The sequence below is a fragment of the Leeuwenhoekiella sp. ZYFB001 genome (assembly GCF_011784865.1).
GTDB classification, from domain to species: domain Bacteria; phylum Bacteroidota; class Bacteroidia; order Flavobacteriales; family Flavobacteriaceae; genus Leeuwenhoekiella; species Leeuwenhoekiella palythoae.
The window spans coordinates 1,649,557-1,707,227 of record NZ_CP050460.1; the positions used below are offsets into that span (position 1 = coordinate 1,649,557).

Annotated in this window: 47 protein-coding genes and 1 tRNA gene (2 of these 48 only partly in view); 22 read left to right on the forward strand and 26 right to left on the reverse strand. The window is 37.0% G+C overall.

Annotation, left to right across the window (positions count from 1 at the left end; all coding sequences use genetic code 11):
• The 3 genes from HCN54_RS07240 to HCN54_RS07250 form a co-directional block, all read right to left on the reverse strand.
• On the reverse strand, positions 1–988 hold the 5' portion of the coding sequence (locus tag HCN54_RS07240; RefSeq protein ID WP_167597169.1) for a RagB/SusD family nutrient uptake outer membrane protein. 980 nt of this gene lie to the left of the window's left edge; only the first 988 of its 1,968 coding nucleotides appear in the window; the start codon lies at positions 986–988; its stop codon lies off the left edge, out of view.
• 16 nt (positions 989–1,004) lie between these two features.
• Positions 1,005–4,205, reverse strand: coding sequence for a SusC/RagA family TonB-linked outer membrane protein (locus HCN54_RS07245; protein WP_240924957.1), 3,201 nt, complete (start codon positions 4,203–4,205; stop codon positions 1,005–1,007).
• Between the two features lie 110 nt (positions 4,206–4,315).
• Positions 4,316–5,476: a glycoside hydrolase family 43 protein gene (locus HCN54_RS07250; RefSeq protein ID WP_167597170.1), complete on the reverse strand. Its 1,161-nt coding sequence runs from the start codon at positions 5,474–5,476 to the stop codon at positions 4,316–4,318.
• A 286-nt stretch (positions 5,477–5,762) separates the two neighbouring features.
• Between HCN54_RS07250 and HCN54_RS07255 the strand changes: the two genes are divergently transcribed.
• Positions 5,763–9,794, forward strand: coding sequence for a two-component regulator propeller domain-containing protein (locus HCN54_RS07255; RefSeq protein WP_240924958.1), 4,032 nt, complete (start codon positions 5,763–5,765; stop codon positions 9,792–9,794).
• Between the two features lie 181 nt (positions 9,795–9,975).
• Here HCN54_RS07255 and HCN54_RS07260 read toward each other — a convergent pair whose 3' ends face one another.
• The 7 genes from HCN54_RS07260 to HCN54_RS07290 form a co-directional block, all read right to left on the reverse strand.
• Positions 9,976–10,638: an SDR family oxidoreductase gene (locus HCN54_RS07260; protein ID WP_167597172.1), complete on the reverse strand. Its 663-nt coding sequence runs from the start codon at positions 10,636–10,638 to the stop codon at positions 9,976–9,978.
• 106 nt (positions 10,639–10,744) lie between these two features.
• On the reverse strand, positions 10,745–11,836 hold the full coding sequence (locus HCN54_RS07265) for an alpha/beta hydrolase (protein WP_167597173.1): 1,092 nt from the start codon (positions 11,834–11,836) through the stop codon (positions 10,745–10,747).
• A gap of 15 nt (positions 11,837–11,851) precedes the next feature.
• Positions 11,852–12,406 carry an acyltransferase gene (locus HCN54_RS07270; protein WP_205881704.1) on the reverse strand — a complete coding sequence of 185 codons (555 nt, stop codon included), beginning with the start codon at positions 12,404–12,406 and terminating at the stop codon, positions 11,852–11,854.
• Between the two features lie 17 nt (positions 12,407–12,423).
• Complete coding sequence (locus HCN54_RS07275; RefSeq protein WP_167597174.1) at positions 12,424–12,819, reverse strand: cupin domain-containing protein; 396 nt, start codon at positions 12,817–12,819, stop codon at positions 12,424–12,426.
• Between the two features lie 23 nt (positions 12,820–12,842).
• Positions 12,843–13,343 carry a cupin domain-containing protein gene (locus tag HCN54_RS07280; protein ID WP_167597175.1) on the reverse strand — a complete coding sequence of 167 codons (501 nt, stop codon included), beginning with the start codon at positions 13,341–13,343 and terminating at the stop codon, positions 12,843–12,845.
• 138 nt (positions 13,344–13,481) lie between these two features.
• Entirely contained in the window at positions 13,482–14,354 is an 873-nt protein-coding gene (locus HCN54_RS07285) for a helix-turn-helix domain-containing protein (protein ID WP_167597176.1), read from the reverse strand.
• A gap of 199 nt (positions 14,355–14,553) precedes the next feature.
• Complete coding sequence (locus tag HCN54_RS07290) at positions 14,554–14,895, reverse strand: single-stranded DNA-binding protein (protein WP_072985189.1); 342 nt, start codon at positions 14,893–14,895, stop codon at positions 14,554–14,556.
• Between the two features lie 558 nt (positions 14,896–15,453).
• Here HCN54_RS07290 and HCN54_RS07295 point away from each other — a divergent pair.
• A complete protein-coding gene (locus HCN54_RS07295; protein ID WP_167597177.1) occupies positions 15,454–15,711 on the forward strand; it encodes a CBU_0592 family membrane protein in 258 nt (85 codons plus the stop codon).
• Here HCN54_RS07295 and HCN54_RS07300 read toward each other — a convergent pair.
• Positions 15,694–16,296, reverse strand: coding sequence for a TetR family transcriptional regulator (locus HCN54_RS07300; protein ID WP_167597178.1), 603 nt, complete (start codon positions 16,294–16,296; stop codon positions 15,694–15,696). The two genes, HCN54_RS07295 and HCN54_RS07300, sit on opposite strands and share 18 nt — an antisense overlap.
• 155 nt (positions 16,297–16,451) lie before the next feature.
• On the opposite strand from HCN54_RS07300, the gene HCN54_RS07305 reads away from it, so the two are divergent.
• The 3 genes from HCN54_RS07305 to HCN54_RS07315 are packed head-to-tail and all read left to right on the forward strand — an operon-like array spanning position 16,452 to position 22,293.
• Positions 16,452–17,711, forward strand: coding sequence for an alkaline phosphatase family protein (locus HCN54_RS07305; RefSeq protein ID WP_167598852.1), 1,260 nt, complete (start codon positions 16,452–16,454; stop codon positions 17,709–17,711).
• 31 nt (positions 17,712–17,742) lie between these two features.
• Complete coding sequence (locus HCN54_RS07310; RefSeq protein WP_167597179.1) at positions 17,743–20,835, forward strand: SusC/RagA family TonB-linked outer membrane protein; 3,093 nt, start codon at positions 17,743–17,745, stop codon at positions 20,833–20,835.
• Positions 20,836–20,853: 18 nt separating this feature from the next.
• On the forward strand, positions 20,854–22,293 hold the full coding sequence (locus HCN54_RS07315) for a SusD/RagB family nutrient-binding outer membrane lipoprotein (RefSeq protein ID WP_167597180.1): 1,440 nt from the start codon (positions 20,854–20,856) through the stop codon (positions 22,291–22,293).
• 265 nt (positions 22,294–22,558) lie between these two features.
• Here the strand turns inward: HCN54_RS07315 and HCN54_RS07320 are convergent, their stop codons facing one another.
• The 4 genes from HCN54_RS07320 to HCN54_RS07335 all read right to left on the reverse strand — a co-directional run bounded on the left by HCN54_RS07320 (position 22,559) and on the right by HCN54_RS07335 (position 25,489).
• The gene (locus HCN54_RS07320; RefSeq protein WP_167597181.1) at positions 22,559–23,800 is read right to left on the reverse strand and encodes a site-specific integrase; all 1,242 of its coding nucleotides are present in this window, start codon (positions 23,798–23,800) and stop codon (positions 22,559–22,561) included.
• A gap of 230 nt (positions 23,801–24,030) precedes the next feature.
• Positions 24,031–24,104, reverse strand: a tRNA-Arg gene (locus HCN54_RS07325).
• Between the two features lie 351 nt (positions 24,105–24,455).
• Complete coding sequence (locus HCN54_RS07330; protein WP_167597182.1) at positions 24,456–24,731, reverse strand: hypothetical protein; 276 nt, start codon at positions 24,729–24,731, stop codon at positions 24,456–24,458.
• Between the two features lie 200 nt (positions 24,732–24,931).
• Positions 24,932–25,489: a Smr/MutS family protein gene (locus HCN54_RS07335; RefSeq protein ID WP_167597183.1), complete on the reverse strand. Its 558-nt coding sequence runs from the start codon at positions 25,487–25,489 to the stop codon at positions 24,932–24,934.
• Between the two features lie 93 nt (positions 25,490–25,582).
• Between HCN54_RS07335 and HCN54_RS07340 the strand changes: the two genes are divergently transcribed.
• The 5 genes from HCN54_RS07340 (at position 25,583) to HCN54_RS07360 (ending at position 30,786) form a co-directional block, all read left to right on the forward strand.
• Positions 25,583–27,547 (forward strand): T9SS type A sorting domain-containing protein, encoded by a 1,965-nt coding sequence (locus tag HCN54_RS07340; protein WP_167597184.1) that lies wholly within the window; start codon positions 25,583–25,585, stop codon positions 27,545–27,547.
• Positions 27,548–27,550: 3 nt separating this feature from the next.
• Complete coding sequence (locus tag HCN54_RS07345; RefSeq protein ID WP_167597185.1) at positions 27,551–27,826, forward strand: DUF2752 domain-containing protein; 276 nt, start codon at positions 27,551–27,553, stop codon at positions 27,824–27,826.
• 1 nt (position 27,827) lies between these two features.
• Positions 27,828–28,154 carry a CCC motif membrane protein gene (locus tag HCN54_RS07350; RefSeq protein WP_167597186.1) on the forward strand — a complete coding sequence of 109 codons (327 nt, stop codon included), beginning with the start codon at positions 27,828–27,830 and terminating at the stop codon, positions 28,152–28,154.
• A 189-nt stretch (positions 28,155–28,343) separates the two neighbouring features.
• Complete coding sequence (locus tag HCN54_RS07355) at positions 28,344–29,630, forward strand: mechanosensitive ion channel family protein (RefSeq protein WP_167597187.1); 1,287 nt, start codon at positions 28,344–28,346, stop codon at positions 29,628–29,630.
• A gap of 61 nt (positions 29,631–29,691) precedes the next feature.
• Entirely contained in the window at positions 29,692–30,786 is a 1,095-nt protein-coding gene (locus HCN54_RS07360) for an endonuclease/exonuclease/phosphatase family protein (protein WP_167597188.1), read from the forward strand.
• Here the strand turns inward: HCN54_RS07360 and HCN54_RS07365 are convergent.
• Genes HCN54_RS07365 through HCN54_RS07375 form a run of 3 tightly spaced genes read right to left on the reverse strand, consistent with a single transcriptional unit; the run spans position 30,783 to position 33,498 of the window.
• Positions 30,783–32,129 (reverse strand): GntP family permease, encoded by a 1,347-nt coding sequence (locus HCN54_RS07365; RefSeq protein ID WP_167597189.1) that lies wholly within the window; start codon positions 32,127–32,129, stop codon positions 30,783–30,785. The genes HCN54_RS07360 and HCN54_RS07365 overlap by 4 nt on opposite strands.
• Positions 32,129–32,608: a gluconokinase gene (locus HCN54_RS07370; RefSeq protein WP_167597190.1), complete on the reverse strand. Its 480-nt coding sequence runs from the start codon at positions 32,606–32,608 to the stop codon at positions 32,129–32,131. The genes HCN54_RS07365 and HCN54_RS07370 overlap by 1 nt, the downstream gene beginning before the upstream one ends.
• Entirely contained in the window at positions 32,605–33,498 is an 894-nt protein-coding gene (locus tag HCN54_RS07375; protein WP_167597191.1) for a DUF72 domain-containing protein, read from the reverse strand. Before HCN54_RS07375 ends, HCN54_RS07370 begins: the two co-directional genes overlap by 4 nt.
• Before the next feature lie 202 nt (positions 33,499–33,700).
• Here HCN54_RS07375 and HCN54_RS07380 point away from each other — a divergent pair, with 202 nt between their 5' ends.
• Together HCN54_RS07380 and HCN54_RS07385 are read left to right on the forward strand one after the other, a co-directional pair.
• Positions 33,701–34,441 (forward strand): hypothetical protein, encoded by a 741-nt coding sequence (locus tag HCN54_RS07380; protein ID WP_072980394.1) that lies wholly within the window; start codon positions 33,701–33,703, stop codon positions 34,439–34,441.
• Positions 34,442–34,583: 142 nt separating this feature from the next.
• A complete protein-coding gene (locus HCN54_RS07385) occupies positions 34,584–34,817 on the forward strand; it encodes a hypothetical protein (protein WP_167597192.1) in 234 nt (77 codons plus the stop codon).
• A gap of 3 nt (positions 34,818–34,820) precedes the next feature.
• On the opposite strand, the gene HCN54_RS07390 is transcribed toward HCN54_RS07385, so the two are convergent.
• Positions 34,821–35,462 carry a protein-L-isoaspartate(D-aspartate) O-methyltransferase gene (locus HCN54_RS07390; RefSeq protein ID WP_072980396.1) on the reverse strand — a complete coding sequence of 214 codons (642 nt, stop codon included), beginning with the start codon at positions 35,460–35,462 and terminating at the stop codon, positions 34,821–34,823.
• A gap of 195 nt (positions 35,463–35,657) precedes the next feature.
• Between HCN54_RS07390 and HCN54_RS07395 the strand changes: the two genes are divergently transcribed.
• The 6 genes from HCN54_RS07395 to HCN54_RS07420 all read left to right on the forward strand — a co-directional run bounded on the left by HCN54_RS07395 (position 35,658) and on the right by HCN54_RS07420 (position 42,423).
• On the forward strand, positions 35,658–36,617 hold the full coding sequence (locus HCN54_RS07395; protein WP_167597193.1) for a Gfo/Idh/MocA family protein: 960 nt from the start codon (positions 35,658–35,660) through the stop codon (positions 36,615–36,617).
• Positions 36,618–36,641: 24 nt separating this feature from the next.
• Positions 36,642–37,367 (forward strand): gliding motility-associated ABC transporter permease subunit GldF, encoded by a 726-nt coding sequence (gldF, locus tag HCN54_RS07400; RefSeq protein ID WP_167597194.1) that lies wholly within the window; start codon positions 36,642–36,644, stop codon positions 37,365–37,367.
• Positions 37,364–39,043, forward strand: a complete 1,680-nt coding sequence (gene gldG / locus HCN54_RS07405) for a gliding motility-associated ABC transporter substrate-binding protein GldG (protein WP_167597195.1) — start codon at positions 37,364–37,366, stop codon at positions 39,041–39,043. Before gldF ends, gldG begins: the two co-directional genes overlap by 4 nt.
• 139 nt (positions 39,044–39,182) lie before the next feature.
• Positions 39,183–40,301, forward strand: a complete 1,119-nt coding sequence (dnaN, locus tag HCN54_RS07410) for a DNA polymerase III subunit beta (protein WP_072979124.1) — start codon at positions 39,183–39,185, stop codon at positions 40,299–40,301.
• 182 nt (positions 40,302–40,483) lie between these two features.
• Complete coding sequence (locus tag HCN54_RS07415) at positions 40,484–41,083, forward strand: hypothetical protein (protein ID WP_167597196.1); 600 nt, start codon at positions 40,484–40,486, stop codon at positions 41,081–41,083.
• Positions 41,074–42,423: a serine protease gene (locus tag HCN54_RS07420; protein ID WP_167597197.1), complete on the forward strand. Its 1,350-nt coding sequence runs from the start codon at positions 41,074–41,076 to the stop codon at positions 42,421–42,423. The genes HCN54_RS07415 and HCN54_RS07420 overlap by 10 nt, the downstream gene beginning before the upstream one ends.
• Before the next feature lie 50 nt (positions 42,424–42,473).
• Here the strand turns inward: HCN54_RS07420 and HCN54_RS07425 are convergent, their stop codons facing one another.
• The 3 genes from HCN54_RS07425 to gltB form a co-directional block, all read right to left on the reverse strand.
• A complete protein-coding gene (locus tag HCN54_RS07425) occupies positions 42,474–42,914 on the reverse strand; it encodes a hypothetical protein (RefSeq protein WP_167597198.1) in 441 nt (146 codons plus the stop codon).
• Positions 42,915–43,027: 113 nt separating this feature from the next.
• Complete coding sequence (locus HCN54_RS07430) at positions 43,028–44,494, reverse strand: glutamate synthase subunit beta (protein ID WP_167597199.1); 1,467 nt, start codon at positions 44,492–44,494, stop codon at positions 43,028–43,030.
• Between the two features lie 7 nt (positions 44,495–44,501).
• A complete protein-coding gene (gene gltB, locus HCN54_RS07435; protein WP_167597200.1) occupies positions 44,502–49,010 on the reverse strand; it encodes a glutamate synthase large subunit in 4,509 nt (1,502 codons plus the stop codon).
• A 472-nt stretch (positions 49,011–49,482) separates the two neighbouring features.
• Here gltB and HCN54_RS07440 point away from each other — a divergent pair, with 472 nt between their 5' ends.
• Genes HCN54_RS07440 through HCN54_RS07450 form a run of 3 tightly spaced genes read left to right on the forward strand, consistent with a single transcriptional unit; the run spans position 49,483 to position 52,273 of the window.
• The gene (locus HCN54_RS07440) at positions 49,483–50,601 is read left to right on the forward strand and encodes a porin (RefSeq protein ID WP_167597201.1); all 1,119 of its coding nucleotides are present in this window, start codon (positions 49,483–49,485) and stop codon (positions 50,599–50,601) included.
• A gap of 19 nt (positions 50,602–50,620) precedes the next feature.
• Positions 50,621–50,959: a P-II family nitrogen regulator gene (locus HCN54_RS07445; RefSeq protein ID WP_072979138.1), complete on the forward strand. Its 339-nt coding sequence runs from the start codon at positions 50,621–50,623 to the stop codon at positions 50,957–50,959.
• Positions 50,960–50,992: 33 nt separating this feature from the next.
• The gene (locus HCN54_RS07450) at positions 50,993–52,273 is read left to right on the forward strand and encodes an ammonium transporter (protein WP_370175079.1); all 1,281 of its coding nucleotides are present in this window, start codon (positions 50,993–50,995) and stop codon (positions 52,271–52,273) included.
• A 186-nt stretch (positions 52,274–52,459) separates the two neighbouring features.
• Here HCN54_RS07450 and HCN54_RS07455 read toward each other — a convergent pair whose 3' ends face one another.
• Positions 52,460–52,804, reverse strand: a complete 345-nt coding sequence (locus tag HCN54_RS07455) for a DUF4870 domain-containing protein (protein WP_084673007.1) — start codon at positions 52,802–52,804, stop codon at positions 52,460–52,462.
• An 87-nt stretch (positions 52,805–52,891) separates the two neighbouring features.
• On the opposite strand from HCN54_RS07455, the gene HCN54_RS07460 reads away from it, so the two are divergent.
• The gene (locus HCN54_RS07460; RefSeq protein ID WP_167597202.1) at positions 52,892–54,253 is read left to right on the forward strand and encodes a hypothetical protein; all 1,362 of its coding nucleotides are present in this window, start codon (positions 52,892–52,894) and stop codon (positions 54,251–54,253) included.
• A 44-nt stretch (positions 54,254–54,297) separates the two neighbouring features.
• On the opposite strand, the gene HCN54_RS07465 is transcribed toward HCN54_RS07460, so the two are convergent.
• The 3 genes in view from HCN54_RS07465 to HCN54_RS07475 are tightly spaced (at most 27 nt apart) and all read right to left on the reverse strand, a layout consistent with a single transcriptional unit that may run on beyond the window.
• Positions 54,298–55,767 (reverse strand): lipopolysaccharide biosynthesis protein, encoded by a 1,470-nt coding sequence (locus tag HCN54_RS07465; RefSeq protein ID WP_167597203.1) that lies wholly within the window; start codon positions 55,765–55,767, stop codon positions 54,298–54,300.
• Complete coding sequence (locus tag HCN54_RS07470; protein ID WP_240924960.1) at positions 55,767–57,050, reverse strand: glycosyl transferase family 1; 1,284 nt, start codon at positions 57,048–57,050, stop codon at positions 55,767–55,769. Before HCN54_RS07470 ends, HCN54_RS07465 begins: the two co-directional genes overlap by 1 nt.
• Positions 57,051–57,077: 27 nt before the next feature.
• On the reverse strand, positions 57,078–57,671 hold the 3' portion of the coding sequence (locus tag HCN54_RS07475; RefSeq protein ID WP_167597204.1) for a YfhO family protein. Its footprint extends 1,848 nt past the window's final position; only the last 594 of its 2,442 coding nucleotides appear in the window; the start codon falls outside the window, past its right edge — the gene reads right to left on this strand; the stop codon is at positions 57,078–57,080.

Genomic DNA, 57,671 nt, shown 5'->3' on the forward strand with positions numbered 1-57,671 from the left:
TTCGGATACTCAATTTAGTTACGGTAGTATCTGTTAAATCAAACCCTGTTACTGACTCATTAAATTCAAAAAGCCTCAAGCCTGCGGCTTCCGCAGCATCTATTGCCTCTTTAGCTGCGTCTGCAGCGAGTTGCCACTTGTTAGGCTCATAGGTGTTATTATAAAGAGGTGTTCCATCTTTATTTACTACAATAGCTAAATCCTCATTACCATTATAAAGAGGACTCGCTGCCGTAACCAATACTCTTGCTTTTAATGATCTTGCTGTAACTGAAGTAATTCTTCCCAATTCTGTATTAATATCTGCAATTACAGGAGGAAGTACTGCTGCTGCCTCGTCTAACAATTCAACTATATATGCTATAGCTTCATCATATGGGGCTCTTGTAACATCAAACTCTTCGGTGGGAGCATCTATTGAAATATTCTCTCTCATAACAGGTATTGCTCCATAGAATTTTGTCAAATAAAAATGATAATACGCCTTGAGGAATTTAGCTTCAGCTATCCATCGTTCTCGTTCTGATTGAGTAATATCAGGTACGTTATTTTCATCAGACATATTCTCTATAAAAATATTACAGTGCCTTATTCCATCCCAGATCTCTGGTCCGTCGTATGGAGCTCCTGCTTGATATTCTCCTTGCCACACATTAAAATACGGGTTTGAAACGCGCTGTCTTCCAAGAGCTATTTCTAAGGCAAAATAATCTCCATTTTCACGATTGTCAGGGACCCACATTTCATCCCCTGCTAAAAATCCTGCATTTCTACGAGGGTCTCCTAAACGTGGCATATAGGAATAACAAGTAAATAAGTACTTCTCAGCCTCTTGTCTCAGATTAAAAACCTTGTCAACGGTTGCTAATCCATCAGGTACTACGTCTAGATAATCATCTTGGCAAGAATATGTACTGTTCAACAAGACCAGCAATAATAACGCCCCGATTCCCTGCTTAATTAATTTTTTAAATATTATAGTCTTCATCTATTAAAATCTTAAATTAAAAGTCAAATTGAACCCCTAGATTGTAGGTAGATTGAATAGGGTAACCCAAACCGTTACTACCCATCTCTGGATCCCATAGGTCAAAACTGCTCCATACAGCTAGGTTTATTCCACTTGCATAAATACGTAGAGATCGTATACCTAAGGCGTCTACCAGCTTCTCTGATGCTCTATAGCCAATCTCTAAATTTTTAAGTCTTAGAAAATCATTGTTTTGTAGCCACCAAGACGAACTTTGCACATTATTTTCAACAATATTCGGACTCAAACGTGGCCAAAAAGCATAAGAATCACGATTATCTTCAGACCAATAACTATCTGCAATTAGTCTTAGTAATCCATTTTGTTGTCCAGTTTCATTTCCTGTACCCAACACAAATGGTGAAATATCAGAGGGGCTGATCTGAAATGATGATCGTGCAGACCCTTGGAAGAAAACACTTAGATCAAAGTCTTTGTATCCAACAGTTCCTCCAAAACCATAAATTATTTCAGGAGTTGTTGGTAACCCAATAGGGACTCGGTCTAAGGAGGATATAACTCCATCTCCATTAACATCTCTATACTTAATATCTCCTCCAGTATAGTTACCAAATTGCGTAGGTGAATTGTTAACCTCTTCTTGATCTGTAAACAAACGCTCTGCTATATAGCCATACATCTGGCTTGCATTATTACCTACTTGTGATAAATAGCTAAGATTATCTGGATAATTAAGTTCGTTTGTCTGTTTTACTTCATTTGTAGCATAGGTGAGCGTTGCTCGTGCCTGTGTCCACCATTCTTGATTAATCTGTCTATTGTAATCCAATGATAAATCTATCCCTTTAGATTCTAACTCGGCAAAATTAACCTGTGGTTGTGCAGTTAGCCCAATCACGTCTCCAATTTCTGTACGACGCTCTAAAATATTTGACCTGTTTTGCTTGTAAATTTCTGCTGTAAAGTTTAGATCACGCCATAACCCGATATCGATACCTAGATTATATTGTTCTGAAACTTCCCACCCAATTGCTGCATTTGCATATCTATCAATTGAAATACCAGGTCTATAAAAATTATAATCTTGTCCAAATGTGGCTCCGAAACCTCCATTATTTGTATTTACACTCGACAGGTAAAAGAATCTGTCCTCATCAAGATTTCCTATTTCATCATTCCCAGCCTTTCCATATGTAAATCGTAGCTTAAGATTACTGATAGTTTCTTTTATGTTAGAAAAATAATCCTCATTTGAAATTACATAACTTACTCCAAAAGAAGGGAAAAAGCCATATCTATTGCTTCGATCGAAACGCTCAGAGCCATTATAACCGAAACTGAATTCACCTATATACCGTTTATCATATGCGTAGGTAAATCGCCCCGAGAATGTATGGTTTCTATATTGTAATGATTCTTGTAGACTATTAAATTCAGTTGTTTCATAACTTTGTAACACATTGATTAAAAAGCCAGAAACCGCGTGTTTTTCAGCAAATACTCTGTCGTAATTCAGCGTGAATTGATTGTAAATTCTAGAGTTGGATTCATTATTTTCTCCTGAAAGATTTAAAAATTCAGTACCAGGGGTTCCTATAGAAGATTGTGTACCATCATTAATAACACTAAGTAAAACACCATCATTAAGTGGATTTCTAGAAGCTTGATAAAAGAAGGGATTGTATGATCTACTAATCGAATAAGTATTATATCTACGTATATAATTCATAGTTCCTATTTTTAATCCTTCGGTAATAAAGTCTAATTTTTGATCAATAGCAATTTGAGCTTGTACTGTAGAGTTTTTAGTAGTTCTATATCCTTTAACCATTTCGGCATAGGGATTTGTATACAAGGCATTGCTTGCCAGAGATAAAGGTGAATTACCAAAAAGCGGATGCTCGGCTAATGGGTATAATTCTGATGGAAAAATTGATGTGAATGCAACTGGATTAGCATTAACTGTAGAAGCGATAATATCACCCCCATTAGATATTGGACCATTATAGTCGTCAAACTGACCATATATATTGACTGTTGCAAGAGTAGTAGGAGTTAAATCAATATCTAGTTTACTTCGTAATGAATAGTTCTGTAGTTTAATATTACTATTAAAATTATTTATTGGATTCACATCTAAAATTCCATTATCAATATTATATGTACCTGAAACATAATATCGTGCACGTTCAGACCCTCCACTTGCACTTATATTGAAACTTTGATTTATGGTATACTCTTTTAGTATCTGATCAATCCAATTATTGCTAGGGTATAAATACGGATTATCTCCTGCTGCAGTACGGTCAATTTTAATTTGAGAATACGGTAAAATGGCAAGAGGGTCACGAGTAAGCGCAGCCTCATTTGCTAGTTGCATATATGTGATGTTATCTGCAAATTCAAAATTTCTTGTGTTAGTAGAAATACGAGAAGCAGCACGTGCACTAAACTTTGCTTTACCTGCCTTACCGCTTTTTGTAGTGATTAAGATAACTCCGTTTGCCCCTCTAGCTCCATAAACTGAAGCTGCGGCAGCATCTTTAAGTACAGAAAATGTATCAATATCATCAGGTTGTAGACGTGCAAGATCTGTTGATGTAGACTCTATGTTATCTATTAAAATTAATGGATTGCGCTTACCTGAACCAAAGGTACTTAAACCACGTATAAAGAAATCTGAATTGTCTGCTCCTGGTTCTCCCGACCTTTGAAAGGATACCATCCCAGGAACCCTCCCAGCAATCATATTAGTTAGGTTATTTGTAGGCCCTTTAAGCTCTGCAGGATTAATTGTGGCTATTGAACTCACCTGACTTTCTTTCAGCTGTTTTCCTCCGAAAGCAATTACCACTGTCTCTTCTAGCGACTCTGAACTTAAGTTTAGAGAGACGTTAATACTTTCTTGATCACTAACGAGGACTTCTTTAGTTTCAAAACCCACAAAGGAAAATACCAAGGTTGATCCTGGTGAAACGCGTATAGAATAGTTCCCGTCAAAATCAGTAGAAGTTCCGTTTTGAGTTCCCTTTTCCACAACCGTTACACCTATTAATGGTTGGTTGCTATCACTACCGTCATAAACAGTACCTGTTATGATTTGTTGTGGTAGCTCATCTAAACTATGCGCCTTAAATTGGGGCCCAAATCCAAGCGCAAGTAGGAGCACAAGACACCTTAAAAAGTGTTTCACTCGTATTAATTGTTGTATCATAATCTGTTGATGTAATGTTTTTCTATAAAAATTAATTCTGTTTGATTAAAATGACATATTCGTTATTTGCTTAAGTTTTTTTAGGTTTCTCATATGTTTGTTTTTGGTTACTAATCTGCTTTGTGGTTATCTGAAATATATTTTAGTTGATCTAAACTCCATTCATCCTGCCATTCCATTGCTGGTTGCCCTTGTTTGACGACAAGCGGTAGCCAGATATATCTACCATCACTATGTTTCTTAGGATTCCATCTATCCCCCATATATATATAAATACCTTCTGCTCTATTTATAGGCAATACATAGGTGCTTTGAGAAAAAAATGTCACATCTGCATTTTTTCCTTTAGCTGGATTTGCTAGCTTTTCCCAAGGTCCGAACATGGACTTAGCTTTAAAAGACCGGGCTTTGTTGGGCTTCCATCCTGTAAGTCCTGAAGTTATCATGTAATAGGTTTCCTTATGTTTAAAAACAGCAGGAGCTTCATTCTGCCCTCCAGGTTGAACTCTTACCCATTCCTTTGAGAATCCTAAATAATCATCAGTGAGCTTAGAAATATGTAAGGTTTGATTCTCTTCTGAACTACTAATGTGGTACGCTGTATCATCATCATCTACAAACACTGTCATATCACGCGACATTTGCCCTTTTTTAAAATCTCGACGTACATACAGGCCATCCACAAGGGCGTGATGCCATTCCGCCGTCCACCATTCAAGATGCTGTTCTTCAAGATTTTCTTGGGTTTGTGATAACTCAAAATTCTGAGGCCATGATTTTTGATTGGGCCTAAAAGATTGAATATATTTAAAGGGTCCTGTGGGTGATTGACTTGTGGCTACTGCAGTACGGGCGGCAGCATAACCTTGTCCCTTAAGCTCCAAATGAAACCACATAACAAATAATTTTGTTTTCTTATTAAAAATGACTTTAGGACGCTCAATAACTGACCCAATCGTAATTTCTGAATTGGGATCTGTACTTACTTCTAATGCCACCCCCTCATTAGACCAATTGATTAAATCTTTTGACTTATATACGCGAACCCCAACTTCAGCTAGACTATTTGCCCCTTTATGTTCACCATACCAATAATAATTCTCGTTATGGTATAAAATACCACCACCATGTGCATTGATATGATTACCATCATTATCTGGCCAAAGTTTGCCTGGAAAAAAACTACTATGGTCGTTTTTTTGACCGTAGACAGATGCACTTAGAATTACCGCAGCAATTAATTGAAAGACTTTAATATAATTAGTAAACATGTCTGGAATGTTATATTCTGTTAAACGTTTGGATTATATTTACGCAGCGAAATCGAAATAGTTAACCATATTCTATTGCAATTTTCATTAATTCAAAGATTGATCAAGGGGGACAAACTATCTTTTTATAGGGGGGTATTTATTCAATAGTTAAAAAAAAACCTATTTATATATATAATTATTAATTTTTAGCGAATTTTAACAAAAATTAAATAATACTATGTGCGTGTTAAGCAGAAATAGCACTCTAGTTATTAAATGGTTCTTTTTAATATGCTTTTATAATTTGAGTTATACTCAAATTAAATATGATCTTAGAAATGAAACTTTAAAGGAGCAACTCACATTTTACCATCTAGATACCCAAAACGGACTATCAAACAATACCGTTAAAACAATTGAACAAGACGAGTTAGGTTTTATTTGGATTGGCACATCTGACGGTTTGAATAGGTATGATGGGAACGAATTCAAAATTTTTAGGAAAGAGAATTCAAATATTCGCAATAATTACATTCAAAACATTTCATTTGAAAATTCTGGGGAGCTTAAACTTGCAACCGATGGTGGACTGGTTACTTACAATCCGAAAAATGAAAGATTTTATTCCTTAAACGATTTCAATCCTCATTTAAAATTAAGCATCAATTCTTATATAGATATCTCAGAAAATAGCTATGCAATAGGCGTTTACGGTCAAGGTATTTTTACTTTTAATGATACTGAAGAAACAACTTTTTTAAATTCAGAAACTTCTGATCTATCATCGAATAAAATATCCTGTATGGTAAAACAGGGATCAAAAGGTGCTTGGATAGGAACTTTTGATGAAGGCCTCAATTATTTTGACTTTCAAGCAAATAAGATTACACCAATTCCTTTAGTAATTGATGATGAGAAAGTTGAAGAAATCAACACCTTGTATTTAGATGAAAATCAAATTTTATGGATAGGTAGCAGTCAAGGCTTGATCGCTAGGTCTTACAATGGAAAACTTTATACCCTTAAAGAAGGCTCTACCAAACAAACTTTGACAGATGACCAAATTCTAGCAATTGAGAAAGATGACTATGGAAAGTTATGGGTAGGTACCTACTCAGGTGGTATTAATAGATTTGATATTAAAGCTTTTCTATCTAAAAGCCCTTCATTTAGCATAGATACCTATCAACCTCAAGATGATGGAACCAGCATAACAAATGCTAGCATCAATGCTCTTAAAAAAGACAGAAATGGATATTTATGGATAGGTACAAATGCTGGGATAGATTTTGTAGATCCAAAAGGTGAGCCCGTAAAATTACTTAAGAATAATCTTAAGGGTGGTGCAAGACTTATTCATAATAGAATTACAGGATTAGAAGAATTAAAATCTGGCTTGATTTTAATAGCTACAGATGGAGGAGGCTTAGATTCTTTTAATCCTGACACTGGTATTTACAGTGATGCTGACTTTATAGATTCAGATAAATTAAGAACAAAACATCTAAATTGTTTATTTGAGGACAACCAAGAAAAATTGTGGATAGGTACCTATCAAAAAGGACTACATCAATATGACCCGAGAAATAATACTTGGAGTTACTATTTAAATGGATCTAAAGCTGATGGAAATGATGTTCGTTGTATTGCCCAAGATTCTAAAAATCAAATATGGGTAGGAACTAATCGTGGCGGTCTTTTTAAATACGATTCTAGTAAAAAGAAGTTTGTTTATGTAAAGGCTTTAGATCAAATTACAGAAAGAATGGATATAAGAGCCATTGATTTTGATTCTAATGGTGTATTATGGCTAGCAACCTACGGCAACGGAATTGTTAAATTCAATCCTGATAACAATGAGGTATTCTCTTATTTTCATGGAAATCTTGATGGACTTACTAATAATGTCATATTTAGCATCAAAGTGCTTTCTGACGATACTATCGCAGCAGGTCAGAAATATGGAGGTTTAATTTTATTTAAAGATGGAGATTCCTCGGGTACAACCTATACAGAATCTCAAGGCCTTAGCAACAACACTATAAACAGTATAATTAATTATAATTCTCAAAAATTGTTCTTAGGCACCTACAAAGGTCTAAGTGAATTTAACCTTGGCAACAAACAGGTTAAAAGCTTAAACTCCCTTTATAATATTCAAAAAAGTGAATATAATGTTGGTGCCGCACTTATTAGTAAAAAGGGGTATCTATATTTTGGAGGTAACAAAGGAGTTAACATATTTAGCCCTGAGGATCTAAAAAATCAAAATGAAGCAAACACAATTATTATAAAAGACTTAAAAGTACATAATGAAGATGTAAATGTTAGCCTTGATAATCCTAAGGCTATTCTTGACCAATCTATCATATATAAGGATCAAATAAAACTTCAGTACAATCAGAATAATTTTTCACTAGATTTTACTAGTTTAAATTTTCCCTTCGCTGCGTCTTTGAACTATTCTTATATTTTAGAAGGCTATTATGATCAGTATACTCACTTAAAAAATTCTAATAGAATTAATTTTAGTAATATTCCTCCGGGGAATTATACGCTCAAAATCAAAGCAGAAAATCAAGCAAACAGCACACGCTTTAAAGAATTATCAATAATAATTTTACCTCCATTTTGGCAGACATTGCCTGCTTATATATTCTATATAGTTACATTAATTATATTCATTTGGGGTGGTTTAAAATATTACGCAGAGCGCTTAAAACTTAAAAACTCACTTCTTTTTGAGCAGAAACAAAGACAACTGGAACACGAATTAAATGAAGAGCGTATTAGGTTTTACACTGGAATTTCACACGAGCTTAAAACCCCCCTCACTTTGATTTTGGCCCCGTTAGAATCGCTTATAGACAATGTGATTCACAAAAAGCAACAGAAAAGTTTAAGACTCATAAAAAAAAATGCAGAACATTTATTGCAATTTATAAATAAGCTATTAGAATTTAGAAAAAGTGAAGAAGGTCTAAGTACTCTTCACCTAAATAGTTATGACTTAAATAAAAACCTTTCTCATTGGCTTGAATCGTACAAGCATCTTCTCAAGAAAAAGAATATTAATTTAATATTTAATCAACCTGAAGCACCTGTATTGGTGGTCTGCGATCTCGAGAAAATTCACATTATCATTAATAATCTTATTACTAATGCTATTAAATACAGTAACATTAATAGTAAAATATATGTAAAACTGTGTTCTAATGCCTCAGATGTAACTATTGAAGTTGCAGATATTGGAGCGGGAATTGACGAAACTGAAATAAACCAAATTTTTGAGTGGTATTATCAAGCAAACTCCAAAATTAGAAAAGGTGGTAGTGGTATAGGTTTAGCCCTTTCTAAACGCTTTGCTCAACTTCATAATGGTAATCTGTATGTAGTAAGTTCTCCTCAAAAAGGAAGCACATTTACCCTCAGTTTTCCGGTTAGTCAGCCAAAGCAAAGTGAAGGATCACAGTCGTATCCAAAAAGAACAATTGAGGACAATCTTGCAAATATACAGGCCACAATCCATGAAGAGTTAACTGTAAACGATGTCATTATAGGTGCAGAGAAAGAGAGAAAGCTTGCCTTGTTGATTGATGACAACCCAGATATCTTAGCACTGTTAGATAGTATTCTTGCTACAGATTATGATCTTATTCATGCGCAAAACGGACAGGAAGGAATTTCACGTGCTATTAAATACATACCCGATATAATAATTAGCGATGTAATGATGCCTCAAAAAAATGGAATTGACCTATGCCGAGAGTTAAAAGAACAAAGAGCAACCTCACATATCCCAATTATTCTGCTTTCAGCTAAAAGTAATTTTGACATTATTGAAACAGGTTACAGCAAGGGCGCGGATGATTATATGGTTAAGCCCTTTAATATTAAAGTTCTAAAAGCACGTATTGCTAATTTAATTGCTTCAAGAACCTCACTTTTACAAAAATATGAGACTCATGATGCAATTAATGCTAATGTAGATGCTGACGAACTTAAAGTATTAGATTCTGAAAAGGCATTTCTGAAAGAGTTCAAAGAAATTGTTCATCAAAATATACAACAGGATATTAAAACAATCGATACCATTTCTGAACAAATGAATATGAGTAGATCGTCATTATACCGAAAGATTAAAGCAATTACTGGAAAAAATATCAATGAATATGTTCGTAATATTAAAGTTGAACACGCCGCTTACCTGATTGAAAAAAAGAATTTTAATATTACTGAAGCCGCGTATGAGGTTGGTTATTTAGATCCTAAGTATTTCCGAAAAATTTTTAAGCAACGTTATGGGAAGACTCCATCTGCATTTAAATCAAATTGAGTTTAGTTTTGTTTATAAAGATAGATTGCTACCTAAAGACTAAATGACCAACAGCAAAATAAGATTATACTTGAAGGACAGAAACAGGTTCCATTAGTAAAAGCTTTTACTAATGGAACCTGTTTCTTAAAAATTGCCAAATTTTATCTAAATCCAGCTGTTTTTCTAAGCTGAAATTTGCCTAATTGATAAACTTATGCAATGCTTGAGGGATTGAATCTTCCCCACTACTCATTTCAATAATTTTACCGAAGGTGTTCTTTTTATTGAGGACTTCTAAAACTGTTTCGGCTACTGCCTGTCTGGGTATTTTTGAGTTGACCTTTTCAGGATCTGTGCTCATCATCACGTTGCCGGCTTCGTCGTCATCAGTTAAAGTGACAGGGCGAAGGATGGTAAAGTCAAGATCGCTTCTTTGCAATTCTTGATCGGCGTAGTGCTTTGCAATATAATACGGCTTCATCCCTTCTACTTTACCCCAAAACGAGCGATCATCAGAATGTGAAGCTCCAACCATCACATAACGCTTAACTCCTGTTTGAGAAGCTGCGTGTATGGTTTTAATCGCTCCGTCAAGATCTATTTTCATCGTTTTATCGGCTCCTGTGCTTCCTCCCGAACCTGCTGTAAACACTACCGCATCATAGTTTTTAATCACTTTCTCAAGAGCTTCAGGGGTGTTTTCCAGACTTTCTACCACAGCAGGTACATTCATTTTTTCAAAAAGAGGTTTTTGTTCTTCCTTCCTTATAAAAGCTGTGGGTTCAAAATCGGTAGAAGCCTGCATTAGCTTAGCAATACGTTGTCCTACTTTGCCGTGTGCTCCTATTATTAACGTTTTCATAGTTTTTCTTTTTTTAGTTTTTCAGAATATAAAATTCCAATACTGAATATCTCCTAAAGTTCTATTAAACTTTAGGAGATATTCAGTTGTAGATTTGCTTTAAAACCTATAGGTTTTCATTAAAGAAAGATTCTAGTTTATCAAACGGAATAAAATCTTTATCACCACCATCGTAAAGATCTGTATGTACAGCATCATCAATGATCATTAGTTCTTTTGGTTCTTGAGCCGCTTTGTAAGCATCCTCACTAAAATAACGGGAATGCGCTTCAGAGCCGGCAATAATCAAGATGGGTCTAGGTGCAATTTCTTCGATGTACGTTAGAATAGGCATATTCATAAAGGAAATAGAATTGGTCGCGGTCCAAGAACCGTTTGAGTTGATCGATCTTGGATGAAAGCCTCTATCAGTCTTGTAAAAATCAAAATAGTCCTTTACAAACTGCGGTTCGTCTCCGTTAATTTCACTTGGTAAACCTTGCGGTGCCAGTGCTCTTTCACCATTTTGAGCATCTTCCCAGCGTTGTAAACTCATTTGCTCTAATTGCGCTGCACGCTGTTCTGGAGTTGTGCTATCAAAATATCCTTTTGCATTTACGCGGGACATATCGTACATACTTGTAGTTGCAACTGCTTTCACACGTTTGTCAGCTGCGACTGCGTTTAAAGCAAATCCTCCGAAACCGCAAATTCCAATAATACCAATCTTATCCCGATTGATTCCTTCCTGCACTCCCAAGAAATCTACTGCCGCGCTGAAATCTTCGGTATTAATATCTGGCGAAGCTGTATTGCGCGGTTCTCCACCGCTTTCTCCTGTATATGAAGGGTCAAATGTAAGTACCGCATAACCCCGTTTTGCGAATTCATTTGCGTATAACCCTGAAGCTTGTTCTTTAACCGCACCAAACGGACCGCTAATTGCTAAGGCAGATAATTGCTTATCACGGCTATTTTTAGGCAGATAAAGATCTCCGGCTACGGTGATTCCGTATCGGTTTTTAAAGCGTACCGAAGTGCGGGTCACTTCCTCATTCAATTCAAAAATATAATCATCTTCTGTTCTCATAGTATCTTGTATGTGCTCTTGATTTAATTCGTTTTCTGTTACAGCGATTTTATGTTCGCTTTTATTTTGATTATTAGCTATCCCTAATACCGAAAGGATCAGGACTGCAATTAGATTTATTGTTCTCATTTAAATTTCTTGTTATTATAACTCTTTAATTTTCTTTGCAGGAACTCCGGCATAAACGCTTTTTGGCTCTACATTTTTATTCACTACAGCCCCGGCAGCGATTACTGCATGCTCACCGATAGTAACCCCGGGTAACACCGTTACGTTGGCCCCAAGCCAAGCACCCTTTTTTATGGTTACTTTCTGTGGAATAAGTGTATTTCTAGTACTCGTTGCTATGGGATGATTTTCAGAGGTAATATTTACTCGAGGTCCAATCATAACATCATCTTCAATAACGATTCCTCCCAAATCCAAAAAACTACACGCGTGATTGATAAACACATTACTTCCCAGCTGTATATGACGCCCAAAATTTGTGTAAAACGGCGTGAATACCGTGGTATCTTCAGAGACTACAGTTCCTGTAATTTCACTTAAATAATGCCGGGCTTCATCTAAATCTTGTGCGTTATTGAGTTTAAGATTTAAACGCATTGTTGTTTCTACAGAAGCGCCAATAAGACCATAATCAGGGTCATTCATTGCAACTTCTTCATTAGCGCGTAATCGGTCAAAAATTGTTTTCATCTTGATTTAATCTTAGCTTACTTCTTATACTGCTCATCAGCAACCTTTTCGAGCCAGTCAACCACGTTACCATCAACTTCCTCCTGAATTGCCAGATGACTCATCGCCTTTTGAGGAGAAGCTCCGTGCCAGTGTTTTTCTTCTGGTTCAAAGTAGATGACATCTCCCGGAAAAACTTCAACAATAGCTTCACCCTCTTTTTGAACCCAGCCCAAACCTGATGTGATAATCAGCGTCTGCCCAGCAGGATGAGTATGCCAAGCTGTTCTAGCCCCCGCCTCAAAAGTCACCATTGCCGCAGCAGCTTTTGTTTTGGGTTGTTGACTAAATTGCATCTCTACTCGTACTGCTCCTGTAAAATAGGCCTCAGGCCCTGATGCAGAGTGGATCTCTTGATTTCTTGTAATTTTCATAGCGTTTAGTTTAAGAGGTTGTATTATTTAATATAGACTGAATCTGTTACCGTCTCCATCCAGTTTACGATTCCTTTTTCGGTGTTAGGGACAATGTACATTTGCTGAAGTCCAGTGTTTTCAGCAGCTCCGTGCCAGTGGCGTGTGTTTGGTGGACATTTAACAACATCTCCTTTTTGGATCACTTGCTTAGGCTGACCTTCTATCTGATGATACCCTTTTCCGTCAGTAATGATTAAAATTTGTCCGCCGGGATGCGTATGCCAATTACTTCGGCTTCCCGGTTCAAAATAGACGTTGCCAATTGCTGTGGTATAGGTAGAGTCTGGAGCGACTAAGCTTGTATTGTAGGCATTCCCTGTGAAGTTTTGATCAGGTCCCTTCTCTCCTTTTGAGAAAATGAATTCTGTTTGAGTTGTTGTTTGAGAAGTGTCTTTATGAGGCTTACGGTCATTGCAGGCTACACTAAGCAATGCGGCTATAACAGCAGGCGTAGCCAGGTTGAATACGGGTTTTGCAGTCATTGGTTTTTGCGGTTAAAATGAACTACAAAATTATAGACTGTAACCAACCATCAGCTAACGATAATCAAATGATAGCTTAAGAATTTCAACACAAGCTATTAAAGTGTTGTTAAGACCACTTCATTAGCTAAGTCAAATTTAAAAATGTGCTGCCCTAAAAGCTCCCGGATTGGTTTGCGTGGCTTTTTTGAAGAAATTATTGAAGTATGATGGGTAATCGAATCCTAATGCATAGGCGATGTCGCTCACATTCCAATCTGTATGTAAAAGCAAGGCTTTAGCCTCATTTGCTATACGATTATTGATGTGCGTAGTAGTCGAATGTCCCGTAACCTCACGTACTGCCTTGTTCAAATAATTAACGTGTACCGAAAGCGCCTCGGCATAATCTTTAGCGGTACGCATTTTTAGCGGTTGTGCCATTCCCTCAATAGGAAATTGTCGTTCTAGCAATTCGATAAAAACATTAGCTAAACGCGTCAAAGCATTAACGGGCTGATGCAAATTTTGAGAAGGCTCTATCTTTAAAGCCTCGTGAATCAGAAGATTAATGTAATTTCTGATCAAATCATCTTTAAGGCTATAATCTGTTTTTTGTTCTTCGATCATCTTTTTAAAGATGGTATTCAGAAATAACCGTTGCTCTTCTGAGATTTTTAAAACCGGAGTTCCATCTAGCTTGAACAAGGGAGATTGCTGTAAGCTTTCTGAACGATTAGAGGTTGCTAAAAATGCTTCGGAAAACAAACACGTGTAGCCGGTGTAAGTCGTTGAAATCGTTTCCCAAGAATAAGGAATGTGGGGATTTCCGAAAAATAAAACGGTTCCTTTATGATTAAAACTACGATCAGAATAATGAATTTTACTTTCGCCGGTGGTCAAACAGATTTTGTAGAAATCCTTTCGACTATAAATGCGCGTTGCATTGCTATCGGATTCGATTTGAAATACATTAAAACCTTTCAGCTTTAATTCTGTATTAAATTCAGAAACGGAACGTGTATTTTTCATTCACCAAAATTAAGATTTTCAAAACAAATGTGGAATTTTAAAAATCAGGACAAATAGAACGAGTAGAGGTAGCTTACTGACTACCTCTACAAAAAACCCATTATTGTAAGTGAATTTGGTGGTGGTGTTCTGAAAGGGTAACAAGGTCTAAAGTAATTTCGCTAATAGTGAAACATCTTCGCCCTCTTTTTTAAGTGATTTACTCGGATTTGCTACCCAGTAATACAATTTCGGAAGCTTCTACTTCAGTAACATAGCGCTTAAGCCCGGCAGTATCGGTATAGCTTCTGGATTTCAGTTTTCCGGTTAATGCCAGTTCTTTGCCCTTGGGTGCATAATTCTCAATAAGCTCGGCCGTTTTGCCCCACGCCACAATGGTGTGCCACTGGGTATCCTGTGTTTTTTCGCCCTTAGCATTTTTGTAAAACTCGTTGGTTGCCAATGAAAAGCGCACCACTTTTTTACCGCTTTCTAGGGTTGTTAGTGTAGGCTCTTGCCCTACGTTTCCGATTAATTGAACTTGATTTCTTAGTGTACTCATAACTCTAAAATTTCGATGATTAAAAATGCTGCCCAAACCCTTTGGACAGTTTGCGTTTATATCTTTAAAAAATGATTTACTTATGTTATCCTGAGCGTTTCCCTTTTTTGTTTTTAAGGTTTTTGATTCCGCTTCTTTTTGTATATTTTGAACTGATTTCATAAGATTTCATTTTGATTTACTTCCATTAGTGCCTATCGCTGTTCCCTTTTTTTTGTTGCTAATATGTTTTCAAGAGTTTGAATTAGTGAGGACATATAAAAGCGCGTAAGCAAGCGGTTATGCTGTCCGGCTAACTTCAAACTATTGGTATTTTGCTTTCAAAAAAAGAGAAGTACAGCAATACTGCTTAAGGGAATTCAAAAAGCTAACGAGGGAAGTTTTAAAACTTATGAAGGGGGCAAAATATTGGAACCATAAACTTAAAAGCAGAGAACGATTTCTAAGGAGTCCGTATTAAAATTAATGGAATAATAAAATGAATTAGCACATCATAAATTGCTTCCTTCCTATATTGAAATAAACTTCTTACTAGTTATAGTATATCAAAATGTTATTATGGAATATATAGGTTGGATTGGCGCATTACTATTTATTATCTCCTACTTACTTTTAAGTCTTGATTACCTCTCTGCTCAAAAATACTTGTATCACCTATTAAATGCTCTTGGGGCTTTATGCCTAGTGATAAATGCATTGGTTATTGATGATTACCCAAACATATTTGTGAATGCTGTTTGGGGGTTGATTGCATTAGTTGCTGTAATAAAGAGAATGCAACCTACTATAAAAGGAAAATCACGTGGTAAAATTTAGCAACTCAAGACTATATTTGGTGTAGATAGCTACTTGTTTTTTATATCTCGCTTCAGACTCTTCGAACATTCCTAAGTAGTAATAGGCACCATCAATTAGGGCAAAAATAACTTCAGTTACTTCTTTCAAATTAGTATTATTTATAATACCGTATGATTTGGCTTCAAGTAATCTTTGATATAATACTTGGTGTAATTCAAGTAGGTATGATTTAAAACTGTTTTTAAATTCAGGTACTCGATAGATAAGTGCATAACAGCTATAAAAAACACCATCATCAAAATAGCTATTCCAGGCTCTGGTAAATAAATTTTCAATAAAAAGCACTAAATGTTCTTTAGTGTTCATCACACCTATATCCTCAGAAATCATCACGTTAAGATGCTGTTCTAGGATATATTCATTTAATCCAATTAAGAGTTCCTCCCTATTCTCAAAGTAGTGTAGAACCAATCCTTTGCTGATATCCATATGCTGGGCAAGCTTTGCTATAGAGGCATTCTCCAGTCCCAATTGACGCGATACTTCATAAAACGCAATGATAATTTCTTTCCTTCTTTGCTCGCTAATATTTTTTCTACCCATACTAAAATTTATCAAAAATAGACTTTTCAATTTTTTATTGAATTCTGTAAAACATAATAACACAAAGACAACATTTAAGTAATCATTATTTAATTGAACGATTGGTCAATCTATTTTTTTTGTCTGCTACTTTTGATGCCATCAAATCAAAAAATATGCATCTCAAAAAAACAGTATTACTTATTACGTTATTCGCCTCAATTATAAACTTGAATGCTCAATTGCAAAAAACTACCTCAATTAAGCAAAAAGTAGTCTTCATTGTAGTTGATGGCATTGCGTACGACATGCTCGTGAACACCCCCTCACCTCGATTGGATGAAATTGCTGGCAAAGGATCGATAACCCAAGCATATGTTGGAGGTTTAAAAGATGGCTATTCTGAAACGCCTACAATTTCTGCTGTTGGTTATAATAGCCTACTTACTGGGGTATGGGCAAATAAACACAATGTTTGGGGCAACAGTATTAAAGATCCTAATTATAATTATCCTACAATTTTTAGACTATTCAAAGATCAATATCCGAATGGCAAAACCGCTGTATTCTCTACCTGGTTAGACAATCGCACAAAACTTATAGGAGAAGGCTTAGATCAGACTAGAGCGGTTGCAGTTGATTATAAATTTGATGGATACGAACTTGATACTATTAGGTTCCCACACGATGCCAAACGTGAATACATTAAAAATATAGATGCGCTAGTGGCTAAAGAAGCTGCATTTACTATAAAAACACAGGCTCCGGATCTTTCTTGGGTTTATCTAGAATATTCGGATGATATGGGCCACGGCTATGGAGATAGTCCACAACTTACTGCAGCCATTAAATACGAAGATAGTTTAATTGGTTCCATCTACGATGCAGTGAAATTTCGAGAACAAAGCCACCAAGAAGACTGGCTGTTTCTAGTAACTACAGATCACGGACGATCGCCTAAGGATGGAAAACATCACGGAGGACAGACAGATAGAGAACGTAGTACTTGGATTGTTACTAACAGTAAAAACACCAACACTTATTTCGACACGCAAATACCCGCTATCGTAGATCTGCTGCCTACGATGACTAGTTTTTTAAACCTAGATGTAGCCAAAGATATACGTTCAGAGTGGGATGGCGTTTCTCTTATAGATCCTGTTGATTTCATAAATGTTCAAGCTGCAGTGTTAGATAATCGACTGCATTTAGAATGGGAAAATTTAGGAAACAAGAATACCCAGGTCAGCATTTTGACAACTAACACTAATGATAAGAAGTTGGGTGGAAAGGATAACTATACCAAAATCGGTCAAACTTCCTTGGGATCAGAACGGTTTGATATTGTTCTAAAAAAAGGTAAAAAACTTCCGGTTAAAATTCTTCTACAGACGGAAAACACCACTCAAAATGTTTGGATTATCCCAAATAATTAATCAACAAAAAAGCAATTAATTTCAAAATGACATGAAGAAAATCTTTACCCTTTTTATCCTTTTAGTATCTCTGGTCTCGTTTGCTCAGCAGACAGTTAAAGGTATAGTCAAAGACCCTAACGGGGTGCCCTTGGGAGGCGTTACCGTTATGATCCCTGATAGTTCTCGAGGGACAGTAACTGATTTCGATGGAAATTTCAGTATTGAAGTGAATAGTGGCGAGACCTTACAATTTTCCTACGTTGGTTTTACAAAGCAAGAAGTAGTTATCTCAAATCAATCGGTTCTTGAAATTATCATGGCAGAAGATGCGCAAGCTCTTGACGCTGTAGTTGTAACAGCCTTAGGAATCAAAAAAGAGAAAAAAGCGCTGGGATACGCAGTTCAAGAAGTTGAAGGTGATAATCTAGAAAAAGCTAAAGAACCCAATTTTGTCAATCAACTTTCAGGTCGCGTAGCTGGGTTGAATATTAAGAACTCGACAGATTTGTTTCAAAATCCCACCATAGAGTTACGTGGAGCTACTCCCCTACTAGTAATTGATGGAATTCCTGATCGCACGTTAGATATCTGGAAAATTAATTCGGACGATATTGAAAGCATAAGTGTTTTGAAAGGTGCTACTGCTTCCGCACTTTATGGTTCTGTAGGAAGAAATGGGGCAATTATGATTACTACAAAACGAGGTAAAAAAGGAAAACTCAATGTAAGCTTTAATAATTCTACCTTATTTCAAACAGATTTCATCCGGGTGCCTGATGTTCAAACAACCTATGGAAACGGAAATCGAGGCGTCTATGCTTATGTTAATGGAAGTGGATCCGGTACTGAAGGTGGAGGATGGATCTGGGGTCCACGCCTAGATCAGCAGGATCCTTCTACTACGAGTGGTTTTTATGAAACCACGCAGTACAACAGTCCAATAGATCCCAACACAGGAGAATTAATTCCAATACCCTTTAGATCTAGAGGTAAAGATAATATCAAAAATTTCTTCGAAACAGGAATTATACAGTCCAACAATGTAAGTGTTGGTTGGGGTAATGATAAGGCTGACGTTCGCCTCTCTTTATCTAACAATTATCAGAAAGGAATTGTTCCTAATACAGATTTGAAAAACACATCATTCAACCTTGCTGGTACCATAAGACCTACTGATAAACTTACATTAAATGGCTCTTTAACCTACAATAAGCAATTCACTAGTAACTTTCCTGAAGTTGGTTATGGCCCTACTAACTATCTCTATAACCTGATATTATGGACAGGTACAGATGTTGATATTAGAGATTTAAAAAATTACTGGCGCGAAGGTCAAGAAGGCATACAGCAACGTCATTTTAATATATCCTATTATAACAACCCCTACTTTCAGGCATATGAATATGAAAGAGGTTATAATAAGACCAACATTTATGGTAATACTTCCTTCAACTATGAAATCACCGATGCCTTAAGTCTAAGAGGACGTACAGGGGTAAATGAATACAGTCTTTACAGAACTTATAAAGAACCTAAAAGTTATATCGGTTATGGTAATAAATCCAGAGGAAACTTTTCAATTGCACAAACGGAGTATTTCGATATCACTTCAGATTTAGCACTACACTTTGAAAAGAAATTTTCAGATAATTTTGGGATCACTGCAGAAGGAGCATATGTCAATTATTATAGAAATTCAAAAAACACGTCTCAGTCTACTGACGGATTGAATGTCCCCGGTTTTTACAATTTAGCAAATAATGCTGGCGCTACATTATTAGGTTCCAATCGTGAAGAAAAAGAAACCATCAACAGCTTTTACGGTTTTATTGATCTTGAGTTCTATAACGCATTTTATCTATCATTAACAGGACGTAACGATAAAGTCTCAACATTACCTGAGGGTAACAATTCATTCTTTTATCCGTCTGTTTCCGGTTCGGTTGTACTAAGCAGTCTATTTGAAATGCCACAGTGGATAAGTTTTGCCAAACTTAGAGGTTCTTGGTCTCGAGTTTCTGAGGGTAAAATTGGCAGTGATCCATATGATTATATTTTAGCGTATGAAAAAGGAACGACTTGGAATGGTACACCGTCAACCTACTTTGGCAGTAATTTACTTTCTCCAAATTTAGAACCAGAAACCTCAGACACTTGGGAAGTTGGTGCAAATATAAGAACCTTAAATAATCGACTTGGATTGGATATTGCTTACTACCAAGCTAGAGATTATAATAATTTAATATATAGCCCCATTTCTGATGCTTCTGGGTATAGTAGTATTTTATTGAATGGAAATGAATTTCAAAGAAAAGGAATAGAATTAACGCTAGATGCGACACCTATTAAAAATAAAAACTTTAGCTGGAACACTCAGATAAATTTAAGTCATTACCGCAGATACCAAGAAGAAATCTATGGCGATCGTGAGCAAACTGAAGGATATATTCGTGTTGGTGATAGAACTGACAAAATATATACTGGAGTCTATCAAACTAATGCTGAAGGAGATGTAATTTTTGAAAATGGATTACCAGTTTCAGATCCATATGATCGATTCATTGGCTATGATGAACCTGACTTAACTTATGGAATTTCTAATAGTTTACAGTATAAAAACATCTCCTTATCATTCTTATTTGATGGTCGCTTAGGTGGTTTGATGTATTCAAATACAAACCAGAAAATGTGGTGGGGAGGTACTTCTAAAGGAACAGTAAATCAGTTTAGAGAAGATGCTGTAAACGGTGAAAATACATATATAGGAAATGGTGTTGTGGTCACAGGTGGTTCGGTTAGCTACGATGTTAATGGAACCATTACAGAAGATACGCGTACGTACGCTCCTAATGATGTACCTGTAAACTATATCAGTTTTATGCAGAGCACTAGTAATTACCACAATAAGAATTACCATTATTACAAAGAAACCTTTATAAAGCTAAGAGAAGTAACGCTAACCTACCAATTCAATGAAGCGTTCTTAGAACGAACACCATTTAAAAGCTTAGACGTTTCCCTTGTAGGCCGTAATCTATGGTTAGCATCCGATATTCCTAATGTTGATCCTGACTCAGGAGTAGATAATCTTCAAGCTCCGGCGACCCGCAATATTGGATTTAACATCAATGCAAAATTTTAATACACCAAATTAATGATGATGAAAAAGTATCTAATTATATTCTCGCTACTACTGCTTGCTGGATGTTCTAAAGTTGAAGATTTACAAAACGACCCTAACCGGGCTACTCAAGTAAGTCCAGATTTACTCCTAACCACAATTGAGACTACAGCCTTTAATAATGTAAGTCTTAATGCTGCATTAGCTAGTAGACAATTAACATTTACAGATGGCACCAATCAATATCAGTATTATAACTGGCAACGAGCTGGTTTTGGTCAATACGATGATCTAAAACAAGTTTATAAAATGATTCAAGAATCTCAACGTACAGATTCACAGGTGTATCAAATTTTGGCAAAGTTTTTCAATGCTTATTACGCTATTGAACTAACCCGTGTATTTGGCGACGTACCTTATACAGAAGCTGTAGGTGCTGAGATAGGAATTTATACTCCTTCTTATGACCGTCAAGAGCTAATTTATGCATCAGCCCTTGATTCTCTTAAGGCTGCTGGTTTAGAATTAGCTCAAAACACTGAAACTATTCGTGGTGATGTTATTTATGAGGGGAATAAAAGACAATGGCAAAAACTAATAAATAGTTATAGTCTTAGAGTTCTAATGAGCCTATCCAATAAAATTGATCAGACCGATATTGATATTGTTGGTCGGTTTAATGAAATCTTGAATAATTTTGATCAATTCCCAATATTTGAATCTAATTCAGATAATGCATCTTTAGTTTATGTAGATATTCAAGACAATCGCTATCCGTTATTTAATGATAATTCGCTTCAAACAGCCTATTATATGGAACAAACCTTTGTAGAAAGGCTTCAAAACTATGAAGATCCTAGATTGTTTATGATGGCGGACAAAAAGCCAAATGCATCAAATTTAAATGTGGAAGATTTTTCAGCATATGGTGGTTTGTATGGTAGCGCACCTTTAAGCGATAACGGATCTAAAGCCGTTAGTGGAGAGGCCTCTCGAATTAAGCCGCGATATTATAACAATCCTGTAAATGAGCCTTCAATACTTATGAGCTATGCTGAACTTCAATTTACACTAGCAGAAGCAGCTGCCCGCGGTTGGATTTCAGAACTAAGTGAACCGTATTATAAGTCAGGAATAGCTGCATCTTTAGCTTTCTACGGAATATCGCAGGCTGAAGATTACTTAAATAATCCTACAATTCAATTAAACAGTAATGAAGACCTAGAGTCGATACTAACTCAAAAGCACATTGCCTTGTTTTTGAATACTGGTTGGCAGAGTTTTTATGACCAAAGAAGAACAGGTTTTCCCGAATTTAATGTAGATGGTGGTGGAATTTTAAATAATGGTTTGATCCCAAAACGCTTTATGTATCCTCAAAATGAAAGCATCAACAACCCGGAAAATTTAAACGAAGCGATTAATCGACAATTCCCTTCGGGTGACAATATAAACGCTTCGATGTGGCTCATTGATTAAATTGTACAGCTTAACAAGTATAAAAAGCTATGATTTTAAAATCATAGCTTTTTTTTTACAATTATTCAATTACGAGCTGTTGGGATTAGATTATCAAATCACTATATCCTAAATAGATTCTTCATTTAAGGTTTTAATTCTAGCTTATAATCATTATTGAATGCTAGTTCAACAGTATAGCATACGAGGTTTTATAAGTACTTCTGCTTTTATAATTGAAAGTCCAACTGCATAAAAGTTTAAGTATATTATCCAAGAGGATATCTTATCTAACAATTCTTAAACCCTTATCAATCTTTAGTTCTAAGCGTTCCATATCCTGCTTAACTTTCTGGTCAATAACGCGAGCATAAATTTGAGTTGTAGCCAGCTTAGTATGTCCTAATAACTTGGAAACCGTTTCTATTGGGACGCCATTTGTAAGTGTTACCGTAGTTGCAAAAGTATGTCTGGCTACGTGAAAGGTTAGGTTTTTCTTTATACCACAGAAATCAGAAATTTCTTTGAGATAGCTGTTGGTCTTTTGATTCGATATTGTAGGCAATAGCCTGTTCCTTCCAGAAACCCGTGGATGATCTTGATATTTCAAAAGAATTCTTCTCGCTTTATTCAGCAATGGTATTCTAAGCTCTATGCTTGTTTTTTGTCGCTTGGTCTTAATCCATTGTTGCCCATCTAAATCGGTCTCTATGTTGTCAATGTTCAATTTGGCAACATCTATATAAGATAGTCCGGTATAGCAAGCAAAAAGAAACATATCTTTAACGATATCGAGACGCTCTAAGGAAGACGAAAAATCCTCTAGTTGTTCAAGTTCATACTGAGCTAGAAACTCTCTTCTATTTTTTACGTATGAGCTTTTAAAACGAATAAAAGGATCTTTATCTATCCATTCGTGGTGGTATGCCATCGTAAGCATTTTACGTAATCTTTGTAAATGCTTCATCGCCGTATTGTGCCCCATCTTTTTCTGATGATCCTTCGGCTCATAGGATTTTAAAAAGAACTCAAAGTTTTTAATAAAAGCATAGTCTAGTTTGGTAAGATAGATATCATCTGTTTTATACTTATCCACAAGAAACTTCAGTAAGTAGCGCTGTGTGACTTTATAATGACGAATTGTATGGGGAGAAAGGGATGTAACAGAAATGGAATTGTGATATTCAAATAATTCTGATAGGTTATTATTACGCTTATCCTCTCCTAAAAATTTGCTTTTTATGGCTGAGGCGGTAATAAGGTTCCCTTCATTCAACAAATCTTCATATGATTGATAGATCAGTGAACGTATTTGATCTAAATATTTATTTAGAGATTTCGCAAATGGTTTGGATCCACGAACCAATCCTTTACTACTATCCCAACTTTCAACAGGCACTTTTCGCTTTAAGCTAATATTTGCTCGTTTCCCGTTAACAGTGATTCGAGCATAGATTATTGCTTCTTCATTTTCAGCTCTACAACCGTTAATCCAGAAGTTTAAACTATACGTTAACCGAGTTCTCATAATATTCGTCTTTAAATGAAACAATTTTCTAGACGAAAGTCAAACGTAAGTTCTTAAATTTAAGCATTTTAAACCTTATTTCGGTCAACAAAATAAAAGTTTAAATTTGTTGACCGATTTGTGGTATTTTTTATTGAATTTAAAGCTATTTAAATAAACCCATAAAAAACATAAAACCCTGTAAATCATACAATTTACAGGGTTTTGATCCAATTTGAATGCTAAAAAAGTGATCGCGACAGGATTCGAACCTGTGACCGTCTGCTTAGAAGGCAGATGCTCTATCCAGCTGAGCTACGCGACCTTTTTGCGGGTGCAAATATAATGCTTTAACTAAAATTTGAAAGCATAACCATTCAGAAAATTTATAAATTTTATCTTTTGAAAAATATACCGCTCATTTACTGAATATTATAATCCTTTCAATCAACTTAACTGAATAGAAAGTCCTTCTACAAAATGAAAAACCCGCGCTTGCGCAACGGGCCTTTCTCCCAACTTAAACTCTTATTCAACTATGATTTGGGGGAATCGTAAGTGTAATTTCATCGTTACCGTCAACTTATGATTTGGGGTTGAAGTAATACGGCAATTAGAAAATCGGGTGTGTTGTAATTAAATCAATTATGACTTGGGGAAATCTTAATTTGGGGAATTAAGCTGTTTTAACTGGATTCTTAATATTTGCTAATTCTAAAGGCTTATGTGTATAAATCATTCTGTCTGTAAATTTAACCTTCTCCAATTGGTAAAGTCTCAATATGGCATCAGGTAAATCCTCACTAGCCAAAGACTCAACTTGCTGAGCAACTACTAAATCAAGAGCGCTAGTTAAAATGATTTTTTCAGAAACGGGCTTCACTTCATCTGTGTTAGCTGAAGCAAGTGCACTAAGAAAAAGAGCACAAATAAGAGTAAAAGTTTTAAGCATGATTTGGGTTTTGTTGTATTACACCCCAAATATATAACCGTTAATCCTTAAAAGTCAATTTTTTTCGACGAAATACACAATTATTGGAATTGTTTAAGATTTTCTATGTAATTAACCGCTATATAAGCACTTAAAATTGCAAGAACAGGAAAATATCTGAGCAGGATAAATTATCACAAAAATTAGATGTAGGTTTTTACCTACATCGCATGGTTTGAGTTCTGATATATATACACCTCAGTAGCGCCCAAACCATATTTTTGATAATCCGCATCATAATATTTAACGGTATCGTATCGCGAAAAAAGATATTCTAATTCTACACGCAATACGCCCTCTCCAACACCGTGTATAAAAACCACGCGTTGAATGCGTTTAAGAATTGCATATTCAAGTTTTCTTCTTGCAGTATCGACCTGCAGATTAAGCTTATCATGCGCAGACATCCCGCGCTCAGATTTCGTCAAGTGATGTATGTGTAAATCGACTTCCATTGGAGGAAGAACGCCTTTATTTTTTATAGGTTGCTTTTTTTTCTTTGAGTAAGCTTTCTCCTTTTCATTAATCAAATCATCGAAATCGTCATCAAATTCTAGATCTAGCATTTTATTAGGAACAATTTCTTTGATAGATACCTCAAACTCAAAACCATCTTTTGAAGTAATCAAAATCTTTTCGCCTTCAATTTTCGTAATTACTCCAGACAAATCATCATCTAAAAGTGTAACTCCTTGACCTATTTTGTATTGAGAACTCATAAAATTGGTTTTAACTCGATAAAAAGCTTCAAATCTTCTTTGAATTACGCAAACGGATTGGTAATTTTAGTATCTTCGCAAAAATATTTCAATATGAGAAATTTTTACTCAAAATTATTCTTTTTATTACTTCCGGCCATCGCTAGCTGCCAATTGTATGTAGGTGATGCAAATACTAACTCATATGTTTATAATAGTGGAGAGATTGTATTTGTTACACAAGATGTGAATTTACAAGGTGCGCCAGATCAAAATGAGGGTAACTTCTATCTTCGTAATGAAGGTCAGTTAATTCAAGGTGAGGATACTAGTACTAATGATGGTGCAGGTGTAATCTCTGTTTTTCAGCAGAATACGCGTAATAAATGGGATTACCACTATTGGTCCTCTCCGGTCGGTGATCCTTTGAACAATTTAACGCTTAGCTATAGCGGTACTAATGGAGGGAATAAAAGATACTACCTGACCTCAAATTATAATGGAGGCCTTTATCAACCAGAAAATGAAACTTCAATCACTTCAAGTCCTATAGCTTTTACTGGTGGTTATGACAGTCAAATCTCTGGTGGAAATTTCTCAATACCATCATACTGGTTATACAAATTTGTAACTTCTAACAGTTATGGTCAATGGCAACAATTAAATGATTCTAACCGTAGCTTAAATCCAGGCGAAGGCTTTACAATGAAAGGTCTTGGGGAAGATACCTCAGAGCAAGGAGTTGAGCGCTCTTTAGATTTTAGAGGAAGGCCTAATAACGGAACTATTGATGTTGCCGTAGCTAGCAGTCAATTAACCCTTGTAGGTAATCCGTATCCTTCAGCAATGAATCTTTCTTATTACCTTTTATACAATTCTAATCAATCTGTAACTAATTGTAACTTGCCAAACAGACCTGAAATAACTCCAAGTCAAAGAGGTTCTCAAGTAATAACAGGGAGCGCATACTTCTGGGAGTCAGACCCTTCAGTGCAATCGCACTATATTCAAGATTACGAAGGAGGATATGCAGTTTTTACTCCAATAGACTGTAGTTACACTGGTGCTTATACTCCCGCTGTTTTTAATCAATATAACAATGATGCTGAAGTTGAGTCCACTAATACAGGAACAGGAGCATCGGTTGACAGGTATTTTGCCCCTATAGGACAAGGTTTTTTTGTTGAAGGAACTGCTTCTGGTTTTGTTACTGCCCTCAATGATTTCAGAGTATTTGTCAAAGAAAGTACCAGTACTGAAAATAATTATTCAGAATTCAAACAAGGAAATAGTTTAAAATCTAAATCTGAATCTACTAAAAATAATACACCTGCTAATCTTAAGGCTGGAAAAATAGATTATAATGAAAAGGGATTTCTAATTCTTCCTGAATTTAATATCAATATCATAATTAATGATAATTATACGAGACAACTTAAAGGCATTACGTATTATGATTCTACTTTAGGCTTTGACACTGCTAAAGATGGTGATAACTTGTCGGTTGTCAGTACTGATATCAGTTATAAGCTAGAAGATACGGAAAGAGCTATTGTAACCAATGTGTTCCCATATGATATAGAAGTAAAACTGCCTTTAAAAATTACTGCGGGAGCTGAAACTAACAGCTTTGCTATGCAAGTTGCTAGTTTAAACTTCACCCCAGACGAAAGCATCTACTTACACGATAAGCTCACTGACGAATATCACGATATTCTTGATGAATCTTACGAATTTGAGCTAGAACAGGGCACGTATACTGATCGTTTTGAAATTGTATTTAAAGATTCTAAAACCCTAGATGTCGAAGAAGTTGAAGAGGTTAAACGTTCTTTTAATATTTATCAGAACAACGGTCGCGCTGAACTTACGGTACTAAATCCGTTGCAAACAGAACTTAAAGAAGTCAATGTATTTGATATTAGCGGGCGTCTTTTAGTCTCAAAATTAAATGAGGGTACAAGCGAAAAAGTGATCATTCCTTCTAATGCGTGGAGCGACGGGGTTTATATTGTGCGAGTGACCACGCGCGATAATATTGAGTATACTAAAAAAGTTTCTGTAAGAAATATTAAGTAAGCTATGGAAGAATACATGCTTCCTTGCCTGAATAAAAAATACTTAGGTTTTGAGTGCATGGGCTGTGGATTGCAGCGTTCTCTGGTTGCATTATTTCAAGGTGATTTTGTCAAAGCCTTTGAGCTCTATCCAGCAATTTATCCTTTAGTTTTGCTGGGTGTTATGATCAGCCTGAATTATATGGTGGGCGTTAAATATGGTAGCAAAATCGTTTCAGTTTTGGCAATCTTATCTGTAACCACTATTATTGTAAGCTATATACTCAAACTAACATCCTGATATGGAACAACAAAAACTACCTAACGTAACCATTTCCTTAATTCTAGGAATTGTATCATTTATCGCGTGCTGCTTCAGTTCTGGTTTTGGCGGACTCTTATTTTCTGGGATCGCGCTTTTTCTTGCGAATAAAGACAAAAAATTAGCTGCGCCTAATCCTGAACTGTATGAGAACTACGGTCAGCTTAAAACTGCACGTATTATCGCTATCATTGGTTTAATCTTAGCGGTTATTATATCTATTCTATGCATTATCATGTTGATTATCTTTGGTAGCGCAGAAGCTATTCAGCAATGGGCTTTGGAGATGCAAAACGCACAAGCTTAGTTACTATCTCGCGGCAAGCCTTTTCGGTTTTAGACCCTTTTAGCGGCGCGTTTGAAGTAAAAGCGTATTGTATGAAAGCCTGAGCGACTGCTCAGGCTTTTCTTTTATAGTTTAGTCTCAAAATCTTAATAATTTACTTAGATTATATTGAGATCTTTATCCTTAATTTTGCGCCCCTAATTAATCCTCATGGCCTACCAAATAGATACGTATTTAAAAGATTTTAGCTCCTATGTAGAAGACTTAGGTGTCGTTCCCTTTTATGCTGAAATGCTTACGGTATTTATCAATGCGTTTATCTTCATCCTGCTCATTGCCTTATTAGATAAACTTCTTAAAAAACTCATTGTCGAAGCATTTAAGGTTTTTAGCAATAAAACGAAAACCTCTTTTGACGACTTTTTGGTTCTTACCAATTTCCCTAGGTATATTGGCCATATTATTCCATTGGCCATTTTTAAATGGTTTTTTGTTGAGTTGCTTGAGGATTACCCCACCACGCTTTATTGGCTTCTAAAGATATTTGACCTTTACGTAATTCTGCTTATTCTAAAAATTATACGCAGTCTATTACGTACATCTCGCGATTACTTTCAAACCAAACAACAGTTTCACGACAAGCCTTTACAGAGTTACTTACAGGTAACTATGCTCTTTTTATGGGGCATCGGGATTTTCTTTTTTATTCTGGAGCTTTTTGATAAAAACGCGATGAATTTTGTGCTTCAGTTGGGAGCAGCTTCGGCAGTTATACTTTTGATATTTAAAGATACTATTCTTGGTTTTGTAGCTTCCATTCAGGTTTCTATCAATGATATTGTGCGTATTGGCGACTGGATCACCTTTAGCAAATATGGAGCAGATGGTACTGTAACTGAAATTAACCTTGCCACGGTAAAAGTGCAAAACTTTGATATGACCTATACCACAATCCCAACCTACAGTTTGATTTCAGATTCTTTTCAAAACTGGCGCGGAATGCAAGAAAGCGGGGGTCGACGTATAAAAAGATCGGTCTTTATCAAACAGAATTCCGTTAAGTTTCTTACCGAATCTGATTTAAAAGAACTTAAACGAATTCAACTTGTTGCTCCGTATATTGAACATATGGAAAAAGAAGTCCTGCGCACCAATAAAAAACAAGGCGTTGATCAAAGCTTAGCCATAAACGGATTGAATCAAACCAACTTAGGGGTATTTAGAAAATACATTGACGCCTATTTGTATGAAAATCCGGCGATCAATAAGGACTTATTTTTGATGGTGCGCCACCTTCCTCCTACTGCTCAGGGAATCCCGCTTGAGATCTTTTGTTTCAGCACTGATAAGCGCTGGGAGAACTATGAGCATATTCAAGCTGATATCTTTGATCACGTGATTGCTGCTGTACCGTTCTTTGGTCTTGAAATTTTTGAAGAACCTTCTTCTAAGGATATTACCAGTTTTTTAACGCAGAAAAACCAGTCAAAAGAGTAGCTTACGGTTAAACTGCTTTCAAGTGCATTTTTAAGCTCGAAAGTCCCTAACCTAACCTAAAATGACCTTTAAAAATGTACTCCAGATCATTGGAGGAATCGCTATTGTACTCACAATAGCTCCATTCATTGCGGCTGATTATTGGTGGATACGCATTTTTGACTTTCCACATATGCAACTCACCATCTTTACCGCGGCGGCTACCTTAGCGTATTTTTTAAAATTTGATATCAAATGGGCAAAAGATTATGCATTTATGAGCATAATGATTGCTTGTCTTACTTTTCAAGTTGTCAAAATTTATCCCTATACGCCTCTTGCGGATAAAGACGTTTTGGACAGTACCATCACTGATCAAAACAGAACTTTTAAGCTTTTAGTAGCTAATGTTTTACAAAAGAATAAAAAGCACGAGGCGCTTTTAGAAGAAGTTGAAGCAAAAGATCCACACATTTTATTGCTTCTAGAGACCGATAAAGATTGGTTGAATGCCATTGCACCTACATTATCAAAAAGCTACCCGCACTATAAAGGAATTCCGTTAGACAATACCTACGGAATGTTACTGTATTCAAAATTTCCATTAGAAGACCCAAAAATTCATTTCCAAATAGATGACAGCATACCTTCTATTGAATCTGTGGTGCAACTTCCTTCTGGCGACAGGTTTGAGCTTTATGCTATTCACCCAACCCCGCCAATGCCTCAGCACAATCCTATGTCTACTGATCGGGATGCTGAAATGATGAAAACTGCCTTCAAAAGCCGAAACAATACGTTACCGGTAATTGCGATTGGTGATTTTAATGATGTGGCGTGGTCAGAATCTACAGAGCTTTTTAAGGAAGTAAGCGAATTGCTTGATTTACGCATCGGGCGTGGGTTATTCAATACGTTTAGTGCTAAAAGTAAAATTATGCGCTGGCCGCTGGATCATATTTTTGTTTCTGAACACTTTAGGGCAAAAACGGTTCTGCGTGGTAATGCTATTGGCTCTGATCATTTTCCTGCTTTCGCCGAACTTACACTTGAACCTGAAAACAAAAAGGAGCAAATGCCTAAACCTCCTCGTGAAGAACAATTAGAGCGAGCGTATGATATTATCAAAAAGGAAGCTACTCAAAAGGATACGCGCAAACAATCTGACAATACCTAAACTATATACCAAAGCAGCGTAGAAACAAGCAAACCTATACACGCGATTAAGCTGGTGAGTATAGACCAACTTTTAAACGTCTGTTTTTCAGTTAAGCCTAAATATTGTTTTACAAGCCAGAATCCGCTATCGTTTACGTGTGAAAAAATTGAAGCTCCTGCTGCAATGGCGATCACTAAAATAGCAAGTTTCATATCATTTAAATTATTCTGAACTACTAAAGGCGCGGTGATTCCGGCGGCAGTGATCATTGCTACAGTTGAAGAACCTTGCATTATACGCACCAAAGCAGCAAGAATAAAACTGAAAATTACCGGTGGAAAATAATCGCTTTGCAGCGCATTAGCGATCATCTCACCTACACCGGTGTCAATCAATATTTGTTTAAACGCACCACCGGCTCCTGTCAATAATATAATGACACCTGCCGGATATAATGCTTTCGTCGAAATTTCTAAGAGTTTTTCTTTAGAAACATTTCGGCGTACGCCTAAGATATACCAAGCGATTAAATTGGCTAAGATTAACGCTGTAAAAGGATGTCCCAGCAATTGAATAATATCAAGTAAAGTTTCTGAAACTCCTATTCTTGCTCCAAGCGGACTGCTCAATACGGTGTTTAAAACGATCAGCAAAATGGGAAGAAAAATGATTAAAAGTATAGTTGCGGGTTTGGGCGCATTCGCGAACGATTCCTTTTCTTCTTCTATCTCCTCAGGTGCTTCAATATGAATTCGTTTTGCTATCCGTTTGGCAAAAAACGGTCCTGCAATCGCCGCAGTGGGAATTCCTGTTATAAACCCAAAGAGAATTACCCATCCCAGATTTGCATTCAAAATATCTGCCACGGCAATGGGTCCTGGTGTAGGCGGTATAAAGGCGTGAGTTACTGCTAAACCAGCCAACAGTGGCAATGCATAAAGTAAAAGTGATTTTTTTGTACTTCGCTGCAAAGCATAAATAAGCGGAATTAAAATAATAAACGCTACATCAAAAAACACTGGGATCGCAACAAAAAATCCCGTTAGCATAATTGACCACGGAGCATTTTTTACTCCGAATTTTTTAAGAAGATACTGAGCTATAGCCTGTGCTCCTCCTGAATGCTCAAGTACCGCTCCAAATAAAGACCCCAACCCCACAACGGTTGCAACAAATCCAAGCGTACCGCCTATTCCGTCTGTAACAGACTTAAGTACGCTTTCTGTTGGCAATCCGCTCAACACCCCTACAACGATTGCGGAAAGTAACAGCGCTAAAAACGCTTGTAGTTTTAATCGCAAGATCAAAAACAACAATAATCCGATCCCTGCAAAGACTGCAAAAAGTAACTGTGCTTCCATTATAAGGCTTTCAAAATTTCATCTACTATTTCTTCTGGCGATGGTGCAATTGATACGTGTATCCCATAATCTGCGGGTTCAAGCGTGTCTAACTGAGATTGCAGCAATTCTGCTTTAAAGTAGTGGTTTTTTCGAGCAGTCATTCGGGATTTAAGAAGTTCGTACGATCCGTCAAGAAAAACCCAAGTGACCTGCTTATTTACATCTAATAGTTTCCTATACGCTTCTTTTAGTGCGGAACAGGCCAAAACCGCACCGTCAGCACTGCTCCACTCTTCGATCTTTTTTGCAAGTATAGCAAGCCAAGGAGCACGATCTTGATCATTTAGTGGAAGTCCCGATCTCATTTTTTCAACATTTGCAGCTGGGTGAAAATCATCTGCATCTTTAAAATCAAGGGCTAACTTCTCAGCTAATAATCTTCCTATAGTTGTTTTTCCGGATCCTGAAACACCGGCAACAATAAATACGTTACTCATAAATCTAAGGTTGGATTAGCATCATCTTTACCCGGAAGGTGCAAATCAAAATCATACTTCTCATTCATCTTCTTGATAAAATGAGTAGCTAGTAATGGAGATTCTTTTTCAACATTTTGATGAATAAAGAAATCAATTTTTGAGATTCCTTCTTCAATCCAAACGCCTAGACGCGCAACCCAATCATCTAACCGTTCGTAATCAGTAGGATGATTTGCTCCTACAAAACGTATAAATGCTTCAGAATTGGTCATTCGCATATGCATAATATCACGCCGCCCCGCAGTGTCTACAAGCACATTTGCAATATCGTTGGTTTCTAAAAGGTGATAAAGTTTCTGCGCAACAGGCTCTTCGTTAAACCAATCCGTATGTCTAAATTCGATCGCAAGCGGTACTTCTTTAGGCCAGGCGGCGACAAACTTCTCTACCCGATCCCAATTTTTAGGTTGAAAATTATTATGCATCTGTAAAAAAATGCAACCTAATTTTTCTTTCAGAAGCAAGGTATGATCTAAATATTCCGGCAATAATTCGGGAGCGTTAATGAGTCGTTTTAAATGACTGATGTTCTGAGTAACCTTGGGAAAGAATTTAAAATCTGCCGGTACCTTCTCATACCATTTTTCAAATTGATCCTTCGGGAAAAGTCTGTAAAACGTCGCATTCAATTCTATGGAATTAAACTGTCTAGAATAATAACCCAGTTCATCTTTTGTTCCGCGGGGATAAAAATTCTTGAGATCCTGCTTATTCCATTTTGCGCACCCCACATACAATTGAGGTTTAGCTTTAGTCGCTTTGCTGTTAAGTAAAATCTTTGTGTCTGGGTGATCAGGCGGAAGCGTAAAGTCTATACTTCCGGGATCGTCAACTTTTCCAAATTTCATAAGGAGTACGATTTATATTGCAATACATGCATTTTGCTTAAAGATATAATTTGCATTGGTATTTTTCCGTTTTAAGCCTGAAGTAAACATAAAATTAGCACTTTACTTCAGTGCACATTATTTTGAAAGGAGTTAAGTAAAGCATACCGTTTTAATGCCTATTTTCGCAAAATACCAGTCTGTTACTTTTAGTATTATATCTATGAAAACATTAGCGTTTTTATCTTTTTTATTGATTACGTTTTCTTCAGTGGCACAAGAAGAGCTAATTGAAACCATGTATAATCAAACTGCCGATGAGATCATAACTAAATACATTGACAGAACCGGTGGTATTGAAGCTTGGTCTGAAATTGATGCGATTAAGACTAAAGGTTCATTTACTCAGGGTGATTTAAGCGTACCAATTACCATTTACAATACCCGAAGCGGGAAACAAGCGGTTGTGTTTGAATACAACAAGAAAAAAGTGACGCAGATGGCTTTTGACGGGGCTACAATGTGGACCACCAATTTTTTAACGATGGAGCCTGAGATCTCCTCTGATGATATGCGTAAAAACATGTTGCTGAAACGCAATGATTTTCCATCACCGCTCTTACATTACCGGGAAAATGGTTATAAAGCAGAATATATAAGTACTGTTGCTAAAAATGGGATTGTAGCATTTAAGATCAAACTTACTCAAGAACCAAAATTTGTAAATGGTGAAGAAGTCCCTAATGAAAGTTTTTACTTTTTTGATGCGCAAAACTACTACCCTATCGCTATTGAAACTACACAGCTAGGGCAACCGGTAAGTATTACTATGAGCGATTATCAAGAGGTTGAAGGACTTTATTTTCCGTTTACGATCAGCCAAGGCGGTCAACCAATTGATGTCAAAGAAATCATTTTAAACCCTGAAATTGATTACAGTATTTTTTCCTTTCCCGAGAATTAAATACTTGACGTAGCGCGTAGAATAAGACCTATAATTACCCTTAAAACCTTTAATTTTAAAATGTTAAGAGTCTAACCTCATTTGGAATTTTCTGGTGTTTTCTGTAATTTTTAAGAAATTATAGACACAAAAACGTTCTATTATGAGTTCTTTACAATTTAAAAACTACCTCAAAAACTATTCAAAACAACTGCTCGCAAGCAGCTTAGTTTGGTTTATCGGGATGTTATTGGTGGGTTATGCCATTAGTAATTCGGCTGCGCCAGATCAACTTTCTGAACTACGATTTATACCGGTTTATGCCGTCGCCTTTTTATCAACGCTTTGTGTAGGCTTGTGCCATTATCTTTATTGGCAAGACGCCGCAACGCATTAGGCTTTAATTTTTGTCTTCAAGTAACGGAACAAACCTAAACTCCCCATATTCTTTCTTTTCAAAATCGGTTTGTGTTTTGCGTACGATGCGTATCATCGTTTGAACGTCATCGCCCACAGGAATAACGAGTTTACCACCAATCTTAAGTTGTGCTAAAAGAGGTTTAGGAATATAAGGAGCACCCGCAGTTACGATTATACCGTCAAAAGGTGCAAATTCAGGCATTCCTAAATAGCCATCACCAAAAGTGAGTCGCTTAGGTCGATAACCCAATTTTGATAGAAAATTTTTAGTCTTTCTAAAAAGCTCTTGTTGGCGTTCTATAGAATACACTTTGGCGCCTACTTCACAGAGAACAGCGGTTTGATAACCACTCCCCGTGCCTATTTCTAAAATTTTATCACCTTTTTTTATTTCGAGTAATTCGGTTTGAAAACCTACGGTAAAGGGTTGAGAAATGGTTTGGTCTGCTGCGATCGGGAATGCTTTATCTTGATAGGCGTGATCTTCAAAACTACTATCCATAAAAAAATGCCTCGGAATTTTTCTAATAGCATCTAAAACAGCGGTGTTAGAAACTCCTTTTTTTTCTACAATTTGTGCGAGCAATCTACGCTTCCCTTGGTGACGAGTAGTATCCTTCATACCGCTAAAATACGTAAACCACAAGCCCACTTCCTAGACAAAAACCAGCATTTTTTCAACAACAGGTAGAATGGCAAAATTCTGCTTAAGAAAACCTATTTTTGTAGAAGGTCTCAATAAGATTATACTATTTACGTTGACCTTATATTGTATAAATCGATCCTTCTTAATTAAAAAGGAAAAACAACATATACTATGCTTAAAGCAGGCGTGCTGGGTGCAGGACACTTGGGAAAAATTCACCTTAAACTTTTAAATCAATCAGAACGCTATGAACTTGTAGGGTTTTACGATGAATCTGAAACTACCGCAAAAGCAGTCGCTGAAGAATATGGCTATCATCGTTTTGACAGTATTGCGCAGCTAATTGATGCTTGCGATATCGTTGATGTGGTTACGCCAACAACGCATCATTTTGATTGTGCAGAACAAGTCATAAAAGCCGGTAAGCATCTCTTTATAGAGAAACCTATTGCTCAAACTGTTGAGCAAGCGGTGGCCATACGTGAGCTTGCCAAAAAACACGGCGTTCGTGGTCAGGTAGGTCACGTAGAACGTTTCAATCCGGCGTTCACGGCAGTAAATCATCTTATTGAAAACCCGATGTTTATCGAGGCGCATCGCTTAGCCGAATTTAATCCTAGAGGTACTGATGTGCCCGTGGTTTTGGATTTGATGATTCACGACATTGATGCCATTTTAAGTGTGGTTAAAAGTGAGGTGAAACACATTTCTGCCTCGGGGGTTTCAGTAATAAGCGATACGCCTGATATTGCTAATGCCCGTATTGAATTTGCAAACGGATGCGTTGCTAATCTTACTGCCAGCCGTATTTCGATGAAAAAAATGCGTAAGGCGCGTTTCTTTCAAAAAGATGCATATATCTCTGTAGACTTTTTAGAGAAGAAATGCGAAGTAGTACGTATGAAAGATGCGCCTGAACAGGCAGATGACTTTGCGATGATTCTGCAGAATGCTGAAGGAGTAAAAAAACAAATCTATTTTGACAATCCTGAGGTGGAAGAGAATAATGCTATTTTAGACGAATTAGAAGCTTTTGCCGATGCTATTGAGCAAAATACCACACCTATTGTGAGTTTAGCAAATGGTACCGAAGCCTTAAGCATCGCCATGAAAATTATTGCTGATCTATAATATTCTGAAAAGAACCTTAAGCCTATGTTAGCAATTCTGAAAAAAGAATTCCATTCATTTTTCGCTTCTCCTGTTGGCTATTTAGTAATAGGACTATTCTTAATCCTAAACGGTCTTTTTCTGTGGGTTTTTGATAATGACTTTAATCTTTTTGATTACGGTTTTGCCGATTTAACGCCTTTTTTTCAGCTCGTACCGTGGATTTTTATTTTTCTAATTCCGGCGGTTACTATGCGTAGTTTTAGTGACGAACTACGTTTGGGGACTTTAGAGTTACTTCTTACCAGACCCATTACTACCCTGCAGCTTGTTTTAGGTAAGTTTTTTGGTGCATTGCTGCTTTTGATTTTGGCTTTAATTCCCACTCTTGTATACGTCTATGCTATTGATCAACTTGGTAATCCTCAGGGTAATTATGATCAAGGTGTTTTGATCGGTTCGTACTTGGGGCTTCTCTTTTTAGCTGCTACATATACTGCCATCGGCATTTTTGCATCTACGCTATCTGAGAATCAAATTGTTGCTTTTTTAATTGCTGCGCTTTTGTGCTTTCTGTTTTACTTTGGGTTCAATGGAATTGCAGATACGCTGAGTTTCGAAATTTTGAAAACCTTCAGTCTTCAAATGCACTTCGAAAGCATTGGCCGCGGAGTAATAGACAGTAGAGATCTTGTTTGTTTTTTGAGCATAACCTCTGTTTTTATTGGGCTTACCGTTTTAAAACTTGAATCTAAATCTGTAAAGGGATGATCAAGTCAAACTCAAAATTTTTAATTTTTGCAGCGATCGTTCTGATCGTACTAGTTTTATCTCAGTCCTTCAATTTCAGGCTGGATTTAACAGCTGACGGTCGCTATACGTTATCTGAAACTTCAAAAAATATCATTGCTAAAGCACAGGATCAGGTAGTTGTTGACGTATTTCTTTCAGGAAATGTGCCTAATGCTTTTCAAAAATTACAGTTTGAAACCCGCCAACTGCTTGAGGAATATGCTTCTCACAATGCAAACATCAAATTTGCCTTTGTAAATCCTGTTCCCGACGGAGTTTCCCCAGAGCAAATCGCTCAGGATTTTAACAATCGCGGAATGCGCCCAGAGCAGGTACAGCTTAGAGATAATGGAAAAGTAAGTCAGGAGTTTATATTTCCTTGGGCTTTGGTCTCATACAAAGGTAAAAGTATTCCTGTTCCGCTATTGAAGAAAAGCCTGGGAGCGGCACCAGATCAACTGGTAAGCAGATCGGTTCAAAATCTGGAGTATGCATTCTCTAACGGATTTTATAAAGCCCTCAGCCCAAAAAGTAAGCGTATTGCTGTTTTAAAAGGAAACGGCGAACTTGATGATAAATACATTGCAGACTTTTTTAAGACGCTTAGAGAGCGGTATTTTATTGCGCCTTTCCCTTTAGATTCTATCGCACAAACCCCGGATACAGTACTTACTGCGCTGAATAAGTTTGATCTTGTAGTTGCTGCAAAACCAACTAAGGCATTTAGTGATGCCGAAAAGTATGCCTTAGATCAATTTATTATGCACGGCGGAAAATCATTATTTCTGCTCGATCAAGTAGCGATGGAGACTGACAGTTTGTATCTGCGTGATGGTATGGCGCTGGCAACCGCAAGACAACTTAATCTAGATGATTTTTTCTTTAAGTACGGCTTACGCATCAATCCTATTTTGATTGAAGATCTCTACGCAGCACCCCTAGTTTTAGCGAGTGGAGAAGCAGCAAATTCACAATATACGCAACTCCCCTGGTTTTATTACCCGCTGGTGACGCCCGCTGAGAATCATCCTATAAACACCAATATTGATAATCCCATTGCATTTGAATACGCAAATCAAATTGATTTATTAAATACAGATTTACAACAAACCGTGTTGCTTCAAAGCTCTGTACTTTCTAAAGTAAATGGAGTGCCTGCACCGGTAAGTCTAGAATCTATTACCACAGAACCCAGCCCAGATCAATATGCAGCTGGAGCACAAAATCTGGCGGTTTTAGTTGAGGGGAAATTTACTTCGGCGTTTAAAAATAGAATTCTTCCGTTAGAAAATCTGAGGGAACCCTTTCGCGAAAGCGCAATAAAAAATACTGCAATGATCGTGGTTGCTGATGGTGATCTTATTAAAAATGATCTGGATCAAAACGGCAGACCTTTAGAATTAGGATTTGACAAATTCACATTTAAAGAGTACGGAAATAAAGAATTTTTACTTAATGCTGTCAATTACCTTCTTGACGATAATGGTCTTATTAACATTAGAAGCAAGAGTATAAATCTTCCTGCACTTGATATTCAAAAAATATCAAATGACCGCGCCACTTGGCAAGCCTTGACAATAGGGCTTCCGCTAGTGTTACTCGCTGTGTTTGCTCTAATTTATACAGCGCTGAGACGGCGTAAATATCGGGTCTAAGTGTTAATAAGTTTGTTTCGGCAAAAACGGCTATTACGATATCTTTGTGAGGCTGTGTGACAGCTAAAAAATAAATATTGTCAACCCATTTGAATTCTAGTTTTGACCTCGTGTCAAAGAGCATAAACAGCTTTTTCTTATGAAATTTATTGTATCAAGTTCTTACCTTTTAAAGCAATTACAGGTTTTAGGCGGGGTAATCAATAACAGTAACACGCTTCCTATTTTAGATAACTTTTTGTTTGAATTAGAAGAAAGCACTTTAAAAGTTTCGGCTTCTGATTTAGAAACTACCATGATCGCAACCCTAGAGGTTGAGTCCGATGATAGCGGAAGTATTGCAGTACCTGCACGTTTACTGCTCGATACATTAAAGACCTTTCCAGAACAACCGCTTACGTTTGTTGCAGGTGATAATAACACGATAGAGATTAGTTCTAATCACGGTAAGTATGCGCTGGCCTATGCCTCTGGAGAAGAGTTTCCTAATGCCGTAGAATTAGATGATCCTAGCAAAGTTAGCATTCCTGCAGGAGTGCTTGCAACCGCTGTAAGCAATACTATTTTTGCTACAGGAAATGACGACCTTAGACCGGTAATGAGCGGTGTTTTCTTTCAGTTTGATACCGAAGGATTAACCTTTGTAGCTACAGATGCGCACAAACTGGTTAAATACGGTCGTACTGATGTACAGGCCAATCAAACCGCTGAATTTATCATGCCTAAAAAACCTTTAAATCTTTTAAAAGGAATTTTAGCATCAAGTGATGATGACATCAGTGTTGAGTACAACGACTCAAATGCAAAATTTAGCTTTGATAATGTGCAGCTACTTTGCCGCTTGATCGATGGGAAATACCCAAATTATGAGGCGGTAATTCCTAAGGAGAATCCTAATAAACTCGTGATTGATCGTAACCAGTTTTTAAACTCGGTACGTAGGGTATCTATTTTCTCAAATAAGACAACACATCAAATCCGTTTAAAGATCGCGGGAGCAGAACTTAATATTTCTGCGGAAGATGTTGACTATAGCAATAAAGCCGAAGAGCGTTTAACCTGTGATTATCAAGGAGATGATATGCAAATAGGTTTCAACAGTAGATTTCTGGTAGAAATGCTTAATAATTTAAATGCCAATGATGTTTCCTTAGAAATGTCGTTACCTAACCGCGCCGGAATTTTAACTCCGGTTGATGGTCTAGATGAAGGTGAAAAAGTAACGATGCTGGTGATGCCGGTTATGCTTAATAATTAAGAGTAAGAAGGATAAGTAAGTACCTTTTATTTTAGAAGCGTTCTTGTGAGCAATTACAAGAGCGCTTTGTTATTTTATAAAAAACTGAAAAACAATAGATTATTGTTTTATTAAAAATTTCGCACTACATTTAAATACCCTTTGATCTCCTAGCAAATCCCCGATAATTAAATTCTTATACTATGAGAAGAGATTTTTTATCTGGTTTAGCTTTAGGTATTTTGGTAGGTCTCATTATCGGGCTGTCTATAGCACAAGTTACGGGCATTATTTTAGGAGCGCTTACATCTCTTTTAGCAGCCTTCTTTGGCTTACGCCCCGACAAGGAAGGTGAAAGTGGCAATAAAATAATTATTGGCAGCTTTAGTCTAGGGTGCTTTATCGCTTTACTTTTGGGCATTTTCTTACGTACGCACGACGTTCTGGCCCCTTCCCTTCAAAATGAGATCGCCCTGTATAAATCGGTTAATTTTTCGGATGAGGAAATAAAAGAACTGATTTACTTCAAACATTTCGGACTTGTTGCTAATCAAAAGCTGTCTTTTAATAAAGAAGCTGCAACCGCAAATGCGCTCAAAAGCACGTTACTGATGGCTGATGAAAATGATCTAGCGCTTTGCGCAGTAGAGCTTGAAGATTTATCACTCTTAGAGATCGAAGAACTCTTTATTGCTTCCGGCGGAAAGTTTCAAAGACTGTTTGACCAACTTCAACAAAATAGTATTGATGATAGCGAATTAAAATCTTCCGTACTTCTAATTAAGGAATTGCTATGCGAATAATACTACTACTCTTAAGCCTGTGCTGCTTAAATTCTGTTGTGTTTGGTGGTGTTAAAGAAGAGATCAGCAAAACTATTGTGCGGGTAAAATCAGGCAATAAATATTCTACCGGATTTTTCTACGGAAATGGCAATCAAATCATAGCTACTTTACATTCGATTGGTAACCCAGATCAAATTGAAGTTTTTATTCCTTCTGAAAAATCCTGGTGCTCAGTAAGATTAAACCGAATTTCTAAAAAATCAGATTTGGTCTTGCTCAGTCTTTCAGAATGCACTTCCGCAAACTATTTAAAACCTGAAAACATTACCACCTCTGCTATTGATACTAAAGTATTCACCGTAGGTTATTATGGAAGTAACGACAAATACCAAGATCGTGATTTTACTGTGGGTTTAATCGAAGGTAAACGCCTTAAAGACCTTTTAGAGCCGTCTGCAGAACAAGAGATTAGATCGCTTGGTTTTCCATCCCTAGATACCGAAATTGTTTACCTAAAAGGTCAGCTGCTACACGGATTTTCGGGTTCTCCTATTGTTGACTACCGTGGAAAATTGATAGGAATTGCAGACGGAGGTCTAGAAAATGGCGCCGCCGGAATCAGTTGGTGTATTACAGCTTCCGCCTTAAACGACCTCAAAACAGCAACCGATGCATTTCCTAGATCTAGTCTCAAAAAGGTAAATACCCTCTTCGCTGAAGAAATTTCCCCGTCAAATGCTAAAACTGTGAGTAATGGACAATTCTCCTTTCAGCTGATAAAATCCAGAACTTTTAAAGAACTAGATGCTACGGGCAATTATACACAATACCCTGAGATGGGTATGTATCAGATAATGCAAGCGCTTGATCAGGAAGGCATAGCTTATAACAATTTTAGTTTTGATATTTATCTCGAAGCCACAACCGGAGCCACAATAGCGCTCCCTAAAGGAATGGAATTAAAACAAGAAAACGGACTGTTTTACGCCACAACTTTTGATAATGAAGTTGTGATCTTAATCGCGTTATATGAGACTTATGATGTTATGCAAATGTCTTTAGAGTTTGAAAATATGTTACAAGCAGCTACCGGCGTTTACACGTGGCAACTAGATTCACGAATGTCTTTTTTGGTTCCTTATTACAGACCAGATAATGTGGTTATCAACAGAAAATCCTTTTTTAACTATCACCCTAATCGTTATCTCATAGAGGCGCTTGCAGCTAAAGAATTTACATTTTTTGGAGTGGCTACGGTTTTTAAAGAATCCTTCAATTTTAACACTTATGAATTTACTAATCAAGATCTTGCAGCTCAATTTATATTAGCGCTTCAGTTGACCACGTTCACTAATTAAAAAGGCTCAACGTTCTGTTGAGCCTCATTTTTTTTACTTCTGTAAGAGCATTATTCAAAGGTGTAATACAATCCTGGACCGTCACAACTTTGCCAAGAACTCTGCACACTATCTGAGGTGGTATACATAAGTAATTCTACTGTATCTCCAGTACAATTACCTACCAATTCGCCATCTGAATCGTGAGTAAATTGTAGGTATTTATCACTGTTGATCATTACAATATCAAATGTACCTTCAGATTTTAAAGTTTGTCCATCACGCTCTCTAACCTTTGTAAAATGCATTTCAGGGCCTAAAATATAGTATTCCTGCCACGCCATTTCGGCTCCAGTGGTTTCAGAATTTCGAATCTGTCCGCTCATTTTAACTAAGTTAAGTCGTACCGTTGCGGTTTCTTGAACAAGATTAGTTGTTGCAGTGTTATTATCATCAGTGCATGAGCTCAAACTCAATAGCATAAAACTGAAGAAAAGTAATCTAAACATCATGGAGAGTATTTTCTTTTAAGATGCTTAGAACTTAAAAAGGTTGCGTTTAGTATATAAAAAAAGCCTGAAGATTAATAACTTTCAGGCTTACAGTAAATTAAGTTTAAAAATAATTATACTCTTGGTAAATCACCATCTCCTTTTAACGGTAAATCAGAACTTCCCATAAGATATGTATCTACGTGATGGGCTGCTTGTCTTCCTTCTGAGATGGCCCAAACAATAAGCGATTGTCCTCGTCTAGAGTCTCCCGCCGCAAACACTCCGGGCACATTAGTCATATAATTATCTATTGAAGCTTCGATATTTGTTCGCGCATCCATTTTAATGCCCAATTGCTCGGCAACTGTAGGTTCACTACCTGTAAATCCTAAAGCAAGAAATACCATATCTGCTTTCCATTCTTTTTCGGTTCCCGGAACTTCTGAAAGCGTAGGTCGTTCTCCCGGTTTGTGCGTCCATACTACTTCAGCAGTTACAAGACCTGTTAGGTTTCCATTTTCATCACCTACAAATTTTTTAGTAGAAATTGAAAAGAAACGCTCTGCTCCTTCTTTATGAGAAGTACTTGTGCGCAGACGCATTGGCCAATAGGGCCAAGGCTGATTCTCAGGACGTTCAGGAGTTCCCTTACTCATAATCTCAAAGTTCTTCACGCTGGTTGCTCCGTGACGAATTGAGGTACCAATACAGTCACTTCCTGTATCACCACCACCTATTACGATCACGTCTTTACCGGTAGCTTTGATCTCTTCGCCTTTCCATTCTAAACCATCTACGCGACGGTTGTTTTGAGGCAAGAAATCCATCGCTTGATAAATTCCTTTTAGATCAGATCCCGGAATGGGTAAATTACGTCTCACCGTTGCACCGGTAGAAAGCACTACAGCATCAAAATCATTTTTCAAAGCATCAGCTTTGATATCCTTTCCTACGTGCACTCCGCATTTAAAAATAATTCCTTCTTCTTCTAAAATGGCCAATCTACGATCGATGACGTGCTTTTCCATTTTAAAATCAGGAATTCCATAGCGTAAAAGCCCGCCTGGTTTTTCGTCTCGCTCAAACACCGTTACTGAATGTCCGGCACGGTTTAACTGCTGTGCAGTAGCTAACCCTGCAGGACCAGAACCAATAACTGCAACCGTTTTTCCTGTACGTTTTTCAGGTGCATTTGGCTTAACCCAACCATTTTTAAAAGCTTCTTCAGCTATATTTTTTTCGATATTTTCAATCGTAACAGGGTCTTCGTTGATCCCTAGTACACAAGCTTCTTCGCAAGGCGCAGGACATAATCTTCCTGTAAATTCAGGAAAATTATTAGTACCGTGTAAGATGGACGCGGCCTCTTCCCAGCGCTCGCGATAAACAGCATCGTTAAAATCTGGAATCAAATTACCAAGCGGGCATCCACTATGGCAAAAGGGAATCCCACAATCCATACAACGTGCTCCCTGGTTTTTTATCTCTGGCTTATCAAGCGGAATGGTAAACTCCTCATATTTCTGAATCCGTTCCTCAACAGGTTTGTACGGTTCATTTTTTCTATCATATTCTAAAAATCCGGTTACTTTTCCCATGATTCTATTATTCCGTTAAATCTGTTAATTTTTCTTCTTCTTCCAATCGTATCAATGCCTGACGGTATTCTTCTGGTAATACTTTAATGAACTTAGGCAAGTATGCATCCCAGTTCTCAAGAATACGCTGTGCCAACGCACTTTGCGTATAATTGTAATGATTGGTAATCAATTCTTTTAATTGTTGTTTATCATTTTCTTCGGTAATTGGATCTAAGTTAAGATCTGCAGCATTACACTTAGATTTGAACTTTTGATCCTCGTCTAAAACGTAAGCGATACCGCCACTCATACCGGCACCAAAATTACGTCCTGTTTTACCAAGGATTACAGCAACACCACCGGTCATATACTCACAACCGTGATCTCCTATACCTTCTACAACTGCGGTAGCGCCACTATTACGCACACAGAAACGCTCTCCGGCCACACCGTTAAAATACGCTTCTCCGCTAGTTGCACCATAAAGAGCTACGTTACCTATGATGATATTCTCATTAGCTTCAAAAGTAGCCTCCTCAGGAACTTTAATAATTAATCGAGCTCCAGAAAGTCCTTTACCTACATAATCATTAGCGTTACCATCTATTTTAAGAGTAAGGCCTTTTGTAGCGAAAGCACCAAAACTCTGACCAGCCGAACCTTTAAAGTTCACCTTTAAAGTATTATCAGGTAAGCCTTGCTCACCATAGATCTTAGAAATTTCATTACTTAAAATCGCACCAACAGCACGGTTTAAGTTATTAATTTCAAGATCTAGCGTTGTTTTTTCCTTACGGAATAATGCAGTATGCGCTAATTCTATAATTTCAAAATCAATAGATTTCTCTAAATGATGATTTTGTGATTCGGTATTGTAAATCTTCACTCCTTCAGGAACTTGAATGTTATGTAGAATTGGTGAAAGATCTATACCTGCAGCTTTATAATGTTCAATTGCTTTGTTTCGGTCTAACTTATGTGCTTGACCTACCATTTCATCAACAGTTCTGAATCCTAGTTGAGCCATAATTTCTCTCAACTCTTCAGCAATAAAGTACATAAAGTTAACCACGTGTTCTGGTTGTCCTTTGAACTTCTTACGTAATTCAGGATTCTGCGTTGCAATCCCTACAGGGCAGGTATTAAGATGACATACACGCATCATAATACAACCTGAAGCCACTAATGGTGCCGTTGCAAATCCAAATTCTTCAGCACCTAATAGACAAGCGACAGCAACATCGCGTCCTGTTTTAAGCTGACCGTCACATTCTAAACGGATACGACTACGCAGGTTATTAAGCACAAGAGTTTGCTGCGCTTCGGCAATTCCTAATTCCCACGGTAAACCGGCGTGACGTAAGGAAGTAAGCGGTGATGCACCGGTTCCTCCATCATAGCCTGAAACTAGAATGACATCAGCCATTGCTTTAGCAACACCTGCAGCTACGGTACCTACACCTACTTCTGAAACAAGTTTGACGTTTACACGTGCTTCCCGGTTTGCAGATTTCAGGTCATAGATCAACTGCGCTAAATCTTCAATCGAATAGATATCGTGATGCGGTGGTGGAGAAATCAAACCTACGTAAGGAGTACTCTTACGGGTTTTCGCAATGAATTTATTTACTTTCTCTCCTGGCAATTGACCACCTTCTCCGGGTTTTGCACCCTGAGCCATTTTTATCTGAATTTCTTTTGCGCTGGTAAGGTAGTTACTCGTAACACCAAAACGTCCTGAAGCTACCTGTTTAATGGCAGAGTTTCTCCAATCACCATTAGGGCTTTTATAAAAACGCTCAGCGTCTTCTCCCCCTTCTCCACTATTACTTTTACCGCCAATACGGTTCATTGCAACAGCGAGATTTTCGTGCGCCTCCTTACTGATCGAACCGTACGACATTGCTCCCGTTTTAAAACGCTTTACAATTTCGGTCCACGGTTCTACTTCTTCAATAGGAATAGGGTCATAATTTGAAAATTCAAAAAGACCACGAATAGTCATTAACTTTTTTGACTGCTCATTAATAAGCTTAGAATATTCTTTATAAGTTGAAGGATTATTGCGTCTTACAGCTTCCTGAAGTTTTGCAATGGTCAACGGATTGAACATATGGCGCTCGCCATTACGTCTCCAGCGATACTCTCCACCTGCTTCGATCTCCAGATTACCTGAAATATGTTTACTTCCAAAACTACGGGTATGGCGTTTAGCAATCTCTTGCTCAACTTCATAAAGCCCTATACCTTCAATTCTACTTGGTGTATTTGGGAAATATTTTGAAATCAACTTAGAGTTTAAGCCTAAAGCTTCAAATAAACGAGAACCTCGATACGAGTTAAGCGTAGAGATTCCTATTTTATTCATTACTTTAATCACTCCTTTACCTATCGCTTTGTTGTAATTTTCTACTGCTGAAGTAAAGTCAATATCTCCTAGATTACCTGCTTCGATTTCCTTCTGAATGATCTCATTAACCATATATGGGTTGATCGCACTGGCTCCGTAACCGAATAATAACGCAAAGTGATGCACTTCTCGTGGTTCTGCCGACTCAACGATGATACTCATCTTAGAGCGCTGACCGCTTCTGAATAATCCACTGTTCAAGTACGAGCACGCTAAAAGTGCAGGAATTGGTGCCATCTCATCATTAACCCCTCTATCTGAAAGAATCAAAATGGTATGCCCATCATCAATTCCTTTTGAAGCTTTAGCAACCATTTCATCTAAAGCATCTTCAAGACCATTCAATCCACGTTTAGCTTCATAAAGCATCGGGATAGAAGTGACTTTAAAGTCTGGATTGTCAAAGTTTTTAATTTTATCAAGATCCTCTTTAGATATAACCGGATTCTGGATTCTGATTTTCTTACAATAATCAGGCGTGATTTCCATAAGGTTGGTATCAGGACCTAGTGTAAGACTTAAATCAGTAATAAGTTCTTCTCGAATACCATCGAGAGGCGGGTTAGTTACTTGTGCAAATAATTGCTTAAAATAGTTATATATAAGTTGTGGACGATCTGATAATACCGCTAGCGGGGTATCTGAACCCATAGATCCTATAGGCTCTTTACCTTTGGTAGCCATAGGTACAATTATCGTATTGATATCTTCTTTAGTATAACCAAAAGCATTTTTACGCAGACCAAAATCAGTATCTTCTAATTTAAAGTCAACATCACGGTAAGGTATGTCTTTAAGATGTACACGATTTTTAGATAACCATTCTTGATATGGTTTTTGCGTAACGATGCTTTCTTTAACTTCTTCATCATTAACAATGCGACCGGCTTTCATATCAACTAAAAACATTTTCCCCGGCTCTAATCTACCGTGGAATGCAACGTTTTTAGGCTCAATATTTAAAACCCCGGTTTCAGAAGACATGATTACATCACCGGTTTTGGTAACGGTATAACGCGATGGTCTTAATCCGTTACGGTCCAATACAGCTCCAATATAATCCCCATCTGTAAAAGGAATAGAAGCAGGACCATCCCACGGTTCCATGATACAGCTATTAAACTCATAGAACGCTTTTTTCTCAGGTGTCATATCTTGATGCTTTTCCCAAGCTTCTGGTACTAACATCATCATAATTTCCGGTAATGATCTTCCTGACATTAAGAGAAGTTCAACAACCATATCCATCGAAGCTGAATCTGATTTCCCCGGAAGAATAATTGGGAACAACTCTTTAATCTCTTCTCCAAACCAGTCACTTTTAAGAAGCTCTTCTCTACTACGCATACGCGAAACATTACCGCGCAGGGTATTGATCTCTCCGTTATGACACATATATCTAAACGGCTGTGCCAAATCCCAAGTTGGAAATGTATTTGTTGAGAATCGCTGATGTACTAACGCAAGTCTTGTAGTCAACTTAGGATCTAAAAGATCAACGTAATAGTACTTAATATCTTCAGGCATCAAAAGCCCTTTAAATATTAAGGTCTTATTAGATAGACTAGGCAGGTAAAAGTAAGTGCGTTCTGAAAGTTTACTATTTAATATAGTATGCTCTGTAATTTTTCTTGCAGAATAAAGTTTGATCATAAACTCTTGCTCCTGCATTTCATCATTGGGCTTACCAATAAAAATTTGCTCTATGTGAGGTTCTACGCTTGCCGCGATCGCACCAAGATAACCGGTATCTACCGGTACGCGTCTCCAGCCTAAAAGCTTAAGTCCTTTAGCCTCGATTTGCTCTTCAAAAATCTTCTTACAATATGCTCGTTGATTTTCCTTTTGAGGAAGAAACACATTACCCATTGCATACGCTCGCGCTTCGGGAAGATCAAAGTCACAATTCTCTTTAAAGAAATCATAAGGTATATCTATAAGTATACCTGCACCGTCTCCCGTTTTTCCGTCACTACTAACCGCTCCTCTGTGTTCTAGTTTTTCAAGAATTTCTAGCGCCTTATGAATAATTCCATTAGACTGTTTTCCTTCAAGACTACAAATGAACCCAGCACCGCAATTTTCATGCTCCCATTCTGGTGAATATAATCCTTGTTTTTCCATAAAATTTTTGCTCAATATTAAAGACAGAATGATAAAGCTATTCAATAAACTGAAATGCCAATAATTTTAAAGAATAAGATTTTTATTATTTCGTAATTGTCAAAAAAAGGTCTTTTAAATAAAAAGTAATTAATAAAACAGAGGTCTTTTTATAGAAAATGAAATGCATTTTTGCTCAAAAACGGCTATTTCGGCAAATTCTAAAAATGCTATAAATCTTAAGCGAATGTTAACAATTGGCGTTTTTGATACTTTTTTACCCTAAAAATTACCATAAATTAACAAAAACAGCACATTCTCCATAATTAAATTCACAATTTAAAACTTCCGAAATCGCTTTCGGATAGCATACCCTAAAAATTTAGGGGGTATATTTACAAAAACAATAAAAATTTTCACTTACCCCCTATTTTTTTGGGGGTGGTTTTAAATAATACCTAGTTTAGCAGCTCACCAATTAATCAATTTAAAAATGAAAAAATTAATTTTACCTGTAATGCTATGCTTAGGTCTTTCAGCCTTTGCTCAAGAAGAAGAAACCTCTTGGACTGACGGATTCTCACTTTCAGGATCTATCGATGCGTATTTTAGACAGAATATCACTACGCTTAATAAGGTTACAGATGAAGGCTATCCTGCACCGGGTTCTTCATTTGCTAATCAGCCAGGATTTGCTTTAGGTATGGCAAACGCAGTTTTAAGCTATGAAAAAGGAAGTGTAGGAGCTGTAGCAGATCTTGTTTATGGCCCACGTGGTACAGATGCTGTTTTTGGCTCTACTACTGAAAGTTCAAGCATCGTGAACCAATTGTATGTGTATTGGAACGTGAGCGAAAGTGTTACTTTAACCTTTGGTAACTGGAACACATTTTTAGGATATGAAGTTATTTCGCCTGCAGCGAACTTCAACTATTCTACTTCTTACATGTTCTCTTATGGACCATTCTCTCACTCTGGTTTAAAAGCAGACTTTGCCCTTGATGATAACTGGAGCGCAATGCTTGCAGTAATGAACCCAACTGATTGGACAGATTTTAATCCTGCAGGAAGCTACACTTTTGGAGGTCAGTTAGGATACTCAACAGACAGTGGTAGTACTTTCTTAAACTTAATTTATGGAGATCAGGATGGAGATTACACGGACCAAGGAATGGGAGAAGGAGCTGGCTCTACTTTTCAGGTTGACCTTACCACTGGTTACGACCTAAGTGACTCTTTCTATTTAGGCTTAAACGCTACTTATAACACTACAGACGCTGGTGATATGGGCGGTGATGATTACGGATTTTACGGTGTAGCTCTTTATGCTCAAGCTGCTTTAAGCGATTCTTTCTCTTTAGGATTACGTCCTGAATATTTTAGTGAGTTTGCTGGCGGTGCAGGTGCAATAGGAGGCTACGATACTGCAGGAGATGCAAATGTATTTGCGGTAACCCTATCTGGTAATGCAAAAGTTGGTCCTTTAACTTTTATTCCCGAATTTAGATTAGATTCTGCAAGTGAAGATGTATTTCTTGACTCGTATGACGGGACACCTACTTATACAGGTAGCTTAGGTTCTTTCTTACTTGCAGCCGTATATTCATTTTAACCTAAACTAAATTTTTACAATGAAAAAAATTGAAGCAATTATTAGAAAATCTAAATTTTCAGCTGTTAAAAAAGCGCTACACGAAAAAGGAGTGAACTTCTTTTCTTACTGGGACGTAACCGGTCTTGGGAACGAGAAAGAAGGTCATGTTTATCGCGGTGTTTCTTATAGCACAAGTGATATTCAACGTAGATACCTTTCTATAGTTGTAAATGATGATTTTGAACAAGCCGCTATTGCTGCCATTTTAGATGCTGCTGCAACCGGTGAAGTAGGTGATGGTAAAATATTTGTTTCTGATGTTAAAGATGCATACCGCATTAGAACAGGAAAGAAAGGACCGGATACTTTAAACTAAAACTAATCAAACTAAATAAATCAAATGAATTTTATGGCTAATATGTTATTACAAGAACCGGCTGATGCAGTACAAGCTGCTGTTGACGCAGTTAATGCAGATCTAGGTATTCTCTGGATCATCATCGCTGCCATTTTAGTATTCTTTATGCAAGCGGGCTTTACTTTAGTAGAAACCGGATTTACAAGTGCTAAAAACGCAGGTAACATTATTATGAAGAACTTTATGGATCTAGCAGTAGGATCTTTAATGTTCTGGGTAGTGGGTTACTCTATTATGTATGGTGGCGAAACCATTTTAGGTGGTTTTATGAGAGACCCTTCAGACTTAGCTTTCTTTAGCGAAGATGACTGGCACAACCTCTTTTTCCAAACTGTATTTTGTGCTACCGCAGCAACTATTGTTTCCGGTGCAGTTGCAGGACGTTTTAAGTTCTCTTCTTACCTTATCATTTCTGCGGTTTTAACCACATTTATCTATCCGGTATCAGGAAGCTGGTTATGGCCTTTTGATGATCAAGCTTGGTTAAACAATCTTGGATTTATTGATTTTGCTGGATCTACAATTGTTCACGCTGTAGGTGGTTTTGCCGCTTTAGTTGCAGCTAAACTTGTAGGACCTCGAATTGGTAAGTATGGGCCTGACGGAAAAGTTAACGCAATCCCTGGACATAACCTTGTTTTAGGTGCATTAGGGGTATTTATCCTTTGGTTAGGATGGTTTGGCTTTAACGGTGGATCTCAATTAGCCTTTGGTGGAGACGATTCTATTGCCGTAGGTAGCGTGATCATAAACACTAACCTTGCAGCAGCATTAGGTGGTATCGCAGCGCTATTCTTTACTTGGATTAAATATGGTAAACCAGATATTTCTATGACTTTGAATGGTGCCTTAGCAGGATTAGTAGGTATTACTGCAGGCTGTGGTAATGTAGACGCTTTTGGTTCTGTAGCAATTGGACTTATCAGTGGTATCGTTGTGGTATTATCTATTGAATTCATCGACAAAAAACTTAAGATTGATGATCCAGTAGGTGCAATTTCTGTACACGGAGTATGCGGTTTCTTAGGAACTGTTTTAGTTGGTGTTTTTGCAACCGAAGGCGGTGTGCTTTACGGTGGTGGATTTGGCCAGCTAGGTGTTCAGTTCTTAGGTTCGATCTCTATGATCGCTTGGGCAATTGTTGCTACCTTTATCGTATTGTTTATCGTTAAGAAAACAATTGGAATCCGCGTTTCTGAAAAAGAAGAGCTTGAAGGTCTTGATGCGCACGAGCACGGAACAACAGCTTACAACTTTGAAGTTGACGAATAATTTTAGACTTATGAGTTAAAACTCAAAACGCTATAATTTATAAACCCTCAGCGAATGCTGAGGGTTTATTTTTTTAGACTATTAGGGTATTTCGAAGCAACTTAGGAGATCTTCGTCTCTAGCAAATTTTCAATCTCGAAAAGAGCTTTTAAGACTTCTCCTTTTGATTAGTGCCGAAATACTATTCTATTTTAAAAACTGTATAGATATTGGGTAATATGTAGCTTCACCATTTGCAGCTTTGATCGCGTTAATTATCGGAAAAATTAGAACTAGCAAGCCTAAAGCTATAAACCCCAGAATTCCCAAGCCAAATAATAAGATTAAAGGAATACAGATTATACTATATATAAAGGTACTAATCTGAAAATTGAGAATTTGTTTCCCGTGCTCGTCCATATTAAGCACTTTTTCGCGCTGCGTTAACCACAGCACTAGCGGCACAATAAAGCCTCCTATTCCGGTTACAAAATCTAGCAATTGACTAAGATGTGCAACTACCAGTAAATTCTTATCTTCTCTAAGCATCATAATATGTTGATTTTTTGATTGTTTACCTATTAGTACTCCTGTTTTGATAAATGTTACAGTCGTGTGTTTTAACTACTCTCTCAAAATATGGCACGCTACTTGTATTTAAATAAGCGTACCATCCAAGAAATAGTTCAGAGTACAAACAATCTAAATCTAGAAATTATGAAAAACTTAATTTACCTTTTTATTGGTCTGCTTGCAGGAGTGTCTTCTGCAACCGCAGCGACCTTGGATGATACCTCAATTAATAGATATTATGATGGCAGTCGCTACATATTTGTAGAAGGCGGTGTAGAATTTTCTATATATCCTGATGGGGAATTTGACTTTGTTTTACCTCAAATCGCTCAAGGTGTAAATGTTAATGTAAATGCCGGTCCTGTAAATATTAGTTACAATTCAGGATACAACTATGATCCTTATGTGCAATATGATGATTATGGAGCTGTAATTCAGATTGAAAATGTGCCAATTTACTATGATAACTGGGGTAGAATTATTCAAGCAGGTGACGTATTTATAAATTACCAAAATAACAGAATCGTAAACGTAGGTGGCTTAAACGTTTTTTATCGTGGTAGTCGATTTTCACACGTAACGGGTTATATCAATGTATACAATCGAAGATATGTATATCATCCGTATCACAACTTCTTTTACAGACCATTTTTTGACAGATGTTTAGTATACACAACACCGTATAGAAGATTTTATCGTCCTGTAAGATATGATTATGCATACCACAGAAGTCACTATATGCAAGGATACCGCAATGGCTATAGAAACGCTTATCATGATTTCAAACGACCTCAAGGACGTATTGCTCATAATAATGCAAGACGCGGCAGTTATAGCAAAGCCCGCGCACGAGTAAATACTGATAGTAGATCTTATGCTTCAAGATCAAGCACGTCTAGAGCTACTGCAAATAGCAGAACCTCTAGAAACGTTGCAAACACAAGACAATCGCGAAGCTCAAATAATGCTATTATCAATAACAGGTCAAGCCGAAATTCTGATGCCAGAAGAGCTACGACTAATACAAATGCTCGTGTCACTCGTAATGCAAATACCATATCTCGAAGCAGTAATGCTGATAGAAATACGATAAGAACGCAAAGAACTAGTACTGCTACACGTAATAATGCTGTTCAAAGATCAAATCAACAGCGAACTATTGCTCAAAGAAGTACAAATAATCGTAATATTGCAAAGTCTAGAAACACAAGTAATCAGCGAAGCGTAGCACAACGCCCCAGCAATACGCAACGTGTTTCAAGAAACGTTCAAACACAGCGCACAGTAGCAAAGCGTTCAACCGCTCCTCAGCGCAGCGTTCAGCGTTCACAAAGCTCAAGAAGCAGTAATGCGGCAAGAGCATCAAATACTAGAAAAACAAGTTCTGTGAGAACATCTAGAAGTAGTTCTAGAGGTCGCGGAAACTAAATAAAGATTTTTTGGTTGGTTAGTTGGAAGGTCCCGTATCTGATTTATTCAGATCGGGATTTTCTCGTTAATAGATAGGTGTTAATCCAGTGATTTATCTCAGTAGAAATTTTAAGTCGATAAATTAGTACTAAATAAATCAGACCTAATATAACCGACTTCCCTCCTATTGCCAATACCGGATTCCACTTAAAATCCCAAAAGTAAAATCCTACTCCCAATAAGATAAGTACTATTGTTAAATACAATGATTCAGTAGTAAAAGGATGCATTTTAAATTTCTTCTGTACCACATAAATCTTAGAAAGTGCATAAACCACCGAAGCCACAAAGGTTGCTATTGCTGCTCCGCTAATTCCCAAAATGGGTATAAAAATCAGATTGAGTACTACAGCTATCACAACTAAAACAATTCCTAATACTAAAACCAATCGGTAATAATCGCTATTGTATAAAATAGCATTATTGTTACCCATTACGTTATCTATCAATTTAGCCAGCGCAATAAGCAACACCACATATATGCCTTTACTATACGCCGGATCAAGCATCAAGTACAAGGTGTTTATGTTACAAATAATGAGCAGAAAAATGAGTCCGGAAACGGCATAAAGCGTAATGGAGCTTTTTTTATACAAATCCCTAAGTTCAAGATAGCGCTGTGCATTAATATAAGTCGCGGTAAGCGGGTACATAATTTGATGCATAGCTCTTGCGGGCACTGCAATAACAGCGGCAATGTAAATTCCTACGGAATAATAGGCTACGTTTTGAATAGGAATCAATTTTCCTAGCATAAACATATCAATCTCTAAAATCATAACCGCTACAGAACCGGCAATGATGATTAGGATGCTATATTTTAAAATAGACAACCATTCTGCGGGAATTGCAATTCTAAAACGAGGCGCGCGCAATCTAAATGCGTAAAGCATCATCACAAGCATTCGCAGCGCATAAATAACTGCAACACCATACAAGAATCCTTCTGTACTAAACCATTTAAACGCAAAACCTACAAGTAAGAGCATAATGCAAAAGCGATGAAATACTTCATTCATCACATTTCCAAAAACACTTTGTAATTGTGTTTTAGCCCAAGCATAACTGATCTCAAAGTATGCCATTGAAAAGGCGATGATTGCAATCAAATAAGCATAAGGCCGAACAATATCATTTTTTGAAGCTAAAAAATCTACCAGCTCGCCGTAAAAACAACTTACCAAAATCGAAGCCGGAAGGATTATAAGTAAAGGAAGCATAAGCATAAAACTCAAAAAATCATCTTGCTTCCTACCACTGTAAGAAGAGTAAAATTTAATGAGAGTATTCTGAACTCCGAGCGCTACAAATGGCATTGCTAAGGTCGAAGCACTAAGCAAAAATCCCACAAGACCATAATATTCAGCATCAAAAAACTGCACATATAACACCAGCGTATTGAGCGCACCAATACCAAAACCTATATAGGTTGTAACTAGGTTTTTAAAGGATTGCGATGCAACTATTCCCATTACAAGGTGTGGATTAATTCGGCTAGTTTAGCAGTCAATGATTTACGTGTGAACTGCTCTAAATTACCGTTAGTTTGCGAAATACCACCACTTTTATACTCCTCATATTTTGTGAGAATAAATGCTTTTAATCGTTGTTTCTCATGGTATGTAAAATAGATTCCACCATCAGCTTCTTCTAAAATTGAGGTTATATCTGAATTTACAGGACCAATAGCTAATATAGGTCTTCGTGCTGCTAAATATTCAAACAGCTTACCCGGAATAATCGCTTGCGTTTCTATAGAATCAATTTCTAGAAGCAATAAAATTTGTGCGCTACGTTGTTTTATTAAAGCTTCTTGATGCGTGACATACCCCGGAATCATTAGATTATCCTCTAAGCCTTCGGCAATAATAGTTTGTTTCACCGCTTCACCTACTCGGCCAATCAGTTCTATTTTTAAATCCTTGCCAAAAGTTGGTATTTCAGTCTTTAATTCTGAAAGAATTTCCCACAAGATCTTAGGGTTTCGATCTTCTAATAGCGAACCAATATGAGCTAAAGAAAATACAGGATCTAATTCTGGCTGCATTACTTTTTCATCGTCAAAACCATTAGTAATGCAAGTTACCGGAGTATTTGTAGTTTTCTCAAAATCACTCTTTGTTGTGGGACTTGTTACCAAAATTTGAGTGGCTTCATTTAAGATCTGAAACTCGAGATCAGCATGCTTTCGCTGAGCGAATTTAGTTAATCGCAACTTTTTATGATAACCAATACTCGTCCACGGATCTCTAAAGTCGGCGATCCAAGGTAGATTATGAAGTTTCTTAAGATCCCTTCCTACAAGATGCAAGCTGTGCGGCGGACCTGTTGTAATTATGCAATCTACGGGGTGATCCTTTAAATAAGAATTTAAAAACGCAACCGATGGTTTTACCCAAAATTTACGCGCATCAGGAATGAAGAGATTACCACGAATAAACAGCATGAGTTTTTGTACTAGACTCTGTTTGCTCTCCTCTTTTATTATCCCAGAACTGATCTGTTTTGTGTTTTTCTTTGAGAAAAATTGAGCCATTTTATAAGGCTCCCAAATAGGATGTTTGAGAATGCTTACATCCTCCGGAATTTCATCGACTAAACTTTCATCCAGAATGGGATAATCTGGATTTTCTGGAATATAAACTACGGGCTCAACTCCAAATCCCCGCAAGTACTTAACAAATTTTAGCCAGCGCTGTACACCAGGTCCTCCGGCAGGAGGCCAATAATAGCATATGATCAACGCTTTTTTCACAAAAATAATTTAGAAACTTACTGTTACTTACTCCGTTTTAGCGCTATTCAACTTTCGGTAGGTAAAAAAGACGCCACCAAGAATAATCACTAGGAGCAGAATATTACTAGCCAAACTAATCGTACTTCCGGTCTTTACCACTTGAGGTTCAAATTTAAACTCGATGGTATGCTCACCTTCAGGAACCATCATCGCTCGCAAAATATAGTCTGCCTTAAAATAGGTTGAAGGTTCACCATCTATGTAAACATTCCAACCGTCAGGATAATACACCTCACTAAATACAGCCAATTTTGCTTCTTGAGCACTAGATTGGTATTTTAAATAGTTAGGCTGATGTTCCACAAGAGAGATGTTATCTGTACTGTCTTGCGGAAAAATATTCCGTGTTAGTTCATTTGCATAGCGCTCTTGAATCACAGCCGTCTGCAACGTATTTAAACTATCCAGAGCCAAAATTTCTGCATCGGCATCAGGCACAACCTTAACATTTTGTACAAACCAAACATTTCCATTTGCCTGCGGGTTTTGCTGCACTTGCTCAGCGCCCTCTTCATCTTGCGATATTATGTATTTCACGTTAAGCAAATTCAACGGTTGTATGTTGCCTTGATACAAATA

Coding starts and splice junctions, on each gene's coding strand:
- HCN54_RS07450 (WP_370175079.1), top strand. CDS start 50,993: ATGGCTAATATGTTATTACAAGAACCGGCTGATGCAGTACAAGCTGCT.
- dnaN (WP_072979124.1), top strand. CDS start 39,183: ATGAAATTTATTGTATCAAGTTCTTACCTTTTAAAGCAATTACAGGTT.
- HCN54_RS07285 (WP_167597176.1), bottom strand. CDS start 14,354: ATGAAAAATACACGTTCCGTTTCTGAATTTAATACAGAATTAAAGCTG.
- gldF (WP_167597194.1), top strand. CDS start 36,642: ATGTTAGCAATTCTGAAAAAAGAATTCCATTCATTTTTCGCTTCTCCT.
- HCN54_RS07315 (WP_167597180.1), top strand. CDS start 20,854: ATGAAAAAGTATCTAATTATATTCTCGCTACTACTGCTTGCTGGATGT.
- HCN54_RS07390 (WP_072980396.1), bottom strand. CDS start 35,462: ATGAAGGATACTACTCGTCACCAAGGGAAGCGTAGATTGCTCGCACAA.
- HCN54_RS07335 (WP_167597183.1), bottom strand. CDS start 25,489: ATGAGTTCTCAATACAAAATAGGTCAAGGAGTTACACTTTTAGATGAT.
- HCN54_RS07300 (WP_167597178.1), bottom strand. CDS start 16,296: ATGGGTAGAAAAAATATTAGCGAGCAAAGAAGGAAAGAAATTATCATT.
- HCN54_RS07370 (WP_167597190.1), bottom strand. CDS start 32,608: ATGAGTAACGTATTTATTGTTGCCGGTGTTTCAGGATCCGGAAAAACA.
- HCN54_RS07330 (WP_167597182.1), bottom strand. CDS start 24,731: ATGCTTAAAACTTTTACTCTTATTTGTGCTCTTTTTCTTAGTGCACTT.
- HCN54_RS07385 (WP_167597192.1), top strand. CDS start 34,584: ATGAGTTCTTTACAATTTAAAAACTACCTCAAAAACTATTCAAAACAA.
- HCN54_RS07430 (WP_167597199.1), bottom strand. CDS start 44,494: ATGGGAAAAGTAACCGGATTTTTAGAATATGATAGAAAAAATGAACCG.
- HCN54_RS07375 (WP_167597191.1), bottom strand. CDS start 33,498: ATGAAATTTGGAAAAGTTGACGATCCCGGAAGTATAGACTTTACGCTT.
- HCN54_RS07280 (WP_167597175.1), bottom strand. CDS start 13,343: ATGACTGCAAAACCCGTATTCAACCTGGCTACGCCTGCTGTTATAGCC.
- HCN54_RS07260 (WP_167597172.1), bottom strand. CDS start 10,638: ATGAAAACGTTAATAATAGGAGCACACGGCAAAGTAGGACAACGTATT.
- HCN54_RS07355 (WP_167597187.1), top strand. CDS start 28,344: ATGGCCTACCAAATAGATACGTATTTAAAAGATTTTAGCTCCTATGTA.
- HCN54_RS07380 (WP_072980394.1), top strand. CDS start 33,701: ATGAAAACATTAGCGTTTTTATCTTTTTTATTGATTACGTTTTCTTCA.
- HCN54_RS07270 (WP_205881704.1), bottom strand. CDS start 12,406: ATGAAAACAATTTTTGACCGATTACGCGCTAATGAAGAAGTTGCAATG.
- gldG (WP_167597195.1), top strand. CDS start 37,364: ATGATCAAGTCAAACTCAAAATTTTTAATTTTTGCAGCGATCGTTCTG.
- HCN54_RS07290 (WP_072985189.1), bottom strand. CDS start 14,895: ATGAGTACACTAAGAAATCAAGTTCAATTAATCGGAAACGTAGGGCAA.
- gltB (WP_167597200.1), bottom strand. CDS start 49,010: ATGGAAAAACAAGGATTATATTCACCAGAATGGGAGCATGAAAATTGC.
- HCN54_RS07350 (WP_167597186.1), top strand. CDS start 27,828: ATGGAACAACAAAAACTACCTAACGTAACCATTTCCTTAATTCTAGGA.
- HCN54_RS07250 (WP_167597170.1), bottom strand. CDS start 5,476: ATGTTTACTAATTATATTAAAGTCTTTCAATTAATTGCTGCGGTAATT.
- HCN54_RS07365 (WP_167597189.1), bottom strand. CDS start 32,129: ATGGAAGCACAGTTACTTTTTGCAGTCTTTGCAGGGATCGGATTATTG.
- HCN54_RS07245 (WP_240924957.1), bottom strand. CDS start 4,205: ATGATACAACAATTAATACGAGTGAAACACTTTTTAAGGTGTCTTGTG.
- HCN54_RS07460 (WP_167597202.1), top strand. CDS start 52,892: ATGGCACGCTACTTGTATTTAAATAAGCGTACCATCCAAGAAATAGTT.
- HCN54_RS07305 (WP_167598852.1), top strand. CDS start 16,452: ATGCATCTCAAAAAAACAGTATTACTTATTACGTTATTCGCCTCAATT.
- HCN54_RS07440 (WP_167597201.1), top strand. CDS start 49,483: ATGAAAAAATTAATTTTACCTGTAATGCTATGCTTAGGTCTTTCAGCC.
- HCN54_RS07340 (WP_167597184.1), top strand. CDS start 25,583: ATGAGAAATTTTTACTCAAAATTATTCTTTTTATTACTTCCGGCCATC.
- HCN54_RS07265 (WP_167597173.1), bottom strand. CDS start 11,836: ATGAGAACAATAAATCTAATTGCAGTCCTGATCCTTTCGGTATTAGGG.
- HCN54_RS07425 (WP_167597198.1), bottom strand. CDS start 42,914: ATGATGTTTAGATTACTTTTCTTCAGTTTTATGCTATTGAGTTTGAGC.
- HCN54_RS07415 (WP_167597196.1), top strand. CDS start 40,484: ATGAGAAGAGATTTTTTATCTGGTTTAGCTTTAGGTATTTTGGTAGGT.
- HCN54_RS07310 (WP_167597179.1), top strand. CDS start 17,743: ATGAAGAAAATCTTTACCCTTTTTATCCTTTTAGTATCTCTGGTCTCG.
- HCN54_RS07320 (WP_167597181.1), bottom strand. CDS start 23,800: ATGAGAACTCGGTTAACGTATAGTTTAAACTTCTGGATTAACGGTTGT.
- HCN54_RS07420 (WP_167597197.1), top strand. CDS start 41,074: ATGCGAATAATACTACTACTCTTAAGCCTGTGCTGCTTAAATTCTGTT.
- HCN54_RS07275 (WP_167597174.1), bottom strand. CDS start 12,819: ATGAAAATTACAAGAAATCAAGAGATCCACTCTGCATCAGGGCCTGAG.
- HCN54_RS07445 (WP_072979138.1), top strand. CDS start 50,621: ATGAAAAAAATTGAAGCAATTATTAGAAAATCTAAATTTTCAGCTGTT.
- HCN54_RS07360 (WP_167597188.1), top strand. CDS start 29,692: ATGACCTTTAAAAATGTACTCCAGATCATTGGAGGAATCGCTATTGTA.
- HCN54_RS07345 (WP_167597185.1), top strand. CDS start 27,551: ATGGAAGAATACATGCTTCCTTGCCTGAATAAAAAATACTTAGGTTTT.
- HCN54_RS07455 (WP_084673007.1), bottom strand. CDS start 52,804: ATGATGCTTAGAGAAGATAAGAATTTACTGGTAGTTGCACATCTTAGT.
- HCN54_RS07465 (WP_167597203.1), bottom strand. CDS start 55,767: ATGGGAATAGTTGCATCGCAATCCTTTAAAAACCTAGTTACAACCTAT.
- HCN54_RS07395 (WP_167597193.1), top strand. CDS start 35,658: ATGCTTAAAGCAGGCGTGCTGGGTGCAGGACACTTGGGAAAAATTCAC.
- HCN54_RS07295 (WP_167597177.1), top strand. CDS start 15,454: ATGGAATATATAGGTTGGATTGGCGCATTACTATTTATTATCTCCTAC.